45 protein-coding genes and 3 pseudogenes (1 of these 48 running past the window's edge) are annotated in these 57,671 nt (G+C 60.3%); 13 read left to right on the top strand and 35 right to left on the bottom strand.

From position 1 onward, the window contains the following. The first annotated feature begins 14 nt into the window (after positions 1-14). Positions 15-917, top strand: a complete 903-nt coding sequence (locus HNQ83_RS04250; RefSeq protein WP_175387822.1) for a LysR family transcriptional regulator — start codon at positions 15-17, stop codon at positions 915-917. Positions 918-1,370: 453 nt separating this feature from the next. Then, positions 1,371-1,634 (top strand): DUF6124 family protein, encoded by a 264-nt coding sequence (locus tag HNQ83_RS04245; RefSeq protein ID WP_175387821.1) that lies wholly within the window; start codon positions 1,371-1,373, stop codon positions 1,632-1,634. Positions 1,635-1,738: 104 nt separating this feature from the next. Here the strand turns inward: HNQ83_RS04245 and HNQ83_RS04240 are convergent, their stop codons facing one another. From HNQ83_RS04240 to HNQ83_RS04145, 20 genes are all read right to left on the bottom strand, one after another. Beyond that, the gene (locus HNQ83_RS04240; RefSeq protein WP_175387820.1) at positions 1,739-2,965 is read right to left on the bottom strand and encodes a beta-ketoacyl-ACP synthase; all 1,227 of its coding nucleotides are present in this window, start codon (positions 2,963-2,965) and stop codon (positions 1,739-1,741) included. Then, positions 2,965-3,693 carry a 3-oxoacyl-ACP reductase FabG gene (gene fabG / locus HNQ83_RS04235; RefSeq protein ID WP_175387819.1) on the bottom strand — a complete coding sequence of 243 codons (729 nt, stop codon included), beginning with the start codon at positions 3,691-3,693 and terminating at the stop codon, positions 2,965-2,967. The genes HNQ83_RS04240 and fabG overlap by 1 nt, the downstream gene beginning before the upstream one ends. Further along, the gene (locus HNQ83_RS04230; RefSeq protein ID WP_175387818.1) at positions 3,690-4,163 is read right to left on the bottom strand and encodes a hotdog family protein; all 474 of its coding nucleotides are present in this window, start codon (positions 4,161-4,163) and stop codon (positions 3,690-3,692) included. The genes fabG and HNQ83_RS04230 overlap by 4 nt, the downstream gene beginning before the upstream one ends. Continuing rightward, positions 4,160-5,356, bottom strand: coding sequence for a beta-ketoacyl-[acyl-carrier-protein] synthase family protein (locus HNQ83_RS04225; RefSeq protein ID WP_175387817.1), 1,197 nt, complete (start codon positions 5,354-5,356; stop codon positions 4,160-4,162). The genes HNQ83_RS04230 and HNQ83_RS04225 overlap by 4 nt, the downstream gene beginning before the upstream one ends. After that, on the bottom strand, positions 5,353-5,946 hold the full coding sequence (locus tag HNQ83_RS04220) for a hypothetical protein (RefSeq protein ID WP_175387816.1): 594 nt from the start codon (positions 5,944-5,946) through the stop codon (positions 5,353-5,355). The genes HNQ83_RS04225 and HNQ83_RS04220 overlap by 4 nt, the downstream gene beginning before the upstream one ends. Then, positions 5,946-6,668 (bottom strand): class I SAM-dependent methyltransferase, encoded by a 723-nt coding sequence (locus tag HNQ83_RS04215; RefSeq protein ID WP_175387815.1) that lies wholly within the window; start codon positions 6,666-6,668, stop codon positions 5,946-5,948. Before HNQ83_RS04215 ends, HNQ83_RS04220 begins: the two co-directional genes overlap by 1 nt. Continuing rightward, a complete protein-coding gene (locus HNQ83_RS04210; RefSeq protein ID WP_175387814.1) occupies positions 6,665-7,912 on the bottom strand; it encodes an NAD(P)/FAD-dependent oxidoreductase in 1,248 nt (415 codons plus the stop codon). The genes HNQ83_RS04215 and HNQ83_RS04210 overlap by 4 nt, the downstream gene beginning before the upstream one ends. Then, the gene (locus HNQ83_RS04205) at positions 7,899-9,059 is read right to left on the bottom strand and encodes a sodium:proton antiporter (protein ID WP_175387813.1); all 1,161 of its coding nucleotides are present in this window, start codon (positions 9,057-9,059) and stop codon (positions 7,899-7,901) included. The genes HNQ83_RS04210 and HNQ83_RS04205 overlap by 14 nt, the downstream gene beginning before the upstream one ends. Then, positions 9,056-11,395 carry an MMPL family transporter gene (locus tag HNQ83_RS04200; RefSeq protein ID WP_175387812.1) on the bottom strand — a complete coding sequence of 780 codons (2,340 nt, stop codon included), beginning with the start codon at positions 11,393-11,395 and terminating at the stop codon, positions 9,056-9,058. The genes HNQ83_RS04205 and HNQ83_RS04200 overlap by 4 nt, the downstream gene beginning before the upstream one ends. Further along, positions 11,379-12,077, bottom strand: coding sequence for an outer membrane lipoprotein carrier protein LolA (locus HNQ83_RS04195; RefSeq protein ID WP_175387811.1), 699 nt, complete (start codon positions 12,075-12,077; stop codon positions 11,379-11,381). Before HNQ83_RS04195 ends, HNQ83_RS04200 begins: the two co-directional genes overlap by 17 nt. Further along, the gene (locus HNQ83_RS04190; protein WP_175387810.1) at positions 12,074-12,499 is read right to left on the bottom strand and encodes a thioesterase family protein; all 426 of its coding nucleotides are present in this window, start codon (positions 12,497-12,499) and stop codon (positions 12,074-12,076) included. The genes HNQ83_RS04195 and HNQ83_RS04190 overlap by 4 nt, the downstream gene beginning before the upstream one ends. Beyond that, positions 12,492-14,036 carry a histidine ammonia-lyase gene (hutH, locus tag HNQ83_RS04185; RefSeq protein ID WP_175387809.1) on the bottom strand — a complete coding sequence of 515 codons (1,545 nt, stop codon included), beginning with the start codon at positions 14,034-14,036 and terminating at the stop codon, positions 12,492-12,494. Before hutH ends, HNQ83_RS04190 begins: the two co-directional genes overlap by 8 nt. Further along, positions 14,017-14,958, bottom strand: a complete 942-nt coding sequence (locus HNQ83_RS04180) for a glycosyl transferase (protein WP_175387808.1) — start codon at positions 14,956-14,958, stop codon at positions 14,017-14,019. The genes hutH and HNQ83_RS04180 overlap by 20 nt, the downstream gene beginning before the upstream one ends. Then, positions 14,955-15,689, bottom strand: coding sequence for a glycosyltransferase family 2 protein (locus tag HNQ83_RS04175; protein WP_175387807.1), 735 nt, complete (start codon positions 15,687-15,689; stop codon positions 14,955-14,957). The genes HNQ83_RS04180 and HNQ83_RS04175 overlap by 4 nt, the downstream gene beginning before the upstream one ends. Positions 15,690-15,820: 131 nt before the next feature. Next, the gene (locus tag HNQ83_RS04170; RefSeq protein WP_175387806.1) at positions 15,821-17,500 is read right to left on the bottom strand and encodes an acyl-CoA synthetase family protein; all 1,680 of its coding nucleotides are present in this window, start codon (positions 17,498-17,500) and stop codon (positions 15,821-15,823) included. Beyond that, the gene (locus tag HNQ83_RS04165; protein WP_175387805.1) at positions 17,497-18,042 is read right to left on the bottom strand and encodes a hypothetical protein; all 546 of its coding nucleotides are present in this window, start codon (positions 18,040-18,042) and stop codon (positions 17,497-17,499) included. The genes HNQ83_RS04170 and HNQ83_RS04165 overlap by 4 nt, the downstream gene beginning before the upstream one ends. Beyond that, positions 18,039-18,293: an acyl carrier protein gene (locus tag HNQ83_RS04160; protein ID WP_007992314.1), complete on the bottom strand. Its 255-nt coding sequence runs from the start codon at positions 18,291-18,293 to the stop codon at positions 18,039-18,041. The genes HNQ83_RS04165 and HNQ83_RS04160 overlap by 4 nt, the downstream gene beginning before the upstream one ends. 9 nt (positions 18,294-18,302) lie before the next feature. Continuing rightward, positions 18,303-18,578, bottom strand: coding sequence for a phosphopantetheine-binding protein (locus HNQ83_RS04155; protein ID WP_175387804.1), 276 nt, complete (start codon positions 18,576-18,578; stop codon positions 18,303-18,305). Next, positions 18,556-19,368 carry a 1-acyl-sn-glycerol-3-phosphate acyltransferase gene (locus HNQ83_RS04150; protein WP_175387803.1) on the bottom strand — a complete coding sequence of 271 codons (813 nt, stop codon included), beginning with the start codon at positions 19,366-19,368 and terminating at the stop codon, positions 18,556-18,558. The genes HNQ83_RS04155 and HNQ83_RS04150 overlap by 23 nt, the downstream gene beginning before the upstream one ends. Then, on the bottom strand, positions 19,344-20,069 hold the full coding sequence (locus tag HNQ83_RS04145; protein WP_175387802.1) for a beta-ketoacyl synthase chain length factor: 726 nt from the start codon (positions 20,067-20,069) through the stop codon (positions 19,344-19,346). The genes HNQ83_RS04150 and HNQ83_RS04145 overlap by 25 nt, the downstream gene beginning before the upstream one ends. Before the next feature lie 355 nt (positions 20,070-20,424). On the opposite strand from HNQ83_RS04145, the gene HNQ83_RS04140 reads away from it, so the two are divergent. Next, complete coding sequence (locus HNQ83_RS04140; protein WP_175387801.1) at positions 20,425-21,195, top strand: ParA family protein; 771 nt, start codon at positions 20,425-20,427, stop codon at positions 21,193-21,195. Between the two features lie 130 nt (positions 21,196-21,325). On the opposite strand, the gene trxC is transcribed toward HNQ83_RS04140, so the two are convergent. Further along, the gene (trxC, locus tag HNQ83_RS04135; RefSeq protein ID WP_175387800.1) at positions 21,326-21,760 is read right to left on the bottom strand and encodes a thioredoxin TrxC; all 435 of its coding nucleotides are present in this window, start codon (positions 21,758-21,760) and stop codon (positions 21,326-21,328) included. A gap of 261 nt (positions 21,761-22,021) precedes the next feature. Between trxC and HNQ83_RS04130 the strand changes: the two genes are divergently transcribed. Both HNQ83_RS04130 and HNQ83_RS04125 read left to right on the top strand, forming a co-directional pair. Continuing rightward, the gene (locus HNQ83_RS04130) at positions 22,022-22,291 is read left to right on the top strand and encodes a PbsX family transcriptional regulator (protein WP_175387799.1); all 270 of its coding nucleotides are present in this window, start codon (positions 22,022-22,024) and stop codon (positions 22,289-22,291) included. Continuing rightward, positions 22,291-22,653 (top strand): type II toxin-antitoxin system PemK/MazF family toxin, encoded by a 363-nt coding sequence (locus HNQ83_RS04125; protein WP_175387798.1) that lies wholly within the window; start codon positions 22,291-22,293, stop codon positions 22,651-22,653. Before HNQ83_RS04130 ends, HNQ83_RS04125 begins: the two co-directional genes overlap by 1 nt. Positions 22,654-22,659: 6 nt before the next feature. Here the strand turns inward: HNQ83_RS04125 and selO are convergent, their stop codons facing one another. The 5 genes and pseudogenes from selO to HNQ83_RS31540 form a co-directional block, all read right to left on the bottom strand. After that, entirely contained in the window at positions 22,660-24,123 is a 1,464-nt protein-coding gene (selO, locus tag HNQ83_RS04120) for a protein adenylyltransferase SelO (protein ID WP_175387797.1), read from the bottom strand. Positions 24,124-24,171: 48 nt separating this feature from the next. Further along, a complete protein-coding gene (gene mscK, locus HNQ83_RS04115; RefSeq protein WP_175387796.1) occupies positions 24,172-27,525 on the bottom strand; it encodes a mechanosensitive channel MscK in 3,354 nt (1,117 codons plus the stop codon). A gap of 35 nt (positions 27,526-27,560) precedes the next feature. Further along, positions 27,561-29,303: a potassium/proton antiporter gene (locus HNQ83_RS04110; RefSeq protein ID WP_175387795.1), complete on the bottom strand. Its 1,743-nt coding sequence runs from the start codon at positions 29,301-29,303 to the stop codon at positions 27,561-27,563. Positions 29,304-29,548: 245 nt separating this feature from the next. Then, positions 29,549-30,148 (bottom strand): annotated as a pseudogene (locus HNQ83_RS31545) (methyl-accepting chemotaxis protein); the annotation flags it as partial. Positions 30,149-30,451: 303 nt separating this feature from the next. Further along, positions 30,452-31,108: pseudogene (locus tag HNQ83_RS31540) on the bottom strand (MCP four helix bundle domain-containing protein); the annotation flags it as partial. Between the two features lie 440 nt (positions 31,109-31,548). On the opposite strand from HNQ83_RS31540, the gene HNQ83_RS04100 reads away from it, so the two are divergent. Together HNQ83_RS04100 and HNQ83_RS04095 are read left to right on the top strand one after the other, a co-directional pair. Beyond that, a complete protein-coding gene (locus HNQ83_RS04100; protein WP_175387793.1) occupies positions 31,549-31,779 on the top strand; it encodes a hypothetical protein in 231 nt (76 codons plus the stop codon). Then, positions 31,776-32,078 carry a cell division protein ZapA gene (locus HNQ83_RS04095; protein ID WP_175387792.1) on the top strand — a complete coding sequence of 101 codons (303 nt, stop codon included), beginning with the start codon at positions 31,776-31,778 and terminating at the stop codon, positions 32,076-32,078. The genes HNQ83_RS04100 and HNQ83_RS04095 overlap by 4 nt, the downstream gene beginning before the upstream one ends. A 63-nt stretch (positions 32,079-32,141) precedes the next feature. Here the strand turns inward: HNQ83_RS04095 and HNQ83_RS04090 are convergent, their stop codons facing one another. After that, positions 32,142-32,498, bottom strand: a complete 357-nt coding sequence (locus HNQ83_RS04090; protein ID WP_175387791.1) for a hypothetical protein — start codon at positions 32,496-32,498, stop codon at positions 32,142-32,144. Between the two features lie 229 nt (positions 32,499-32,727). Here HNQ83_RS04090 and HNQ83_RS31535 point away from each other — a divergent pair. Both HNQ83_RS31535 and HNQ83_RS31530 read left to right on the top strand, forming a co-directional pair. Then, positions 32,728-33,801 (top strand): annotated as a pseudogene (locus HNQ83_RS31535) (cache domain-containing protein); the annotation flags it as partial. Positions 33,802-33,819: 18 nt separating this feature from the next. Further along, the gene (locus HNQ83_RS31530; RefSeq protein ID WP_372241874.1) at positions 33,820-34,665 is read left to right on the top strand and encodes a methyl-accepting chemotaxis protein; all 846 of its coding nucleotides are present in this window, start codon (positions 33,820-33,822) and stop codon (positions 34,663-34,665) included. Positions 34,666-34,786: 121 nt separating this feature from the next. On the opposite strand, the gene HNQ83_RS04080 is transcribed toward HNQ83_RS31530, so the two are convergent. The 3 genes from HNQ83_RS04080 to putA form a co-directional block, all read right to left on the bottom strand. Then, positions 34,787-35,521: a hypothetical protein gene (locus tag HNQ83_RS04080; protein WP_175387789.1), complete on the bottom strand. Its 735-nt coding sequence runs from the start codon at positions 35,519-35,521 to the stop codon at positions 34,787-34,789. Between the two features lie 738 nt (positions 35,522-36,259). Then, positions 36,260-38,062, bottom strand: coding sequence for an acyl-CoA dehydrogenase (locus HNQ83_RS04075; protein ID WP_175387788.1), 1,803 nt, complete (start codon positions 38,060-38,062; stop codon positions 36,260-36,262). A 245-nt stretch (positions 38,063-38,307) separates the two neighbouring features. Next, positions 38,308-42,261 (bottom strand): trifunctional transcriptional regulator/proline dehydrogenase/L-glutamate gamma-semialdehyde dehydrogenase, encoded by a 3,954-nt coding sequence (putA, locus tag HNQ83_RS04070; RefSeq protein WP_175387787.1) that lies wholly within the window; start codon positions 42,259-42,261, stop codon positions 38,308-38,310. Positions 42,262-42,726: 465 nt separating this feature from the next. Between putA and putP the strand changes: the two genes are divergently transcribed. The 4 genes from putP (at position 42,727) to HNQ83_RS04050 (ending at position 48,124) form a co-directional block, all read left to right on the top strand. Further along, positions 42,727-44,211 carry a sodium/proline symporter PutP gene (putP, locus tag HNQ83_RS04065; protein WP_175387786.1) on the top strand — a complete coding sequence of 495 codons (1,485 nt, stop codon included), beginning with the start codon at positions 42,727-42,729 and terminating at the stop codon, positions 44,209-44,211. Positions 44,212-44,557: 346 nt separating this feature from the next. Then, positions 44,558-46,456, top strand: coding sequence for a type VI secretion system tip protein VgrG (locus HNQ83_RS04060; protein WP_175387785.1), 1,899 nt, complete (start codon positions 44,558-44,560; stop codon positions 46,454-46,456). Next, on the top strand, positions 46,446-47,183 hold the full coding sequence (locus tag HNQ83_RS04055) for a DUF4123 domain-containing protein (protein WP_175387784.1): 738 nt from the start codon (positions 46,446-46,448) through the stop codon (positions 47,181-47,183). Before HNQ83_RS04060 ends, HNQ83_RS04055 begins: the two co-directional genes overlap by 11 nt. 101 nt (positions 47,184-47,284) lie before the next feature. Further along, positions 47,285-48,124, top strand: a complete 840-nt coding sequence (locus HNQ83_RS04050; protein WP_175387783.1) for a 23S rRNA (adenine(2030)-N(6))-methyltransferase RlmJ — start codon at positions 47,285-47,287, stop codon at positions 48,122-48,124. A gap of 140 nt (positions 48,125-48,264) precedes the next feature. Here the strand turns inward: HNQ83_RS04050 and msrA are convergent, their stop codons facing one another. The 5 genes from msrA to aceE all read right to left on the bottom strand — a co-directional run. After that, the gene (msrA, locus tag HNQ83_RS04045) at positions 48,265-48,912 is read right to left on the bottom strand and encodes a peptide-methionine (S)-S-oxide reductase MsrA (protein ID WP_175387782.1); all 648 of its coding nucleotides are present in this window, start codon (positions 48,910-48,912) and stop codon (positions 48,265-48,267) included. 61 nt (positions 48,913-48,973) lie between these two features. Further along, a complete protein-coding gene (locus HNQ83_RS04040; RefSeq protein WP_175387781.1) occupies positions 48,974-51,667 on the bottom strand; it encodes a bifunctional diguanylate cyclase/phosphodiesterase in 2,694 nt (897 codons plus the stop codon). Positions 51,668-51,857: 190 nt separating this feature from the next. After that, positions 51,858-53,258 carry an alkaline phosphatase D family protein gene (locus tag HNQ83_RS04035; protein WP_175387780.1) on the bottom strand — a complete coding sequence of 467 codons (1,401 nt, stop codon included), beginning with the start codon at positions 53,256-53,258 and terminating at the stop codon, positions 51,858-51,860. Between the two features lie 278 nt (positions 53,259-53,536). Beyond that, positions 53,537-55,495 (bottom strand): dihydrolipoyllysine-residue acetyltransferase, encoded by a 1,959-nt coding sequence (gene aceF, locus HNQ83_RS04030; RefSeq protein WP_175387779.1) that lies wholly within the window; start codon positions 55,493-55,495, stop codon positions 53,537-53,539. An 11-nt stretch (positions 55,496-55,506) separates the two neighbouring features. Next, positions 55,507-57,671: the 3' portion of a pyruvate dehydrogenase (acetyl-transferring), homodimeric type gene (gene aceE, locus HNQ83_RS04025; RefSeq protein WP_175387778.1), read on the bottom strand. The gene runs 481 nt beyond the window's last position; 2,165 of the gene's 2,646 nt are visible here — the last part of the coding sequence; the start codon falls outside the window, past its right edge; it ends in the stop codon at positions 55,507-55,509.

Genomic DNA, 57,671 nt, shown 5'->3' with positions numbered 1-57,671 from the left:
CTAATGAGGTTTTCATGGAATTGCGCCATTTGCGCTACTTCATCGCCGTCGCCGAAGAACTCCATTTCGGCCGCGCCGCTCAGGTGCTGGGCATCTCTCAGCCACCGTTGAGTCAGCAGATTCAGGCGCTGGAACAGGAGGTCGGCGCGCGATTGTTCGAGCGTACCAATCGTCGGGTCGAGCTCAGCGAGGCTGGTCGGTTGTTTCTGGAAGAGGCGCGGCTGGTGCTGGCGCAGGTCGACAAAGCGGCGGACGTCGCGCGGCGGGCGCAGTTGGGCGAGTTGGGCGAACTGAAAATCGGCTTCACCTCGTCGGCGCCGTTCAACTCGACCATTCCCCAGGCGATTTTCTCGTTTCGCCAGCGCTTTCCGGCGGTGCATCTGAATTTGCGGGAAATGAGCAGTACGCAAGTGGCCGATGCGCTGGTGGACGAATCGATCGAAGTTGGAATCATGCGGCCGCTGGGGTTGCCCGATTCACTCAGTGTGGTCGAACTGATGCGCGAGCCACTGGTCGCGGTGCTCAGTTCCAAGCATCCGCTGGTGAAGGGCAGTGAAGAGGGCTTGTTCCTGTCAGCCCTGGCCCTCGAACCCTTCGTGTTTTTCCCGCGCAGCTACGGCAGTGGCCTGTACGCACAATTGCTCAGCCTGGCGCGGGACGCTGGCTTCAGCCCGCACTTTGCCCAGGAGGCGGGCGAGGCGATGACTATCATCGGGCTGGTGGCGGCGGGGTTGGGGGTGTCGGTACTGCCGGCGTCCTATCAGCGGATGCGCATCGATGGCGTGGTGTATCGGCCATTGCTCGATCCGGCGGCGGTATCGGCGGTGTGGCTCGTGCAGCGCAAGGATCAGAAGTCGCCGATGGCGCGGGCGTTTGTGGAGTTGTTGACGAGGAAGGTTGAACCGCTGAAAGCGTGACTGCTTCGCAGTCATTCGCGAGCAGGCTCGCTCCCACATTGGAACGCGCTAACTATGGGAGCGAGCCTGCTCGCGAAGACGATCGCAAGAACACCAAAAAACCATCAGCCAGGCACCGGACTACCTATCATTTCAACCTAGGCTGTAGGGCATTTCTGAAATCCCTCCCACAGGCTACATCGCCTTGCGGCGCGGCCTACACCTACTCCAGAATCCGCCGGCTTGTGCGCTTTGAGGGCCATCGCTAACTTGATTCGCGTCACTGATGGTCAGTGATCGGGTTTAGTAGCCCGTTTTCATATCTAGCGCATTGGCGCTCCTGATAGGCAGGTATGTCCATACCTGCCCTTGACGGTAGCTGTGCGCAGGGCGCCTTCGGGCGCGCCGGATTGATGTGGACCGGTCTACTAACCTGCGTACAGCTGCCACCCTTCTTTTTCAGGACGCTGACTCATGACCCATACACCCAATCCACCGGACACCGATCCGGACACGCCACGCCAACCCAGCCCGATCTTCCTCATCGCCCCCGATATCGACAACTACACCCTGCTGGAATACGCCTGCGTATCGCTGGCGTCGGCGAATGTCATGGCGAGTGATTTTGCGAGGGATTTACAAGGGTCGCAGGGCCAAAAATTGTTGGGGATTCAGCAGTCGATCATGCTTGGAGAACTGGCGGTGAATCGGGTGCTGGATAACCTTGATCCCTCGTAATCCCCGACCTTTGTGGGAGCGGGCTTGCCCGCGATGAGGCCGGCACATCCAACATCAATGTCGCCTGACGCACCGCCTTCGCGAGCAAGCCCGCTCCCACAGGGTTACGCCCAGCGCTTGAAGATCAGCGACGTATTCACCCCGCCAAACGCGAAGTTGTTGTTCATCACGAACTGATGGCTCATCTGTCGGAACTCGCCGCGCAGGTAATCGAGCTTGCCGCAGTTGGGGTCGACTTCATCGAGGTTGAGTGTGTGCACGTACAGGTCGCGGTTGAGCATTTCGATGCTGAACCAGGACTCCAGCGCACCGCAGGCGCCGAGGGTGTGGCCGAGGAAGCTTTTCTGCGAGCTGATCGGCATGTGCTCGCCGAACAGGCTGCTGGTGGCTTGGGTTTCGGCGATGTCGCCCTGTTCGGTGGCGGTGCCGTGGCCGTTGACGTAACCAATGTCCGACGGTTTGAGTCCGGCGTCTTCCAGTGCCAGTTCCATGGCCCGGCGCATGGTGACTTGCTCCGGACGGGTGGTGTGCTGGCCGTCGGCGTTGCTACCGAAACCGACGATCTCGGCATGGATGTGCGCGCCCCGTGCCAGGGCGTGCTCCAGTTCTTCGAGCACCAGCATCCCGCCGCCTTCACCGATCACCAGACCGTCACGACCGGTGTCGTAAGGGCGCGGGGACAAGTGCGGGGTGTCATTTTTCAGGCTGGTGGCATAGAGCGCATCGAAGACCATGGCCTCGGTCGGGCAAAGCTCTTCGGCACCACCGGCGAGCATCAGCGGCAGGCGGCCGAACTTGATGGCTTCGTAGGCATAGCCGATGCCCTGGCTGCCACTGGTGCAAGCGCTTGAGGTGGGGATCAGGCGGCCGGTGAGACCGAAGAAAATGCTGATATTGGCCGCCGTGGTGTGCGGCATCATGCGCACGTAGGAGTTGGCGTTCAGGCCTTCGGCCACCGAGTTGAGCAGCATGTTGCCGAACGCCTTGATCTCGTCGGTGCTACCGGTGGAGGAACCGCACGCGACGCCCATGCGTCCGTCCTTGATCGATTCGTCGCCGAGTAACCCGGCGTCGGTCAAGGCCTGTTCCGCCGCCCCAACCGCCAGCCGTGAGACCCTGCCCATGCTGCGCAGTTGTTTGCGGGTCCAGTGGCTCGGCACCTTGAAGTCATCGATAGGCCCGGCCAGGCGGGTGTTGAGTTCGGTGAAACGATCCCACTCGTCCATCCGGCGGATGCCGCTGCGGTTGGCCGCGAAGTTGCCGGCGATGGTGTCCCAGTCGCTGCCCAATGAAGTGATGCCGGCCATGCCGGTGACGACGACGCGCTTCATCAGCACAAGCCTCCGTTGACGGCCAGCACCTGCCGAGTGATGTACGAGGCTTCCGCCGACATCAGGAAATTCACGGCGCTGGCGACCTCTTCAGGGGTGCCCATGCGTTGTGCGGGAATCATTTTCATCAGTTCTTCCACCGGCACGTTTTCGTCGAGCATTGCCGTGTCGATCAGGCCGGGTGCGACACAGTTGACGGTGATTTTGCGCTTGCCCAGTTCGATCGCCAATGCCTTGGCCGCACCGATCAGCCCGGCCTTGGAGGCGCTGTAGTTGACCTGGCCACGGTTGCCGATCAACCCGGACACCGAGGTGATGCAGACAATTCGCCCGGCCGCGCGACGACGGATCATCGGCATCATCACCGGGTGCAGCACGTTGTAGAAGCCGTCGAGGTTGGTGCGCATCACCACATCCCAATCATCCTCGCTCAGCGCCGGAAAAGCACCGTCACGGGTCAGTCCGGCGTTGAGCACCACGCCGTAGTAGGCGCCGTGGGTTTCCACGTCGGCTTCCAGAATGGCTTTGCAGGCGGCGCGGTCGGACACGTCGAATTGCAGGATGCGCGCCTTGCGCCCCAAGGCCTCGATGTCGCCCTGTACCGCCTGGGCGTCCGCCAGGCCGCTGCGGCAATGCAGCACGATGTCATGCCCGGCCTTGGCCAGGCGCAGGGCGATGGCGCGGCCGATGCCACGGCTGGAACCGGTGACGAGTACGGATTCAGTCATGGCTGCGTTCCTTGTGAAGAGCCTTGGGGCTCATGGAGATATTGAGTGGCCTGCGGCGGGCGGTACACGTTCAGACGGGCGGTGGCATGAATGCCCGGCGCGTTGATATGGCATTCGAACACGCCCATGCCGTTGTCGTCCTCCAGCGAGCGAAGGCCATGGATGGTCAGTTCGGTGCCGGCCGGAAAACGGTCGACGTTGCATTCGAACTTGCGACTGCCCAGCAGGAAGCCCAGCTCGACCGCATCACCGCGCTGGCGCGCATGGCAACCGGCGAAGGCGGCGACGCTCTGGGCCATCAGTTCAATGCCGACCCACGCCGGCAAGCTGCCATCGGGGTGATTGAACAGGCCGTCGGGTTTAACCGTGAGGCAGGTGTGAATCTGCTCCGCATCGAACGCCAGGATCCGGTCGATGAGGATCATGTCGCCAGCGTGGGGCAGCAGTTCGGCGAGCGGCCAGTCAATCATGGGGCGTCTCCGATAATCAGGCTGACGTTATTGCCACCGAAGGCGAAGGAATTGCTCATCAGGTAGCGGGGACCAGTGGACGTCAGGTGATCGGCCGGGGTCACCCAATCAAGAGCAGGCAAACCAGGGTCCGGTTGACCGTCCCAGAGATGGGGCGGCAATGCCTGTTTGCGGTTATCCGCACTCAGGCTCAACCAGCAGAACGCGGCTTCCAGCGCACCGGCTGCGCCGAGGGTATGGCCGGTCATGGGCTTGGTCGAAGAGCAGGGCACCCCAGTCGGGAACAGCGTGGCGACCGCCTGGCTTTCCATGGCGTCGTTGTGTTGGGTGGCGGTGCCGTGCAGGTTCAGATAACTGATCTGTTGCGGTTGCAGGTGAGCCCGACCCAAGGCCTTGCGCATGGCCTGCAAAGCGCCACGACCCGAGGGCTCCGGCGCAGAAATATGGTGCGCATCGGAGCTCGCGCCGCTGCCGAGCAGGGCAATCGGCGGGTTGCCGCCCGCCTGCTTGCTCATCAGGAACAGCACGGCCGCTTCGCCAATGTTGATGCCGTTGCGATTCACCGAGAACGGGTTGCAACGTTGATCCGAAACCGCTTCCAGTGCCGTAAACCCGTTGAGGGTCAGTTTGCACAAACTGTCGACGCCGCCGCACAGCACCACGTCGCAGACCCCCAGATCCAGCAGGCGCTGGGCGCTCATCAGCGCCCTTGCGCTGGAGGTGCAAGCGGTGGAAATCACATAGGCCGGGCCGCTCAGTTTCAGCCAGTCGGCGAGAAAGTTCGCCGGGGCGCCGAGTTCCTGTTGCTGGTAGTCGTATTCCGGCGGGAACTGATGTTCGCGGATGTAACGGGCCAGGCCCCGGCTGGCTTCGTCGATGCCGGAGGTGCTGGTGCCCAGCACGACACCGATACGATCGCGACCGTAAGTCTGGATGGCCTGATCGATGTCCTGGCGAATTTGCAGGGCGGCTTCCATCAGCAGCTGATTGTTGCGGGTGTCTTGCCGGGACAATTCGGCGGGAACCGCCGCCAGCTCGCCACACACCGCGCCTACGGGCAATGACCGCTCTGGCACCCAGCCCTTTTCACTGCGCATGCCGGAGCAATCGCCGGCAAACAGATTGCGTGCGACTTCGTGCTTGTCATGGCCCAGGGAGCAGATAACCCCAAGGGCGTTCAGGTAGGCGGTCATGGTGCCTCCCCGCTCAGCGGTGTGACTTGGTATTTCGGGCCTTTGGGCAGGTTCAATTCAAAGCTCATCGGTTGTGAATATCGGACGTTCCAGCGCTCCGGCAAGGCGCGTTGTGCGCCATGTTGCCAGGCCGCCGGATAGTTGCCGTGCAACTCGTCCTGCGGTGTCAGCGCAAACAGCAGCGCCGCGAACAGTTCCCGGGCTTCCGGGTTGGGCGGCAGCAGTCCGTCAGCGCGCCATTCACCGTCCACCAGTTTCTGGCGTGCCTGGGGAATGCCCAGCAGGTCCATCATCGACCAGCGAATGGCCGGGCCTTCACGCTGGATCACCAGCACCCAGTCCTGACGCTGTTCGGCTTGCAGTCGCTGGATGTGCAATTGCAGTGGCAACGTCAGGTTCGGGGTCTGCTCGGGCAGCGGCGCCTTGCTGGCGCAGGCGCTCAGCAACAGGGCTACGCAAAGCAGGAGAACACCGACTACCCCTGTGGGAGCGAGCCTGCTCGCGAAGAGGGCGTCACATCCAACCTGTTTGTTGACGGATGTACCGCATTCGCGAGCAGGCTCGCTCCCACAGGGATTGACTGTGAACATTAGACAGCACCTTCCAGCGGTTTGCGCGCCACCACATTGACCAGGGTTTCTTCCCGCTGGCCAAAGGGTTTCGGCCGACGGCCCAGGCGCTCCAGCAAGCCGAAATCCTTGGCCCGACTCCACCACAAGTAGGGGTAAGACACATTCTGCGGCCCGAATTCAAAGCCCTGACGGCGAATCATCTCCAGGTACTGCGCCGCGCTCTTCTGCACCTGCATCGGATGCCGGAACAGCCAGCGAATGACCCAGGTATCAATGTAAGCCTCGGTGGACTCGGCGAACAGCAGGTAGCCGCCAGGCTTGAGCACGCGGTAGAACTCGGCCAATGCCCGTTCCTGCTCCACCAGATGATGGAAGGTCTGGTGACAGAACAACAGGTCGACGCTGGCGTCGGGAACCTGAAGGCTCGCGCAATCGCTGCCGATCAACTCCACCTTCATACCGTGATTGACCGCTTCTTCGCCGCTGCGGTTCAGGCTGTACGGGTCGGCATCAACGCCGATCAGACGCCCGGGCACAAAGGTCTGGTGCAAGTACCGGAACGATTTGCCCTGGCCGCAACCGACATCCAGCAGCACTGGCTGGCTCGGCGGGGCTTCGCTGAACAGGCTGCGCAAATCGTTGATCGCCACGCGCAGCACATAGTGCTGCCAGGTGCGGCTGCGCAGGAACCAAAGGCCGAAACGGGTTTCTTCGACGTAGTTGTCGCTCAAATAGCTCATGACGCAGTCCTTGCACAGAGTTCTGAAATCACCTTCAACCGACGTCTGGCTTCGCTGACGAACGGGTTGCGTTCGTCCCAGGCGTAGCCGGCGAGAATCGAACTGATCATGCGGCGGATGTCCGGTGAGCTGGCCTCGTGGAAAATCACGTCCTGAAAGGTGCCGGCGTACCAGCCTTCGACGTAGCAGCGGAAGGTGTCGACGCCACGCTTGAGCGGTTCGGCGAACTCGCGTTGCCAGTCGACCGCTTCGCCTTGCAATTGGCGGTGCAAGAGGGCCGCCGCCATGCTCGCCGAACGCATGGCGATGGTGACGCCGGAGGAGAACACCGGGTCGAGGAATTCCGCCGCGTTGCCCAGCAGCGCAAAACCCGGCCCATGCAAGGTTTTGACGTTAGCCGAGTATCCGCCAATGGTTCGCGCGGGCGTATCCCACACGGCATTGTTCAGTACGCCGGCCAGGCTGGGCGTCTCGGCGATGAAGCCGCGCAGGCACTCGTCCAGATTATCGGTGCGGCCCTCGAAGTGTTCTGCCGCCGCCACCACGCCCACCGAGCATCGCCCGTTGCTGAACGGGATGGTCCAGAACCAGACATCGCGCTTCGTTGGGTGGGTCGTGACGAGGATCTTGGTACGGTCGAAACCGGGGTTGTCGATGTTGTCCTCAACGTGGGTGAACACGGCTTGGCGTATAGGGAAGTTCGACGGTGCCTCGAGGTCGAGCAGGCGTGGCAGGACGCGCCCGTATCCGCTGGCGTCGAGCATGAAATCAGCCTCGACGCGGTACTCGCTGCCGTCCTCGCGACGCACATCCAGCCACGGCTTTTCCTGTTCGATATCGACGCTGACGATGGCTTCGCCATAGCGAACCTCGACGCCTTGCAGCGCCGCTTGATTGGCCAGCAGCTTGTCGAAATCGGCGCGTTGCACCTGGAAGGTCGTCGGCTTGCCGTGGGTGAAGGTTTCACTGAAATCGAAGGTGCTGTACTGCTCGCCCCAGGCGAATGCGGCACCGGTTTTAAGCTGGAAACCGGCGGCGTTGACGGCGTCGAGCATGCCCGCTTCTTCGACGAAATCCAGGCAGTGGCACAACAGGCTTTCGCCGATGGAAAACCGTGGGAAGTGCTGGCGCTCGATCACCAGCACATCGTGTCCCTTGCGCTTGAGCAGCGCGGCGGCGATGGCACCCGAAGGGCCTGCGCCGATGATCACGATCTGGCGATGTTCCGTTTCAACGGTTGGCATGGGGGCTCCTTGCCGGGGCGGCAGCGTTCAGGGGAATCCGGTGCATGCCGGCCAGTGCCGGCAGCAATGTCGCGATCAGGCCCATCAGCATCAGCGCAAAGTACAGCGCCGGGCTGATGAGCTGTTGTTGCAGCAACAGGTTGAGAAACACGATTTCACTCAAGCCGCGAATGTTCAGCAGCACGCTTTCCCGCCAGCGGCTGGCGCCCTGGAACGAGGCACCGGCCCAGCCGAGGCCAAGCCAGTTGCCCAGCAGTTTGCTGGCGATTGGCATCAGCAGCAGCGCCGCCAATTGCACCCAGCCGAGGCTGTCCATGGCGCTGTGCACGTTGATCTGCACGATGCCGAAGGTGAGGATCAGTGGAATGGCAACGTAGGTCTGCAGGCGGCTCATCCAGATCGCCGGCAGCGGCAGCACCAGCGGCGCCTTCAGCGCGGCCATGATCAACACGTAACCGATGCCGAAGATTAGCGCATTAAGCTTGTAGTGCTCCGCCACCACCAGCAGGGCGAAAAAGCCCAGGCTGTACAGCCACAGCTGGCGCAGGCCCAGCAGCCTCAACAGGATGGGCAGGCAGGCGCCGGCCAACGGCAGCAGCAGGCTGCTCAAGTGCAGGGTGCCCTGTGCGATGGCAAACAGCGTCCAGCAGGTGAGGTCGATGAGGATCGCGGTCTGCACCAGTCGCCGGGTCGCGGCAGTTGGGTAATCGATATGCCGCAGGTACAGGTACAACACAGGAATCGCGGTAATGGCGAACAACAGGCCGACCGCGAGGGAGCTGAGCCAGGGTTGCGGTGGCAGCAGCCAGATCGCCGTGGCGAGGCCGCAGGCAAACGGAATGCAGAAGCTCGGCAGGGCGATTTTCAGGCTCTGGCGGTCCAGTTGCAGGTCGATCACGTCACTGAGGATATAGCCGAGCAACAGCGCGAAACTCAGGCTGTAGAGGTTTTTCAGCCAGATGGGCGACACCAGCGCCGCGCCGCTCAATTGCCAGTGCGGTTCGATCCAGAAATACATCAGCAGCGGCAAACCGACGGTCGCCAACAGCAGCTGGCTGACGATCGGGATCAGGCCGAAGTAGCGGCCAACCCGGGTTGCCACGGCGAACAGCGTCAGGGCCATCGCCCAGAACAGAGCAATCATCATGCTGTCGGCTCCGCGACCGTGGCCACATGCACCTGTCGACCGGCCCAGGGGGCGAGCATGAAGCTGAACACCAAGCCCAGGCTGACCGACAGGCCGAAATTACTTACCGCCGGCGTACTCGACACCGCCAGCAGGCCGAACGACAGCCAAGTGGTCAACGCCGCCAGCAAGGTGCCCAGCAGGCTCACGGCGGCACCGCCGACTTGCTCGCGCATGAGGATCGCGTAGTCGACGCTGATCGCCGTCACCAGCAACAGGCCGAACAGGCTGAACAGGGTCAACGGTTGCCCCAGCCAGCCGAGGCTGGCCAGGCTGCACAGTGCCGCCAGCAGCGGCAGGGACACGATGCGCAATGCGCCACCGAAGCCGAACGGCAGGATCAGCACCAGCACGATCAGCACGCAGGAGGCGAGTTTCAGTTCGGCGGCGCTGATCTGCGTCGCGGCGAACACACGGTTCAACTCCCCCAGCCGATCCACCAGTTTCACGCCCGGCAAGTCCGCGGCCTGGACCCGCAACAGAGACGGATTGTTCAGGCCTTGCAGGCTGACCATCGCCGCCACGCCGTCATCGGTCGGCCCCAGCCACAACAGGCGATAAGGCTCGCCCAAGGGCCCTGCCAGCGCCGCGTCGATGTCTTCGACGGGCAGCGCCTGCAATGCCTTCAATTCGGCTTGCAGTGCTTCCACGGGCACGCCGACATCGATCAATGGCTGCCAGCGTTGTGGCAGCTTGCTCAACGCTTCGCGCGCCTTGCGCTGTTCGTTCGGCGGGCTGACCAACTGATTGAGTGACAGGTAGCCCTGCAGTTTTTCCAGGTTGACCAGTTGATCCAGGCGCTCATTGAGGGCGGTCTGGCGTTCGAGCAATTGCTGTTGATCAGCGGCCTGTATCAGGAAGAACTGGCTGGTGGGTTGATAACCGGTAATTCGTGCAATGGTCTGCGCTTCATCGGTCAGTTGCTGTGGTGCGCCGACCCATTGGCGGATGTCATTTTTCGTTTCGAGTTGCAAAAGACCGCCGGCGCAGAAGGCAATCAACAGCGCCAGCAAGACCGGTGTACTCAGGCGTTTGAGCAGCGCCTCGCGAAGACCCAGCAAAAATACGGAAACCTGTAGCGGCCACTGCGCCGGACGCAGTTCGACATTTCTGAGCAATGCCGGCAGCAGGCACACGGCAGACAAGTAGGCACCGAGCAGACCGGCGGCGGAGAACACCGCGATCTGGGTCAGTGCCGGGAACGGAGTCCAGGCCAGCGCCAGGTATCCGATGGCGCTGGTGATCAGGCTCAAGGTCAGGCCCGGCAAGGTCAGGCGCAGGGCTGGCCAGCTGTGCCAGGGCTTCAGGCTCCAGCTCTTGGACAGGTAATGCAGCGGGTAATCGACGGCGACGCCGATCAGGCTCGAACCCAACACCAGGGTCATCACATGCATATGGCCGAACAGCGCCACGCAGGCCACCGCACCGAACAACATGCCGACCAGTACCGGGACGAAGGCCAGCAACACCCGCCAACGGCGGAAGGCCAGCAACAGCAACAACAAAATGCCGACCGTGGCCCCGCCACCGACCCAGGTCATCTCACGGGAGGCTTGTTTCTGTCCGTTGGCGGCATACAGCAGGCCGCTGGCCGCCAGCAGTTGCACGCCTGATTCGGCCGCTTCTTCACGGCTGTGTTGCAGCAGATCCGCCACTTGCAGCGGCAGGTTCATGTCAAAGGCGTTGCCGGTGGTCCGCGCCCGGAGCAATACCCAACTCTTGCCATCGGCATCGGCAATCAAGGCGCCACTGCCGATGTCCAGTTGCACCGCGCCGTGTTGCGGCTGGCTGTTCTGGATGCGTCCGGTCAAGCCCAGCCAGTCGTCTTGGCTGGGCACCAGGCTGAAACCGGTGAAGGGATCGAACAGCGCTTGCACCCGCTGCTGAATGAAGGCGTCGGGATGTTCGATCAGTTGTTGGCGATCTTCCGTCGAGAGCATCGCCAGGCGACCTTGCAACAGTTGCGCGCGCAACGCCGGCAAGTCGGCTTGCAGGTTCCATTGGACCTTTTCGAACAGGCCGCGGGCTTGCCATTGATCGCCCAGTTTCCGCGCCATGGCGATGGCTTGTTCGCGATTTTCATGGCCCACCAGCACCAGCATTTCGCGGTTCAGCGGCTCTTGCATGCGTTGTTCGGCGCGCAACTCCAGGGCGTCCGGCGCGGTGCCGGGCACCAGTTCCATCAGGTTGGCCGACAAGGGGGCGCCGTCGCGCCATTGCCAACCGGCGAGCGCCAGCACAGCCAGCAGCAGGATCAGGAACAGTCGCGGCAGCATCCGCTCACTCGGCAAAGTCATGTTGCTCCGCGTCGCTCAAGGGTTGGGCGCTCGTGCTGTCCTGCATGCGCAACAGGGTGCTGTCGCCCTGGGTTTCCAGCAATTCGATGCTGTGCACCAGTTCGCCACCGGTGATGTTGATCTGGTTGAACACCTGCTTGAGCAGCATCGAGCGTGGCACCAGCGTCAGTTTCCAGTTTTGCGCGTCGCCGCTCAGCGACAGTTCGAAATCCCGTTGCAGCCCGCTGCTGTCACCTTGCAACACGGCGAGGAACAAGCGGTTCTGCTCGGCGCCGGCGCTCTTGCCCGGCAGCATCTGCCAACCGCTGGCGTCACGTCGGGCGATGCCCTTGGCGGTGATGCGGTAATCCTGCTGCAAGGGCGTTTTCAGCAGCCACAGCAGGCCGTGGTTTTTCGCCAGGACGAAGGTGCCCTTGCTGGTCAGCGGCTGGGGCAGGGCGCGCAGGTGTTTTTCCTGGATGAAATTGCCGTGGATCACATCTGGCTTGGCCAGTTGATCGCTGAGCTGTTGCAGATCGAAAGCATGAGCCAGCCCCGGAATACCCAGCAATACGCAGAAAACTGCAGGCGCGAGCCTGCTCGCGAAAAACCTGAGAACGGCGCGGGGTGTCAGGTGCCCAGCGTCATCGTTAACGACCATCGCGAGCAGGCTCGCTCCCACAGGGAAGTGGCGGACATTCATGCGAGCACTCTCTCGACGGCGTCGGTAAAGACCTTCGGCGAAGCCAGCAGCATCTCGCGATTGCTCATGTCGACGGCGACCTGCACGGAGACGGCGCGGGTCAATCGCTCACCAGTGTCCAGATCGCTGATCAGGTAATTGATCTTCAGACGGTTCTCCCACTCCACCAGATTGGCGCGCACATTCAGCCTCTGACCGAACACTGCGCCGCGCACATAGCGCAGTTGCAGGTCGATCACCGGCCAAGCGTAGCCCGACTCGGACATGGCGCTGTAGTTGTGGCCGATCTTGTCCAGCAACGCGCAGCGGGCGACTTCCAGGTATTTGACGTAATGGCCGTGCCAGACCACGTTCATGCTGTCGACGTCAAAGAACGGCACGAGGATTTCCGTATCGGTGTGGAGCACTCCCTTGCTACGCATGCAGCCTCCAGTGTTGTTCGGCGATTCGTTGCAGGCACAGGCGCAGTTCGCCTTCCAGCGCGCGGTCTTCGATGACCGGCGGGAAGTCCTTGGCCAGTTCCTCGTGCATGGCGGCCAGGGCCGGCGGCAACGGGCGTGCGTCTGCGGACTGTTCGCGCAGCCAGACGCCCTGATTGGCGGCCAGCAGCGTGGCGGCGGCGACCTGTTCGGTCAGCTCCAGCACGCGAATCGCATCCCGGGCGGCGATGGTGCCCATGCTCACCTTGTCCTGGTTATGGCACTCGGTGGAGCGCGAGAACACGCTGGCCGGCATGGTGTTTTTCAGCGCTTCGGCAGTCCAGGCGCTGGCGCCGATCTGCACGGCCTTGAAGCCGTGGTTGAGCATCGCCCGCTCGGCGCTGGCGCCCGACAAATTGCTCGGCAGGCCATGGTTGTAGCGTTCGTCCACGAGCAGTGCGAGCTGGCGATCCAGCAGGTCGGCAACGTTGGCCACCAGGTTTTTCAGGCTGTCCATGGCGAAGGCGATGTGGCCGCCATAGAAGTGCCCGCCGTGCAGCACGCGTTCGGCCTCGGCGTCGATGATCGGGTTGTCGTTGGCGCTGTTGAGCTCGATTTCGATGAATGAGCGCAGCCAGTTCAGGCTGTCGGCCAGCACGCCGAGGACATGGGGCGCGCAACGCAGGGAGTAACGGTCCTGCAAGCGATGCAAGGGCGCGGTCGGTGCGTCGATTGCCAGGTCCTTGCGCAACCAGCCGGCGACTTGCATCTGCCCCGGATGCGGTTTGGCGGCGAACAGGCGCTCGTCGAAGTGCTCCGGATTGCCTTGCAGGGCGACCACGTTCAGCGCGGTGATACGGGTCGCCAGTTGCAGCAGGTAGTCGGCGCGGGCGTAGGCCAGGCAGGCGAGGCCAGTCATCACGGCCGTGCCGTTCATCAACGCCAGGGCTTCTTTCGGGCGCAGCACCAGCGGCGCCCAGCCGAGTTCGCGATGCACGTCGGCAGCCTGACGGCGTTCGCCACGGAACATCACCTCGCGTTCGCAGGACAGCGTCGCGGCGACGTAGGACAGTGGCGTCAGATCGCCGCTGGCGCCGACCGAGCCTTCTTCCGGGATCAGCGGCAGGATGTCGTGTTCAAGGAAGGCTTGCAGGCGCTCCAGCAGCTCCACACGCACCCCGGAGACGCCGTGGCACAGCGACTGCAAACGTGCCGCCAGCACCGCGCGGGTGGCTTGGGCGTCGAGCAGTTTGCCCAGGCCGCAGCCGTGGAACGTGTACAGATGACGGGGCAGCGCCTCGACGTGATGCAGCGGTACCGCCACCACGCAGGAGTCCCCGTAGCCGGTGGTCACGCCATAGATCACGCCTTCCTTGTCCAGCAGGGAATCGAGGAAGCGCGCGCCCTTGGCGATGCGCTCGCGGTACGCGGGATCGCTCTGCAGCTGCGTCGGCGCCTGGCGGTTGGCCAGGGCCAACACGTCTTCAATGCGCAAAGGGCGTTCGCCGAAGGTTACCGGCTCAAGCGTTGGCGTCGTCATCGGTCTTCCAGAAAGGGTAAAAGTTGAACCATTGTTGAGGGGCTTCGAGGCAATAGTGACCCAGGCGCTCGGCATAGCGGGAAGCCCACTGATGAATGACCTGCTCGCGGTCGCTGCGTTTCCAGGTGATCGCCTCGGCGAACGGTTCCAGGGGCAGTCGATAATCGCCATCGGGTTTCTTCAGGCACAGCAGCAGGTTGACCGGGCATTTCAGCAGGCCGGCCAGCAGCCATGGTCCTTGCGGGAACCTGGCCGGGTGACCGAGGAAGTCCACAGTCACGCTGCGTCCGCCATGCAGCGGCACGCGATCGCCGGCAATCGCCAGCCATTCGCCGCGCTCCAGGCGTTCGTGCAGTTGCAGCATGATCACCGGGTCCAGTTCGCTGACCTGAATCAGGCGCAGATTGGTCGCGCCGGCTTCGCCCAGCAAACGGTTGAACTGCTCGGCGTGCTTGGTGTGCACCAGCACGTTCATCGTCACCTTCTCGCCAATCTCCGCCAGTGCGCGGCAGACTTCCAGATTGCCCAGGTGCGCGCCCACCAGCATCTGCCCGCGGGTGCCGCGCAACTGGTTGCGCAGCAGTGCCGGGTCGATTATTTCGATCTGCTCGATGCTCAGCTTGCCGTTCCATACATCGAGCTTGTCGAGCATGGAGTCGGCGAAGGCCATGAACTGGCCGAACACGCGCCAATGGGTCGGGCGCAGCTCGTGGCGACCACTCCAGTCGGCGAGTCGTCGCTGGTACTGCCAGGCGCTATGGCGGGCGCTACGACCAAACAGGAAAAAGTACAACACGATGCCGTACAGCAATGGGCTCAACAGCCGGCGCCCAAGGACTTTGGCGGCGAACGCCGTGAATTTCATCAGCCAGAAACTGCCGCGCTCCTCACGGTCGGCCCAGTGTTGCTTGTCGGCATTCATGTTCGCCACCGCCGCCAGAGAATCAGGGGGGAGCGCAGCAACATGCCGAAGAACAACCGGGTGTGCATGCTCGAAATCAAAACGTTGTCGTGGAACATCCGGAAATGCGAAACACCGTCCAAGGGGTAATGGACCCGGGTTTGCAGCCATCGCATCGGCTGGTTGCGCCAGGCCAGGCGCACCAGAATGTCCGAGTCGAAATCCATGCGTTTGCCGATCTTCGCAGTGTCGATCAGCGCCAGCACCGGTGGCAGCGGATAGACGCGGAAACCGCACATGGAGTCGCGAATCTGCAGCGACAGGGTGTTGATCCAGACCATGACGTGCGTCAGGTAGCGAGCGTACAAGCGACCTTTCGGCACGCTGGCGTCGTATTGCGGATAGCCGCAGACCACAGCCTCGGGATGGCTGCGTGAGTGTTCGATGAAGCGTTCAACGTCTTGCAGGTCGTGCTGGCCGTCGGCGTCCACCTGCAAGGCATGACTGAAGCCCAGGCGCGACGCTTCGCGCAGACCGGTCATCACGGCGCCGCCCTTGCCTTGGTTAGCGGCGAGGCGAATCAGGTGAACGTTGTCGCGGCGGGCCAGTTGATCCAGGACCTCGGCGCAGGGTTTATCGCTGGCGTCGTCCACCAGAATGCAGGGCAGTGCGCTGGCGAGCAGCGCGTCGACCACGGTGGTGATCGCGGTTTCGTGGTTGTAGACCGGGATGACGGCGCAGGGGTTATGCATGTCGGGGCACACCTGAAGGACCGAGGTGTCTGCTTCGCGAGCAGGCTCGCTCCCACAGGGGATTTGTGTCAGGTGAAAATCCAATGTGGGAGCGGGCTTGCTCGCGAATGAGTGCGCAGCACTCGCCAAACCTATGCATCCGCCGCCTCCAGCAAAATCCGCCCACTGGAGCAGGTGGCGGTTTCATTGCGATAGGCGAAATACAGTTTTCCGCGGGCCGGGTCGAAGCGCAGGTGTAACTGAATTTCATCTCCCGGACGCACCAGTTGCTGGAATTTCAGGACTTCCATGCCGGCGAATTTTTCCGGCAGATTCATCAATTGTTGGCCCAGGCTCATCGCCCACTCCACTTGCACTACACCCGGCAGCACAGGAGCCTTGGGGAAGTGGCCGCTGAAATAGGCCAGGTCCGGTGGCACCGCCAGTTGCAGGCTCCATTCGCCCTCGGTTTCGAGCTGTTCCAGCACCTCCGGCCCCTTGGGGCGCGGCGCCAGCAACAGGGCTTCGACGTCGGCCTGGGGCAATTTGCCTTGGGCGTTCAGTGGCAGTTGTCGCAGCAAGCGCCAGCGCCGTGGCAGTGCGATGGCCTCGCAATGCTGGCTCAGGTGTTGGCGCAAGTGTTCCGTGAGTGCGCGTCGACCCAGATTGCGCAGGGCGTGCAACCCCGCGTCGGTCAGGACCAGCAGCGCTCCCAGCGAGGCACGGTTTTCCTGAACGACACCCAGCCGTGCTTCAGCGACCCAGTCATGGGCCGTCAGCGCCTGCTCCAGCATGGGCAGCGAGATGCGTTTTTCTTCCAGTTTGACGATCCGATCCAGCCGCCCAAGCAGTTCAAAACGGCCATCGGCCGCGATTCGCGCTGCATCGGCGGTGTGTTCGACATGGCCGGCGGGCAGGTAGGGCGAGGTGATGAGCAGCGCGCCGTCATTGTCCTGACTCAGCACGACATCGACGAAGGGTTGCCAAGGATTTTGTCCCTGGCGCCAGGCAATGCCACCGGTTTCCGAGCTGCCGAAGATTTCGGTCGGCCATTGATGCAGGCGCTCGTGCAGGCTCTGTGCCGCCTCGGCCGGCAATGCGCCACCGGAAGAAAACACCCGACGCACCGCGCTCAAGGCTGGCCAGTCGAGGTTGTCGCCCATGCGCTTGAGCAGCGCCGGGCTGGCGACCCAGGCGAATGCGCTGTGCTCGCGGCTGGCGCGTTGCAGGTCTTCCGGAAAGGCCAGTTGCTTGCGCACGAACGGGCGGCCGGCGCACAGCGGCCACAGCACCCGAAACAGCAGGCCATAAATGTGTTGCGTGGCAACGCTGCCAATGATGCAGGCCGATCCCAGGTCAGCGCCCCACAGCCGTTCCAGGGCTTCGACTTCGTTGGCCAGTTGGCGCAGGTTCTTTTCGATGCGCTTGGGGTCGCCGCTGGAGCCGGAGGTGCACAGGCTCAGGGAGCAGCGATCCAGATCCAGCGCTTCTGCGGCCAATGGCGGATGCCGGAAGTCGCCCAGATGGGCGTCACCCGGTTGATCGGTCAGCCACAGGTCGACTTCGCTCGACCAGCGCTGGCGAGTATGAGCCTGCAGGTCGGACGGTAACAAAACGGCCACCCCGGCACGCCAGGCCCCGAGCAGGGCAATCGCCAGGTCGGCGGCGTCTTCGAGGTGCACGGTCATGCGCCGCACGCCCCGGGCTTGCAGGCCAGCCGCCAGGCGCAGAGCCTGTTCGCACAGTTGCGCGTGATCCAGGGCCGGTGCGGCCGTTACGGCGCGCTCCGGCTGAGCCTTGAGCAACAGGTGCTCAAGTTTTATCCAATTCATGGGTGGCCTCGTACCCGTTGTCGTATGAGCCATTCAATGGCAAACATCAGGCCTATCAATCCGTAGGAAATCAGACCGGTGTACAACATCCACCAGCTCAGCGGCGCCCAAAGCGTCAGGGCGGCGGCGCACAAACCGTTGCAGAGAAAAAACACACTCCAGGCGATGGTGACCTGGCGGGTATAGCGAATGCCCTCGGCCGGCAGGTGCGGTTCGCGCAGGCGCGCCAGGCGTTCGACGATCGGCGGGCCGTAAATCAGGCTCACGCCAAACAGCACCAGCATGAAACCGCTGATCAGGACCGGGTACCAGCGCAGCAGTAGCGGGCTGTCGAACAGCGCCAGCAACAGGCAGAACACGATGGCTACCATGGCCATCCATCGGCTGCCCGGTCGCCGCCGTCCGGTCAGCGCTCGCGCCAGCCACAGGCTGCCCAGCAGCAGACCGAACTGCCACGGTGCAAAATGCTCCATACCGAAATACACCGCGAAGGGGTACAGCAGGCCTGCCAGCAGCAGGCCGAGGCCGATCAGTCGGCTCATGCGGCCGGTTGAACCAGGCGGTAGACCGCTTCGACCACGTCACTGACGGTGCGCACCGATTTGAATTCCTCGGCGGCGATTTTCTTGCCGGTCTGACGTTTGATGTGATCGATCAGGTCGACGGCGTCAATGCTGTCGATTTCCAGGTCCTGATACAGGTTGGATTCGAGGCTCACCCGCTCGGGGTCCAGTTCGAACAGCTCGACCAAGGCATCGCGCAGTGTATTGAAAATGTCGTCACGAGTTTGCATGGTCCGGTCTCAAGCTGCCTGTTTTGCGGTGACGAACGCTGCAAGGCTCGCCACGTTGCTGAAATGATTACGAGTGTCCTTGGCGTCGGCGTCGATCTTGATGCCGTACTTTTTCTGGATGGCCAGGCCCAGTTCCAGGGCGTCCACCGAGTCCAGGCCCAGGCCTTCGCCGAACAGCGTCTGGTCGTCGCCGATATCCTGGGCGCTGATGTCTTCGAGGCCCAGGGCTTCGATGATTAGATCTTTGATTTCCAGCACCAGGTTATGAGTGTTCAGATCGCTCATCTTCGGCGAGCTCCTTAATAAAGTAAGAATGCAAATAGTCGTTGAGCTTGCGCGAGGCCTGAGGAGCAGGGCCCAGCGCGGCGAAGGCCTGTGGGTCTATATCGGCGCCGACACGGAAACTGAAGTGCACGCGGCGTTTTGGGATCCGATACCAGGGCTCGGCCTTGGTCAATGTGGTCGGATTGACCTTGATGACGACCGGGGTGAGGATTTTCGCACCCCGCACGGCAATTGCCGCTCCCCCCCGATGAAAGGCCGGCGCCTGGCCTGGCTGGGTGCGGGTGCCTTCGGGAAAGATGATCAGGGTCTGGCCGCTTTTAAGCGCGTCAGCGGCTGCATCGAGCATGTCCATGCTGCCGTCGTTGCTGATGTATTCGGTCCGGCGCAGCGGGCTGCGGGTAAAAGGGTTCTCCCACAGGCTTTGCTTGACCACGCAATTGGCATGGCGCACCAGGCCGATCAGAAACACCACATCGATCAGCGATGGGTGATTGGCGATGATCATCTGCCCGGGCCGACCCAGTTTTTCCGCGCCCTGGATGTCGTAGGTCAGCACGCCGGCGCGGGCCATGAACCGTACAAACAACCAGAAGCAGCGACTGACGGTTTGCCGCGCGCGCTGCCGATGGGTCTGGGCATCGCCCGGCAGGCAGCTCAGCAACGGGAAAACCACCAGGCGCAGGCACAGCCCGCCCAGCCCGAACAGGGCAAAGCTCACGGCGGTGGCCAGCAGGCGCCAGTAATAGGCGTCGCGATTTTTTTCGGTCACGGGTTGCGTTGCCAGGTCCATACACGATTTTTCCAGGCATGTTGGCAGGTGGTTTGCTGGCCGAGCAACGTACGCAACAGATTCAGCGCATGGGGCCAGCGGGATTTGGACAACGCATCCGTTGGGCTGTTCAGGGTCAACTGCCAGTCGGTGCCAGGCGTGATCAGCAGGCCCACGGCATAAGGGAACGGCACATCGTCGATCCAGGTCGAGTAAGCCTCAGGCGGTTGTTCTTCGGTCACCACCAGCAATACCGCGGGCGCGCCTTCATTGAGCAGGGCCGCCGCCTCCAGCATCCCGTGTTCAAGACCATCTCCGGCAGCGGCGAGGGCTGTCATTTCGCTGGTTTCGCCACGCATGATCGACCAAAGGCCGATGATCGCGTTATGGACCGACAGGCTGAACTGGGTCGGTGACAGCGGCTGATCGGCGGCCAGGTCGCTGAGAATGTCGAAGGTGCGCGGCGTTTCGCCGTGGCGGGAAATGAAGACCAGCGGCAGATCCTGGTGGCCTTCGGCCAATGGCCAGCCGACACTGAAGGCCATCCGCGCCAGACGGCTGAGGCGTCGACGTTGCATGGCGGGCAGAAACGACACGTCGGGCGCCGCATCGCTGACCGGCAACGCGACCGGTTGTCGGCTCCAGGCCTGCCAATCGTCCACGCTTTCGAGCCCTGGGGCCCATGCGCGCCACTGGGCGATGTTGAAATTGATCACAGACATTCATCCCGCCCCTGCGGGCTTGCTTGACGCGGTGAGTGGCAGAAAACCACGACTCACTCTACGTGGCGCCTGGCGCCGAGTGGTGCGCATTATCCCGGTGCCGGGAACCTGTAGCAAATGCTGGTTACATTTTGCACAGTGAGATGTACCGGTTAGTGCACAAAAACTGAACGTTTGACAATTATTCACAATGCGTTCGGCCCGTCTGTCGGCTTTAGCGGAGGTCCATGGGCGAGATTGCCGTGTTTTCAGCCGGAGATCGCCGATGACCCTGTCGTCCCGGTGTCGGCATGCTAGCTAAGCCATGCCGTGGACCACTACACTCGGTCATTCTTTGATACACGGAGGTTTTGACATGCGGCGCGTGGTGTTCAATCAGAAAGGTGGCGTGGGCAAATCCAGCATTGCCTGCAATCTGGCGGCGGTCAGCGCCAGCGAGGGTTATCGGACCCTGTTGGTGGATCTCGATGCCCAGGCCAACTCCACTCAGTACCTGACGGGACTCACCGGCAATGATATTCCGATGGGTATTGCCGATTTCTTCAAGCAAACCCTGTCATCCGGACCTTTCTCCAAGAAAAACCAGGTCGATATCTACGAAACCCCGTTCGACAATCTCCATGTCATCACCGCCACGGCCGAATTGGCGGACTTGCAGCCCAAGCTTGAAGCCAAGCACAAGATCAACAAGCTGCGAAAGTTGCTGGAAGAACTGGACGAAGACTACGACCGGATTTACCTCGACACGCCACCAGCATTGAATTTTTATGCGGTTTCGGCGCTGATTGCCGCCGATCGCGTGCTGATTCCTTTTGATTGCGACAGTTTTTCGCGTCAGGCGCTTTATGGTCTGCTCGCGGAAATCGACGAGTTGAAGGATGACCACAACGAAGGTCTGGAAGTCGAAGGCATCGTGGTCAACCAGTTCCAGGCCCGCGCCAGCCTGCCACAACAGATACTTGATGAATTGATCGCCGAAGGCCTGCCGGTGCTCCCGGTGTACCTGGGCAGTTCGGTGCGCATGCGCGAATCCCACCAGGCCAACACACCGTTGATCCACCTCGACCCGCGGCACAAGCTGACACAGCAGTTCGTCGAATTGCACAACCTGCTCGAGAACGCCTGATTATCGTTATCGAAACCGAACATTGTGGGAGCGAGCCTGCTCGCGAAAGCGCCGTGTCAGTCACCATCAGCATCGACTGGCACACCGTCTTCGCGAGCAGGCTCGCTCCCACAGGTCATTTGGTGCGGCCTTAAATCCCCTGACTACGCAACCAGCTCATCAGCTGCGTCAACGGAAAGGCCCCGCTCTGGCGCGCGACTTCCCGGCCGTTCCTGAACAGAATCAGGCTGGGAATCGAACGGATCCCCAGCTGCGCCGACAACTGCTGATTCGCCTCGCTGTCCAGCTTGGCCAATCGACACTTGCCCGCCAGTTGCCCCGCTGCCTGCTCGAATACCGGCGCAAACGACTTGCACGGCCCGCACCAGTCCGCCCACACATCCACCAACAGCGGTAGATCGCCCTTGATCTGACTGGCGTAGTCGCCTTGCTTCAGTTCGAAGGGTTTGTTCAACAGAACCTCGGACTTGCAACGACCGCATTTGGGGTGGTCGTTGAGGCGCTCGGCGGGAATCCGGTTGAGGCCGTTGCAGTGGGGGCAAGGGATGAGGAGTGGGTCGGTCATGGTGAGCTCCTGAGGATTGCGCAAACGATGCTGAAGATTTGGAGTCGAGGCCGTGGTTTATCAAGCCAAAGGGTCGATTGGTAGCTGTAGCAACAGCTCACATTTTTCGACCGTCCAGCATGGGATCCGAAGCTACGCTGCAAGCAACTCAGTCTATTGGGCTCGCCTTGTAAGGAGTTCGCTTTGTCTCTATCTGCGTGCTACTTTTGTTGCACTTATCGAGAATTCGATACCTATCAAATATCGGATCGGAGTTTTCCCATGTCCGTGACTTCCAAAATACGCCGTCAAGGTGGGGCTGCGGTGATTACTCTGCCGCCGACCTTACTGAAGCTTCTGCATCTGGATGTTGGAGCACAGCTTGAACTGAATGTGGTTGATGGTGAGTTGATCGCCCGTCCGGTTGTCGAGCCCGCCCGCAAGCGCTACAGCCTTGCAGAGCTGCTTGAAGGCTCCGAGGAAATGATCGAGCTGAACAAGCAGACGGCGTCGGCGCGTGAAGGTGATGCTGTCGGCCGGGAGCTGGGCTAATGGTGCGTCGGCAAGCCCCGCAACGGGGAGACGTCTATTGGATTGACCCGAACCCTGTTGCAGGTCGGGAAATGATGAACCGGCATCGTTTTGTGGTGATCACGCCAAAGGAGATCAACGCACTTGGCGTGAGCATGACAGTTCCGGTGACCAGCGGCGGGCGCTTCAGTAGAAACGTAGGTCTGGCTGTCACTGTCTCGGGGCACGAAACGAACGGAGTCGCAGTGTGCAATCAAGTACGCAGTTTCGATATCGAGGAGCGTGTTCGTAACGGTTCGGCGAAGTTCATTGAACGGCTTGATGACGTAACGATGGCAGACATCGTTGCTCGTGTTGTCTGCGCGATCGATCCTGTTAATTGAGCCGCCTCACGACGAACAACTGATCTCCAGATGCTTGCCCCACTCGGGCGGCCGTTCCGCGTAGCTTTCCATCCCTGCCTGTTCCTCGAACGGGCTGCTCAATACCGCGTGCAGCCGGCGGACTTCCGAATAATCGCCTTTTTCCGCCGCATCAATGGCGTTTTGCGCCAGGTAGTTGCGCAGGATGTACAACGGGTTGACCGCGTGCATCCGCTGGCGGCGCTGGTCCTGATCCAGGTCGCCTTCCCGGGCAACCCTGGCGACGTAGAGCTCGCCCCAGGCATCGAAGCCCTTGAGATCGACGAAGTCATCGCGCAGACGGCCCACAGCCATTTCTGGTGATTCTTCGCCCAGTCGGCGGAAGAACAGGCTGTAATCGACGCTGCTGTTCTGCATCAGTTGCAGCAGGTGTTCCAGCAGTTTCTGGTCATCGTCCTCAGCGGTTGTGAAGCCCAGGCGACGGCGCATCAGGTCCAGGTAATGGGCCTGGAACAGCGGCAGGTACAAGCCGAGGGTTTCGCGCAGGGCTTCGACGCTGATGAACGGCGTCAGGGCCTGGGCCAGGGCGCTGAGGTTCCATTGACCGATGGGGACCTGGTTGCTGAAGGAGTAGCGGCCCTGATCATCGGAGTGGTTGCAGATGAAGTTCGCGTCGAAGTCGTCGAGGAAGGCGAACGGGCCGAAGTCGAAGGTAATGCCGAGGATCGACATGTTGTCGGTGTTCATCACCCCGTGGCAGAAGCCATAGGCCTGCCATTTGGCGATCAGCTCGGCGTTGCGCTCGACGACCTCGCGGAACATCGCCAGGTACGGTTCCGGTTGCTCCAGGCACTCGGGAAAATGCATGGCCAGGACGTGGTCGCCGAGCGCTTTCTGCTGTTCGGGTCGTTTTGTGTAGTAGAAGTATTCGAAATGCCCGAAGCGCACATGGCTGGGGGACAGGCGCAGGATCATGGCCGCACGTTCCTGTTTCTCGCGCCACACCGGCGTGTCGGAGCCGATCACACACAGTGCCCGGGTGGTCGGGATGTTCAGTGCGTGCAGGGCTTCGGAGGCAAGGAACTCGCGGATCGAGGAGCGAAGCACCGCCCGTCCGTCACCCATGCGCGAAAAGGGCGTTTGTCCAGCACCCTTGAGGTGCAGGTCCCAATGTTCGCCGGCCTCGTTGTACACCTCGCCCAGCAACAGGCCGCGCCCGTCACCCAGCTGCGGGTTGTAGAAGCCGAACTGGTGACCGGAATAGACCATCGCCCTGGGCATCGCGTCGGCCCAGAGCTTGTGGCCACTGAACAGCTCCGCGAACTCCCGGGTTTCAGCCACGGCCGGGTCGAGATCCAGCAATGCCATGGCGGCGGGGCTGGAAACGACCAGGCGCGGATTGTCGATCGGCTCGGGCAGCACATGGGCGGAAAATGCATCGCCCAGGCGGTCGAAGCGATTATCGAAGGTCAGTTCGTCGAGGGCTTTCAAGGACCGGCTCCAGCAGAATGTCCGAGCATTCTGCTGGGGATTGGCCGGTTAGTCGAGTTTGGCGGCGGGCGGTACCAACGGGGGTTGCTTGTCATCGTTGAGTGGCACGATGGTTTTCGCTTCCGGTTCGATTGGCACCATTTTGTATTCCTGACCGTGAAGGTTCTTGAGGTAGACCTCCATCTGCCGGAACGAGATGTTGATGTGCTGCTTCTTGAACTCGCGGTTGATGAAGCGGTTGACCTCGTCGAGCACCGGGTTGCGGTCGCCGAGGTCGCGCACATGCATGCGCAACTCGTGGTCGAGGGTGCTTTCGCCGAAGTTCAGGAAGTACACGTGCGGCTCGGGTTCCTTGAGTACCCGTGGGTTCTCCCGTGCGGCTTTCAACAGCAGTTCCTTGACCAGGTCCAGGTCGGAGCCGTAATCGACCCCGAGCTTGAGTGTCACCCGGGTGATGGTGTCGGTCAGGGACCAGTTGATCAGTTGCCCGGTAATGAACGTCTTGTTCGGGACGATGATGTCCTTGCGGTCGAAGTCGGTGATGGTCGTGGCGCGGATGCGGATCTTGCTCACCGTACCCGACAGGTTGCCGATGGTGATGGTGTCGCCAATCCGCACCGGGCGTTCGAACAGGATCATGATGCCGGAGATGAAGTTGGCGAAGATCTCCTGCATGCCGAAGCCCAGGCCCACCGATAGCGCCGCCACCAGCCACTGCAACTTGTCCCAGCTCACGCCGAGTGTCGACAGCGTCGAGACGAAACCGACACCTGCAATCACGTAGGACAGCAGCGTGGTCGTGGCGTAGGCGCTGCCCTGGGCCAGGTTCAGCTTCGACAGCACGAACACTTCCAGCAAACCCGGCAGGTTGCGCGCCAGGGCGAAGGTGATGCCGATGATGATCAACGCGCCGAGCATGTCGCCGATGCTGATTGGCACCATGCTCATGTTGGCACCGGTGCCGCTGGTGTATTCGTACAGGGTGACGTTGTCCAGGTACGAGAACACCGTGATCAGATCGGCCCAGGCCCAGTACAGCAACGCCATGAAACCGCCGAGCAGTGCCAGGCGAATCAGGCGCAGGGACTGTTCGTTGACCTTCTCGATGTCCAGGGTCGGTTCTTCGATCACCGCTTCGCCGTCGCTGGCCTCTTTCGCGGCCTGGCGTTTGGTCAGGGCGCGCTGGTAGGCCAGGCGGCGTGCCGCGACGCTGAGGCCGCGTACGAAGGTGGCTTCGATCACCAGCCAGAACATCAGCAGGTACAGGGTGTTGATCAACCGGTCACTGAGTTTCAGCGCGGTGTAGTAGTAGCCGAAGCATACGGCCACGAACAAGGCGATCGGCAGGGCGGTGAACATGATGGCCACGGCCTTGCGGAACAGCGATGCGTTCTCGTGGGCCGGGCTGCTCCATAGCAGGCGGCTGAGCAGCCAGGTCATCAGGGCGTAGCAGATGAGCACCACCGGCATGCCCAGCACGTCATCGGCCAGGGCCGCCGGTTGCAGTTCGGCAACCGCCACCACGGCGACCAGTGCCATGACCACCATGCCGAGCCGACGGACCCAGCCGCGCAGGAATTCGACCTGAGGCTTTTCCCAGCGGAAATGCAGCTCGGCCACGCCGCCCGGCGCCAGGATTCGATAAGCGGTGTAGAACACCAGCCAGGCCTGGGCCATTTGCAGCAGGGCCGAGCCCATGTTGGCGTTCTGCCCGCGGGCGTCGATTTGCAGGGCCAGGCCGCATAAGGCCAGGCCCAGCGACACCGGCATCGCCAGCAAAATGTTGATCAGGATCGCCTGCGGCGTGTGCCACTGGCTGTCGCGCTTGAAGTGGCCGATGTCCTGGTGAACCTTGTTCAGGCGCGCATACAGTTGTTTGCGGCGCCACAGCAGCGCACCGATCAGCATTGCCAGTGGCAGGAACAGCAAGGGGCGTTGGGTCAGGCCGTCGGTTAGTTCACTCAGGCTGGAAGCCAGGGGAAGCGTATCGATCTGACGTTTCAGGCGATCCGGCACGCCGCGTATCCATTCCACATCCAGTGGCTTGTTGCTGGGGATCCAGAACATCTGTTCATCGAGCGTTGCCCGCAGGCTTTGTGCGGTACTGAGCAGTTGCTTCTGGTTCAGTTGCAGGGTGATGGATTCGTTGAGCACGGCGCTCAGCTCGCGATTCAACCGCTCCAACAGATCCGCACGGGTGGTGGCCAGTTCCAGCAGGCTTTTTCGCAACTGCGGGGTGACTTGTTCGGGCGGTTGGGTCGAAAGCAGGTTGTCGACGTAGGTAATCGGGTTGCTGAGCAACTCCCGTTGCTGGCTGACTTCGAACTGATACAGGCGAATGTCGGCGATCTGGTCGGCCAGGTCGCGGTCGACTTTGAGGCGCGGCAAGGCCTGCTTCTGTTTGTAGAGAATCTTCGAGAGCAGCAGGCTGCCCTTGAGCACGTTGATCTGTTCGTCCAGGGCTGAATCGCTCTGGGTCACGCTGTCCAGCTGCTGCTTGGTCTGCAGGTTCTGTTGGGTGACCTCGTTGAGGCGGTCAGTGCTTTTGAGCAGGTAGTCCGAGAGTTTCAGGTTGGCCGCGCTTTCGGTGGCCAACAGGCTGCTGCCGCCGGCCTTTTGCGCTTCGATGGACTGCTGCGTCACCGTCTCCTGGGATTGAGCCAGGCGCTTCTGGTTGATCAGGTTTTGCAGCTCCTGGATTTCCCGATCCAACCGGTCGGAGCGCTCCGACAACAAGTCATGCTGACTGTTGCCCAGGTCTTGCAGCTGGGTATTGCCGGCCAGTTCCTGGCGACGCAACGGGATCAGCGCGTTGAGGGCGGCCAGTTCGGCGTTGAGCTGGTCGCGCTGCTCGGCGCTCAAGGTCTTGCCCGCGTCTTTGCCGGCCTTGAGGATGTTATTGATCTGCTGGATGCGCGTCTGGCTGCTGGAGATTTCCGCCTGGGCGCGCTCGGGGCGGGTCTGGGCGGTGATGACCAGGCTATTGGCATCGGCGAGCGCTTTTTGCAGATCGCTTTGTTGGGTCGAGCGCTCGGTGAGCATTTGCTCCAGCTGTGGAATCGACTCCTTGGTGAAGCGTTGCGCAACCGGCACCACGTTGCTGGCTTTGAGACGCATCAGCTCACGCTGGTTCTCGACAGTCTGCTTGGGGGCGGAGGCCAATTGCTGCTTGAGGTCATTGAGCTTCTGCTCGTAATCACGCCGATTATTGAGCTGTGTCAGCGTACCTTGCAGGACAGCCTGCAAGGCTTTTTGATCCGCCTCCGGCAATTTGCGGTCGGCGATCTTGTCCAGGCTGGCCTGCACGGATTCGCGAGTGGGTGGTTCGGCGGCTTGCAGCGTGCCGGCGGAGAGGCTCAGGCCCAAGAGGACCATGACGAAAAAAGTGCGCAGACTTGACATAAAGACCGATCAAAGTACGAGGCGAAGAATGGAGTTTAGAGGAAGAGTCCCGGGCCGGGGCGACTTCCTTCGGGGAATCTGACGCCCACTTTGCCGATCTTGTTCCCGTCCATGACCGCGACGGTCCAGATGGTGTTGTTCCATTCCACCTGGTCGCCGACCACGGGGGCGCCCCCCACTTTCTGGGCAATGAAGCGGCCCAGGGACATGTCCGGATCGATGCCTTCGACCTTCAAGCCGTACAGGGCAGCAACCGCGGCCAGCTGGGCGTCTCCTTCGAGTACGAAGTCGCCGAAAAAGCGCAAATCGAGGCCGCGTTGCGGTGCCTGGCTGAACAGTTTTCCAAGGGCGGGAAGGTTGTGTTCGTGGCCGATTACGCAGAGCAAATCGTCGACTTCCAGCACCGTACTACCCGACGGATGGAGCAGTTGCTCGCCACGAAACAAGGCTGCGATCCGGGTGCCTTCGGGCATTTTCAGCTCGCGAAGGTGTGAACCGATGCACCATTTTTCAGCGCCGAGGCGATAAACGAACAACTCCCATTCACTGGTGACGTGAACTTCCAGGGCGGAACGGGAGATCGGCGCAGGCTCCGGTGGCACCGTCACCTTCAACAGTTTGGCGATCCACGGCAGGCTCGTGCCTTGCACCAGCAGCGACACCAGCACAATAAAGAACGCGAGGTTGAAATAGAGCTGGGCGTTAGGCAGGCCAGCCATCAGCGGGAACACCGCCAGAATGATCGGCACCGCGCCGCGCAAGCCGACCCAGGAAATGAACGCTTTTTCGCGGCCATGGAAGGCCTTGAACGGCAGCAGCCCGACCAGCACCGACAGGGGGCGCGCAAAGAGAATCATCCAAAGTGCCAAGCCCAGTGCCGGCAAGGCAATCGGTAGCAGGTCGTGGGGCGTGACCAGCAGCCCCAGTACCAGGAACATCCCGATCTGCGCCAGCCAGGCCATGCCGTCGAGCATGTGCAGGATGCCGTGGCGGCTGCGCACCGGGCGGTTACCGATGACCAGGCCGCACAAGTACACCGCCAGGAAGCCGCTGCCGTGCAGGGCGTTGGTCAGGGCGAATACCACCAGGCCGCCAGCGATGACCAGGATCGGATACAGGCCGGTGGCCAGATTAATGCGGTTAACCAGTTGCAGCATCAGCCAGCCACCGCCCAGGCCGATGACGGAGCCGATGCCGAACTCGCGCAGCAAGTGGGTCAGCAGGCTCCAGTGCAGGCCAGTCTGGCCGCTGGCGAGCATGTCGATCAGGGTCACGGTGAGGAACACTGCCATCGGGTCGTTGCTGCCGGACTCGATCTCAAGGCTCGCGGTCACCCGTTCGTTCAGGCCTTTGCCACCCAATAATGAGAACACCGCCGCGGCGTCGGTGGAGCCGACAATGGCGCCGATCAGCAAGCCTTGAATCAGATTCAGGTCGAACAGCCAGGCGGCGGCCATGCCGGTCAGCCCGGTGGTAATCAATACGCCGATGGTCGCCAGCGACAGCGCCGGCCATAGCGCCACGCGGAAACTCGACACCCGGGTGCGCAAACCGCCGTCCAGCAAAATCACCGCCAGAGCGAGGTTGCCGACCAGGTAAGCCGTGGGGTAGTTATCGAAGATGATGCCGCCGCCATCGACACCGGCGGCCATACCCACGGCCAGGATGATGACCAGAATCGGAATGCCGAGGCGTGAAGAAAGTGAGCTCACCAGAATGCTCGCACCTACCAGCAACGCGCCGATCAAGAACAGGCTGTTGATGGTCGTCGCATTCAAAGGCAGTACTCCGGAAAGCTGAAAGACGGGCACAAACTGACCATGCAGTCTGCGTGCCAGCGATTCTAACCTGTTGAAATGTGATGCTGTCAAAAAGCTTTTGCAGATTAGAAAAACACAACTTACCGATCCACCCGATCCCCTGTGGGAGCTGGCTTGCCAGCGATGAGGCCCTCAATATCTACGGTGGTCTTGAGGTCGCCATCGCTGGCAAGCCAGCTCCCACAGGGGGCGGTGTTGGCGGATTACAGGCTAAACCGCCCAACCATCGTGTTCAGGTCCACCGCCAATCGCGACAGCTCGCTACTGGCCGCACTGGTCTGGTTGGCGCCGGTGGACGACTGCACCGACAGATCACGAATGTTCACCAGATTGCGATCCACTTCGCGGGCCACTTGTGCCTGCTCCTCGGCGGCGCTGGCGATCACCAGGTTGCGTTCGTTGATTTCGACGATGGCGCTGTTGATGGTGTCCAGCGACATCCCGGCGCCACGGGCGATGTTCAAGGTCGACTCTGCGCGCTCGGTGCTGTTGCGCATCGAGTCCACCGCATGCTCGGTACCGCTCTGGATACTGCCGATCATGCGTTCGATTTCACTGGTCGACTGCTGGGTGCGGTGCGCCAGGGCTCGCACTTCGTCGGCCACCACCGCGAAGCCGCGACCGGCTTCACCGGCACGGGCGGCTTCGATGGCGGCGTTCAGCGCCAGCAGGTTGGTTTGGTCGGCCAGGCCGCGAATCACATCCAGCACCTTGCCAATGTCACGGGATTCATTGGCCAGATCGCTGATCAAGGTCGCAGTGCTTTGCACATCGGCACTCATGCGCTCGATGGCGCTCACGGTTTCCTGCACCAGGTCGCGACCGTCACCAGCAGAGGTGGTGGCGTTTTTCGATGCTTCGGACGTGCTGACCGCATTGCGTGCGACTTCTTCCACGGCGCTGGTCATTTCGTTGACCGCGGTGGCCGCCTGTTCAATCTCGTTGTTCTGCTGGGTCAGGCCTCGGGCGCTTTCATCGGTGACACTGTTGAGTTCTTCAGCGGCAGACGCCAGTTGAGTGGCGGAGCCGGAAATACGCTGCAGGGTGTCGCGTAGTTTGTCCTGCATCTTCGACATCGCCAGCAGCAAGCGGCCGGCTTCGTCCTCGCCGTCGACCGTGATCGGGCGCGTCAGGTTGCCTTCGGCGATGTGCTCGGCGGCCGTCAAGGCAGCGGCAATCGGTTTGGTGATGCTGATGGTTAGCAACCAGGCGAACAGCACGGTCAGGCCGGTGGTAATCACCAGCAGGGTGATGACCAGATTGAACGCCGAATCGTACTGATCGGCGGCTTGCTGGTTGGTGTCGAGGGTCTGCCGAGTATTGATCTCCAGCAGTTTGCTCAACACGGCGTTGATCGCTTCGGAGTTGCTCAGCAGATCAGCGTTGAGCAGGCTGCGCAACTCGTCGACCTGATTGTTGCGTGACAGGGTCTTCATCCGCTCTTCAATCTGGCGGTATTGCCCGAGCAGTTGCACGTATTGATCGTAGGCTGCACGTTCCTGCGGGCTGGTGATCAGCTTTTCGTAGGTGGCCTGGGCGCTGCGAATCTGTTGGTTGCGAAGCTCAAGCAACTCCACGGTTTTTTGCTGCACGTCGGGCTCGCGGTTCACCAGCAAACGGTAGGACAGCACGCGCAGGCGCAAGGTCAGTTGGGTGAATTCGTCGAGGCTCTTGATGCTCGGCACGCTGCTGACGGTGATGTTCTCGGCGGCACCGCGGATCTTGCTCATCTGGTTCAGGGCAAACACCCCCAGCACCATCATCAGGCCGCCAATCAGGGCAAAACCGAGGAACGCTCGCGGCGCGATATTCATATTACGAAGGGACATGGTGGTTACCGAAAAAGGGCGCATACGTGCGGGGTTGAGGCTGCTGTATGGATGACTTATCGGTCATGCGACTCAAGTCTTGAGCCTGCGGGGTGCGTTTAACTGTAGGCGCGAGCTTGCTCGCGAAGCAATCAAGAACGACGCGTTGATTCAGGCTGCACGCGTTATCGTTGAAGTCCATCGCGAGCGAGCTCGCTCCTACAGGATGAGGCGGGCGACGAAGTGCAGGAACCAGATCGGTCAATCACAGTCTTTAAAGTTCGCGAGAAAGGTCACTCGTCAGGAAAATCAAGGCCTTGCGCCCGTTTAACCCTGGCATCCACAGTGACTTTTCTTTATCGTACGCGCCCTTTGAAAATGCCTGGAAAATCAAAATGTTGGAAGCATCCCTAAGCCAATTGGAACAGCTGGTCAGCGACCTGGTACAACAGAACCAGACCCTGCTCGGCACCAACCAAGCCCTGAGCGCCGAACTGGCCCAGGTCAAGGACGAAAACGAAAGCCTGCAACTGAGCCTGATGGAACAGGAAGAAAAGCACGGCGCCACCGCGGCACGCATTCAGGCCCTGGTTGAGCGCGTCAGCGCTGGCCCCGTCAGCGCATGAGTTACGGCGCAGGGGTAAAAGTCGTCTCGATCCTGGGGGAGGACTACTCGATCAAGGCACCGGCCGGGGAAGAGCAAACCCTGCTGGACGCTGCGTTGATGCTGAAGGCTGCCCTGGCCGAGACCAAAAAGAAGTACCCGACCCTGATCGGTGACCGACTGCTGGTGCTGGCCGCGATGAACCTGTGTTCCAAGCAGATCGAAATGCAGAAGCAGCACAAGCTCGAACTCGACCGTTACCAAGAGCAAGTCAACGCCACGGTTGAAGTGATTTCCAAGACGATCGGCCAACAAGGCTGATACTGCACATCAAGGCGCCTTGATCATTCGGGGCGCTACAACTGAAAAACATGTATCGGTTTTTCATTCTTCCGGGTGCCAGTTCACTCTCCTTATCTGCGCGCCATTGTCGTCTTTAACGAACTCTGTATTTTCGACGACGTAGTTTGCCGGGCCGATCCTGACAAGATTGCCAGGCGTCAGTAACGCGAGGTATTCGTTGGCACTGATCGACTGCGACGTCTTGTAATTGAGTCCGGGATTCAGGTCGATTTCAACAAAGTACCGAGTGATTGTGTCATTGGATTCGGTAAATCGCTTTTTGATGACTGTATGGGTGGTGCTGCCTACTAAAACCGTATCGCCGACGCTGGCAGCTTTAATAAAAGCATCATTGTCGAGCATCGCTGTGGATGCTGAATGGCCATTTCTATTTGTCATGTTGCACCTCCTGGGTGTTCCTGGCAGTCAATCCTGCGGAGTTGGAACGGTAAGCCTGGAGTGGGTGTTCTGTGACCTGTCAGAATTGACAGTTCCACGTCGAAGCTGACAGGCGGTTTGCGTTGGTAGGGCAGTGTTATTTCGTCTATGCACACGATTTTGTCGTGATGTGTATACAATCGGCACGCCTGTTGCAGTGTTTCAGCCTCTTATTCTTTGGGGGTGCTCCATGCAGTTCTGGCGACGCAGTATTCAATGGCAGTTGATCTTGAGCATGGGCACCGCCCTGCTGGTCAGCGTGCTGATCGTGGTTGGCATTTATACCCTGGTAGTCAACCGCCTCGCCCAGAGCTATCTGGTCGAGCAAGCGCTGCCGTCGAGTATCGAAGCGATGCGCAACGACATCGAGCGCATCCTCGTCCAGCCTCTCACCGCCGCCAGGGATATCGCCAACAACAGCATGGTGCGCGACTGGCTTGCCAGCGGCGAAGACAGCAGCAAAACCCCTGCGTTCGTGCAGTATCTGGAAGGTATCCGCGGCGAACACAAGGCGTTTACCGCGCTGATTATCGGCACCGCGTCGAACCACTACTACACGGAAAAGGGCCTGGATCGCACCCTGAGCCGTTCCAATCCCAAGGACGCCTGGTTCTACTCGTTCCTCGACAGCAACCAGCCACGCACCCTCAATATCGACAACGACACGGCCACCGGAGAATTGGCGCTGTTCATCGACCTCAAGGTCGAGCAGGCCGGCAAAGTCGTGGGCGTGGCGGGGCTTGGCCTGAGCATGAAAGAGCTGTCGGAGCTGATCCACAACTTCAACTTCGGTGAGCGCGGCAAGGTCTATCTCGTACGTTCCGACGGTTTGATCCAGGTGCATCCGGAGGCGCAATTCAGCGGCAAACGCAGCCTGAGCGAACAGATTGGCGCCTCGGCGGCCCAAGCGGTCATGGGTCAAAAAATTGCCGCCAGCAGCAGCTTTGCGCGCGATGGCGAGGATTATCTGGCGTTGAGCCTGCCGCTGCGGGATCTCGGCTGGACGCTGGTGGCCGAAGTGCCACAGTCGCAGATCTACGCCGAAGCGCGACGCGCGATGTGGATGAGCAGCGGCATCGGTCTGGCGGTGGCGCTGGTGTGTCTGTTGCTGGTGGTGTTGCTGGCCCGTGGGCTGGTGCGACCGATTCGTCAGGTAACAGCAGCGCTGGTAGCCATCGGTAGCGGTGGTGGAGATTTGACCCAGCGGCTGGATTCCAGCCGCGCCGATGAACTGGGCGATCTGGCGCGAGGCTTCAACCGCTTCCTCGACAGTCAGCGCGACATGATCGGCGAAGTGTTGACTACCAGCGAACGCTTGCGCACGGCGGTCGGGCAGGTGGCGCGGGTGGTGGATAACACCGCCGAGCGTTCCGGGCGTCAGCAGGAAATGACTGACATGGTCGCCACCGCTGTCCACGAAATGGGCCTGACGGTGCAAGAAATTGCGCAAAACGCCGGTAATGCGGCAGTGGCTTCGCAAAATGCCCGGGATGAAGCCATGCAGGCGCGTGAAGTGGTGGGCGGCTCGATCCGGCATATCGAAAGCATGTCTGATGAAATCGGTGTCGCCGCCAGTGCCGTGAGTGAGCTGGCCGATCAGGTCGCTTCCATCGATCAGGTACTGGCGGTGATTCGCGGGATTTCCGAACAGACCAACCTGTTGGCGCTGAACGCGGCTATCGAAGCGGCCCGGGCCGGGGATATGGGGCGTGGGTTTGCCGTGGTTGCCGATGAAGTGCGCACGTTGGCGCGGCGCACGCAGACGTCCACCGATGAAATCCAGCAGATGATCGGCAGCCTCAAGCAAGGCGCGGAGAACGCGGTTTCATCGATGCACAGCGGGCAGGCAGCCACCGGGACCGGTGTCGAATCGAGCCAGCGCACCGGGGCGTCGTTGACCGCGATTACCGGGCAGGTCGAGCGCATCAGCGATATGAATCATCAGGTGGCGACGGCGACGGAAGAGCAGTCGGCGGTGACCGAGGAGATCAACCGCAACGTTCAAGGGATTTCCGATCTGGCGCGGGCGACGGCGGGGGAGGTCAGGGCTTGTCGTGAGGATTGCCAGACGTTGCAGCGATTGGCGGATGATTTGGCGCGGCAGATGGGTGGGTTCAGATTGCAATAGGGGACGAGCTCACTGAGTTTTCAATTCAGGCGTCGATTCTCATACGGTAATTTCTAATTGTTTTTGAAAAAGGAAACATGATTAACGCAAAGTGCGTTAATCATGTTTTTTGTGATTGAGTCTAACCGGTAATTAAGGAAATGTATGTGTAGTCTGGGTTTGATCTGACTGCGTCGCATAATTTACAAACAATGACGAGTGTTTGATTACCAGTAATGATTTTGTCACGATGTGTTGCCGTCAGAAATAATTGATTGAAATCGAAAATGCGACTTGAGCTGTATTTTATTCCGTTGGCTTCGATTGATACTTGATATTGATTAGTGCCTACTTCTTTAAAGGTTTTGTTGCTCATGGTTGATTGCGTGCCTGCGATAATGTCGCCGGCTCTCGCAGCGTGGACAAAAGTTTCGTCATCGATAGTATCCCTCCGTAATTCTGTTGCGTTATTATTTGAGTCCTTTACTATTAATGCACACTGCCAGCTATTGCCGCTTTTATGGAATTCTTTTCTCAGAAGTGAATACCTATTACCGTTAGTAGCGATGACTTCATTCCTGGCCAGGCTGATAAGCATTTCATTGATGGGCAGGTTCAAGTTGGCTGTTTCTGATTCCGTTTTTTCTGGATGGTCTATTTGCTCTTTTGAATTGCCGGGAATTATCCAGGTTACAAGTTGGATATTGGTAACGGTATTTCCGCTCAAAGTGTAGGTTTTACCTGTAACCATCCAGCGCCCTGGATGCTCCCATGTTTTCCTCCATTCGGTAGCCAGTACATCTCTTTCCACGGTAGACGCCAGCATGCCGTGAGTAGTCGATACCAGCGATGCGTTTTCAGGATATTGTTTGTTCATGTTCGATCTTCCTGATTTTTTTGATCAAGTTTATATTTTCGTCTGCTTGGTATCTGCAAACTAGGTCAAAACCTATATCGGGAATATTGGGTGGGCAACTGTCACATGTGACAGTTGACAAGATGCGCTATGAGGTTTTCGTTAGTTTGCGATTTGGATGGCGCACTATACTGGCGAAACCTTGATCTAATGTTTTTTTTGCTTGATCAGGGGATGTCTGGTCATTTAGGTTTGATGAGTGGTGTATCGGTAGGTGCATAAATCTAATTAATACAGGCGCTTGCTGTTGAGTAGATATATTAGTGAAGCGTTCGTCAGACGGGGTTGGAGGAGTTGATGTTGCTTGATCAGAGGTAATTGCATAACTCGCAAGTTGAGTCAGAAGCAAATTGCCTTTAGTAGGTAAAATTTATTGGGCGTTTGATGCCAATAAAAAAATATGACGGAAGGGAGTCGTCTATCTAAATGTTTTATAATATTTAGCTATTATAAGTCTTGTTATCAAAAGCTGATTTTTATGTTCGGGAAATAAGTTCTGGCCTCAAGAAACGTACGTTTGTTGATACCTTTGAGCAGTCGGCCGAACATCTGGCGCGGCAGATGGATGGGTTCAAGCTGAGCTGAAGTGTTGTCAGTGATGGCCTCTTCGCGAGCAGGCTCGCTCCCACAGTTGGAATGCATTCCCTTGTGGGAGCGAGCCTGCTCGCGATCGGATTCAGCTACGCCACAAATGCAGGATCAGAACCACTCATCCTGCATGTTCAAACACACATCATCCCTGGTCTCAAGAATCGCCAGCTCATGGTGGCAACCCGGAATTTCCCAGGTCAGGAAATACCGCGCCGCCTGTAATTTGCCCTTATAGAAGCCCGCATCCGCCGCATTCCCTTTGGCCAACCCTTCCTCGGCACGAATCGCCTGTTCCAGCCAGCGCCAGCCAATCACCGTGTGGCCGAAGACTTTCAGGTACAGCGCCGAATTCGCTAGGCTGCTGTTGACCTTGCCCTGCGCCAGGTCGGTCAGCAGGCCAATGGTCACGGTTTGCAGGCGTGCCACCAGTTTTTCCAGTGGCTCACGCAGTGCGTTCAGCGATTCATGGGCCTGGGCGCGCTCGGCGGTGTCGGCAATCAGGCGGATCAGTTGCTTGAGCCCGGCGCCGCCGTTCTGCGCCAGTTTGCGCCCCAGCAGGTCCAGCGACTGAATGCCGTGGGTGCCTTCGTGGATCGGATTCAGGCGGTTGTCGCGGTAGTACTGCTCCACCGGGTATTCGCGGGTGTAGCCATGGCCGCCGAGGATCTGGATCGCCAGTTCGTTGGCCTTCAGGCAGAACTCCGATGGCCAGGATTTGACGATCGGCGTCAGTAGATCCAGCAGTTCGTGGGCCTGCTTGCGTTCGGCTTCGGTGCCGAGGGTGGTGGTGTCGTCGAACAGTCGCGCGGCATACAGCCCCAGGTCGAATGAGCCTTCGACGTACGCTTTCTGGGTCAGCAGCATGCGTTTGACGTCGGCGTGCTGAATGATTGCGACCGGTGCGGTGTTCGGATCCTTGCTGTCCGGCACACGACCCTGCGGACGTTCGCGGGCGTACTCCAGCGAATACAGATAGCCCGCGTAACCCAGCATCACCGCGCCCATGCCGACGCCGATCCGCGCTTCGTTCATCATCTGGAACATGTAGCTCAAGCCGTGGTGCGGCTTGCCCACCAGATAACCGACACATTCGCCGTTATCGCCGAAATTCAGTGCAGTTGAAGTGGTGCCGCGCCAGCCCATCTTGTGGAACAGTCCGGCCAGCAGCACATCGTTGCGCTTGCCCAGGCTGCCGTCATCGTTGACCAGGAACTTGGGCACGATAAACAGTGAAATGCCCTTCACCCCAGCGGGTGCGTCCGGCAACTTGGCCAACACCATGTGCACGATGTTTTCCGACAGCGGGTGGTCGCCGCCGGAAATGAAGATCTTGTTGCCCTTCAGGCGATAGGTGCCGTCGGATGCCGGTTCGGCGCGGGTACGGATATCCGATAGTGACGACCCTGCATGGGGTTCGGTCAGGGCCATGGTGCCGAAGAAGCGCCCGTCGATCATCGGTTGCAGGAAGCAGCGTTTTTGCTCCTCGGTGCCGAAGCTTTCGATCAGGTTCGCTGCACCCATGGTCAGGAACGGGTATGAGGTCGACGCGGCGTTGGCCGATTGAAAGTGGGCGAAGCAGGCTTGCGACAGCAGTGTCGGAAGTTGCATGCCACCGGCGTCGAAACTGCGTGCGGCATTGAGGAAACCGGCTTCAAGGAAGGCGTCTACCGCCGGTTTCACTTCCGGAATCAGAATCGCCTGACCGTCCTCATAGCGCGGTTCGTTCTCGTCACCCTTGCGGTTGTGCGGGGCAAAGAACTTCTCGGCGATGTTGCGGGCGGTGCCGAGGGCGGCATCGAAGGTTTCGCGGTTGTGTTCGGCAAAACGCTCACGCTGGGTCAGGCCCTCGGCATCGAGGACTTCATACAGCTCGAAAGCCAGATTGCGGGAACTGAGCAACGTCTCGGACATGGCGGCCTACCTTTTATTGGAATGGACCGAGTCTAGGCGGGGGAATAAAGGCTGAACAGGATGATTGATGAGGGTGATGGTGGGGTGCGTCTAGCGCTAATCAAATGTGGGGGCGAGCCTGCTCGCGAAGAGGCCGGTACATCCAACATTAATGGTGAATGACACACCGCTTTCGCGAGCAGGCTCGCTCCCACAGGGGGACTGCAAACCGGGCAGCCATTGCGGTTGCCCGGTCTTATTGCGGTTTAGCCGATCGTCATCAGGCTGGCGTTACCGCCCGCCGCAGCGGTGTTGACGCTCAACGCACGTTCGATCACCAGGCGCTCCAACGCAATGTTGGACTCACCCTGCGACAGACCCTGCACGCCCACGATGGCACCAGCACGCTTGGCCACCTGCTGGCAGACCGCACGCAACTGATCGGAATGGCCATGATGCAGAACCGCATCAAACACTACTTCGTCCTTGTTCCAGTCGGACACCAGCTTGATGCGTGCCTGAATGTCCTTCGGCAGGCGTGCGAACAAGGCTTTGCTCTGTTCGGTTTCCGGCCATACCGCCGAACCGCCGACGGCCAGGACCGCTGCCAGTTGGGTCAGCAGGTCGCCTTCGACTTCCGCCAGGCACAGCACGTGTTCACGCGGCAGGATCGCATAGCTGTTGCGCTCGCCGGTCGGGCCGGCCAGGACGCGGGTGATACCGCTTTGCGATTGCGCGGCGAACTGCACGCACAGGGCGCCCAGGTCGGCGAACTTGTTGCTGTCGGCCCAGGTTTTCAGGGCGGTCAGCGGCTTGCTCATGGCGTCGCGCAGACGCACATCCGGCGCCACGGCAGCATCGCCACGAGCGAAGGATTGTTCGATGGCATCGGTAGGACGGGTCGACAACAGGCGGTACAGGTACAGCGGACCACCTGCCTTCGGACCGGTACCCGACAGGCCTTCTCCGCCGAACGGCTGCACACCGACCACGGCACCGACGATGTTGCGGTTGACGTAGACGTTACCGGCGTTGACGGTGTCGATGACCTTGGCGATGGTCTCGTCGATGCGAGTGTGCACGCCCAGGGTCAGGCCGTAACCGGAAGCGTTGATCTGGCCGATCAGTTGATCGATGTCCTTGCGCTTGTAGCGAACCACGTGCAGCACCGGGCCGAAGATCTCCCGTTGCAGTTCGTCGAAGCTCTCCAGTTCGATCAGGGTCGGCATCACGAAGGTACCGCGTTTGACTTCCTCGGCGTCGGCGATGGCCACCTGGTACACGCTGCGACCTTTGTCGCGCATGGCCTGGATGTGTTTCTCGATACCGGCCTTGGCTTCAGCGTCGATCACCGGGCCGATGTCCACGGACAGGCGCTCAGGATTACCGAGACGGCTTTCAGCCATCGCGCCTTTGAGCATTTCGATGACGCGGTCGGCAGAATCTTCCTGCAGGCACAGTACGCGCAGTGCCGAGCAACGTTGACCGGCGCTGTCGAAGGCCGACGATACGACGTCGATGACCACTTGTTCGGTCAGCGCCGACGAGTCGACGATCATCGCGTTCTGGCCACCGGTTTCGGCGATCAGCGGAATCGGGCGGCCCTGGCTATCCAGGCGGCCGGCGATGTTGCGTTGCAGCAGGCGAGCGACTTCGGTGGAACCGGTGAACATCACGCCTTTGACGCGATCGTCGCCGACCAGCCCGGCACCGACGGTTTCGCCACGGCCCGGCAGCAGTTGCAGCACGCCTTCCGGAATCCCGGCTTCGAGCAGCAGGCGCACGGCCTGGGCAGCGACCAGCGGCGTCTGTTCAGCAGGCTTGGCCAGCACCGGGTTACCGGCGGCCAGTGCGGCAGCGACTTGACCACTGAAGATCGCCAGCGGGAAGTTCCACGGGCTGATGCACACCACCGGACCCAGTGGGCGATGGGCGTCGTTGGTGAAATCGTTGCGCGCCTGCACTGCGTAATAACGCAGGAAGTCCACGGCTTCGCGCACTTCGGCGATGGCGTTGGCGAAGGTCTTGCCGGCTTCGCGAGCCAACAGGCCCATCAGTGGCTGGATCTCGCCTTCCATCAGGTCGGCGGCACGCTCCAGGATCGCGGCGCGCTCGGCCGGCGGGGTGGCCTGCCAGATCGGTGCGGCGTTCAGGGCGCATTGAATGGCGTTGTCGACGTCTTCGACGGTGGCTTCCTGCACGTGGCCGACCACGTCACGCAGATCGGACGGGTTCAGGACCGGTGCCGGCGCTTCGCTGCTGGAGGCGCAACCGAGCATCGGTGCGGCTTTCCAGTGGTTGTGAGCGGTGGCCAGCAGGGCACAGGACAGCGACGCCAGACGATGTTCGTTGGCCATGTCGATGCCGCTGGAGTTGGCGCGCTCGGAACCGTACAGATCACGCGGCAGCGGAATGCGTGGGTGCGGCAGGCCGAAGCCGCCTTCCAGCGTGGCCATCTGTTCGATGCTGGCCACTGGATCGGCCACCAGTTCCTGGATCGAGATCGACTGGTCGGCAATGCGGTTGACGAACGAAGTGTTCGCGCCGTTTTCCAGCAGTCGACGTACCAGGTACGCCAGCAGGGTTTCGTGGGTGCCGACCGGCGCGTACACACGGCACGGACGGTTCAGCTTGCCTTCGGATACTTTGCCTACAACTTGTTCGTACAGCGGTTCACCCATGCCGTGCAGGCACTGGAACTCGTACTGGCCCGGGTAATAGTTCTGACCGGCAATGTGGTAAATGGCCGACAGGGTGTGGGCGTTGTGCGTGGCGAACTGCGGGTAGATGACTTCCGGCACCGACAGCAGTTTGCGGGCACAGGCGATGTAGGAAACGTCGGTGTACACCTTGCGGGTGTAGACCGGATAGCCTTCCAGGCCTTCGACCTGGGCGCGCTTGATTTCGCTGTCCCAGTACGCGCCTTTCACCAGACGGATCATCAGGCGGTGACGGCTGCGGCGAGCCAGATCGATCACATAGTCGATCACATAAGGGCAACGCTTCTGATAAGCCTGGATCACGAAACCGATACCGTTCCAGCCGGTCAGTTGCGGCTCGAAGCACAGGCGCTCCAGCAGATCCAGCGACAGTTCGAGGCGATCGGCTTCTTCGGCATCGATGTTCAGGCCGATGTCGTATTGCTTGGCCAGCAAGGTCAGCGACAGCAGGCGTGGGTACAGCTCGTCCATCACGCGCTCGTATTGGGCGCGGCTGTAACGCGGGTGCAAGGCGGACAGCTTGATCGAAATGCCCGGGCCTTCATAAATCCCACGGCCGTGGGAGGCTTTGCCGATCGAGTGGATGGCTTGTTCGTACGAGGCCAGGTACTTCTGCGCGTCGTGTTCGGTCAGCGCGGCTTCACCGAGCATGTCGTAGGAGTAACGGAAGCCCTTGGCTTCGAACTTGCTGGCGTTGGCCAGGGCTTCGGCGATGGTTTCACCGGTGACGAACTGCTCGCCCATCAGGCGCATGGCCATGTCGACGCCCTTGCGGATCATCGGTTCGCCGCTCTTGCCGATGATGCGGCTCAGGGACGAGGTCAGGCCGGCTTCGTTGTGGGTGGACACCAGCTTGCCGGTCAGCAGTAGGCCCCAGGTGGCGGCGTTGACGAACAGCGAAGGGCTGTTGCCCAGGTGCGGCTGCCAGTTGCCGGTGCTGATCTTGTCGCGGATCAGCGCGTCACGGGTGCCTTTGTCCGGGATGCGCAGCAGCGCTTCGGCCAGGCACATCAGCGCCACGCCTTCCTGGGACGACAGGGAAAATTCCTGCAGCAGGCCCTGAACGATGCCGGCACGACCACCGGCGCTCTTCTGATTGCGCAGTTTTTCGGCAATCGAGGCGGCGAGTTTGTTGGTGGCTTCAGCCATTGGAGCCGGCAGGCGCGCCTGTTCGATCAGCATCGGTACCACTTCAGGTTCCGGGCGACGGTAAGCGGCGGTAATCGAGGCGCGCAGCACCGATTGCGGCAGGATGCTTTCGGCGAATTCGAGGAAGCATTGATGGGCGTGATCGACATGGACTTCGCCCGCGTCGTCTGCGTCTTTGCTGGTCAAACCGTTCAGCTCGGTCAGGGTTGCACCACCCTCGAGTTTTTCCAGGTAATTGAAAATTGCCTGCTTGATCAGCCAGTGCGGCGTGCGATCGATCGAGGTCGCGGCAGCCTTCAGGCGTTCGCGGGTAGGGTCGTCAAGTTTGACGCCAAGGGTGGTGGTAGCCATGTCTTTTTTGTCCTCATGTTTGCCACGACTGCGTGGCATCAGCTGGCGGCAAGATTAGCTGTGCTCCGGGAGAGGTGCAACCGGGTGCAACCCTTTTTTTGTCGGAATAAAAGGCGGCTCGTCAGGAATTGAATTCTGGTACGCGCGTGCCGCTCCTGCTTGGTGCTTTTGCTTCTAGAAAAGCGGCTGGACTGTGCAAAAAGGGAGCAAAAAAGCATTTGGGTATCGGTAAATGACGTAGGTGCAACTAATTCTCAAGAAATGGGTTGCACCTTATTTGCTTTGTTGCATAGCATTCGCGCCCCAAGGTGCAACCTGTCGAAAAGACAGGTGTGCCGGCTGATGGCTTTCCTGGGGAAACATCAGTCATAAATGCGCGGGATCCCGAATCGTCTGTCAAACGTCATCGTTTGCGAGCGGTTCACCAGCCGCCGCTACATAAAAACAAAGCCAGGGCGTCACTTAATGAGCGTAACGAATCCAACCCTGATCACGTTCGTGATCTACATCGCTGCAATGGTGCTGATCGGCTTCATGGCCTATCGCTCCACCAACAACCTTTCCGACTACATTCTGGGCGGTCGCAGCCTGGGCAGCGTCGTCACCGCGCTGTCCGCCGGTGCTTCCGACATGAGCGGCTGGTTGTTGATGGGTCTGCCGGGCGCCATCTACATGTCCGGTCTTTCCGAAAGCTGGATCGCCATCGGCCTGATCGTGGGCGCTTACCTGAACTGGCTGTTCGTCGCCGGCCGCCTGCGCGTGCAGACCGAGCACAACGGCGATGCCCTGACGCTGCCGGACTACTTTTCCAGCCGTTTCGAAGACAAGAGCGGCCTGCTGCGGATCATCTCCGCAGTCGTGATCCTGGTGTTCTTCACTATCTACTGCGCCTCCGGCATCGTGGCCGGTGCCCGTCTGTTCGAAAGCACCTTCGGCATGTCCTACGAGACAGCGCTGTGGGCCGGTGCTGCTGCGACGATTGCCTACACCTTCGTCGGCGGTTTCCTGGCGGTGAGCTGGACTGACACCGTGCAGGCCACCTTGATGATTTTCGCCCTGATCCTCACGCCGATCATCGTGATGCTGGCCACTGGCGGCGTCGATACCGCGTTCCTGGCCATCGAAGCGCAGGATCCGGCCAACTTCGACATGCTGAAAAACACCACCTTCATCGGCATCATTTCGCTGATGGGCTGGGGTCTGGGCTACTTCGGTCAACCGCACATCCTGGCGCGCTTCATGGCGGCGGATTCGGTGAAATCGATCGCCAATGCCCGTCGCATCTCCATGACCTGGATGATCCTGTGCCTGGGCGGCACCGTCGCCGTCGGTTTCTTCGGCATTGCCTACTTCTCGGCCAACCCGGCCGTGGCCATGCCGGTGAGCGAGAACCACGAGCGCGTGTTCATCGAACTGGCGAAAATCCTGTTCAACCCATGGGTTGCCGGTGTACTGCTGTCGGCCATTCTGGCTGCCGTCATGAGCACCCTGAGCTGCCAGTTGCTGGTGTGCTCGAGCGCCCTGACCGAAGACTTCTACAAAACCTTCCTGCGTAAGTCGGCTTCCCAGCTGGAGCTGGTCTGGGTCGGCCGCGCCATGGTGCTGCTGGTTGCCCTGATCGCCATCGCGATGGCAGCCAACCCGGAAAACCGTGTGCTGGGCCTGGTCAGCTACGCCTGGGCCGGTTTCGGTGCCGCATTCGGCCCTGTCGTGCTGATCTCGGTGATCTGGAAAGACATGACCCGCAACGGCGCACTGGCCGGTATCCTGGTCGGCGCGATCACCGTGATTGTCTGGAAACACTTCGAGCTGCTGGGCTTGTACGAAATCATCCCTGGTTTCATCTTCGCCAGCCTGGCGATCTACATCGTCAGCAAGATGGGCGCACCGACCGCCGGCATGCTTCAGCGTTTCGCTGCCGCCGAGCGTGATTTCCGCCTGAACAAGTGATGGGTTGAGCGCATGCTCTGAACCCGTGCTTGAACGAAACGGCCCGCTTCCTTTGGAGGCGGGCCGTTTTTTTGTATGTCTGTTGGGTCCCCTCTGTGGGAGCGAGCCTGCTCGCGAAGATGGCGGCATGTTCAGCGTCGATGTGACAGCCAAATCGTCTTCGCGAGCAGGCTCGCTCCCACAGGGGGGTGTTGTGTTTTTTGCAGTATTGTCTGTAGCCGAAAGAACCGTTTTTTGAAGGTCAAAGCTTCAAGTGGAGTAAGGCATTTCTGTTTTTCCTGCCCTTCGATGATCCCGCTGGTCACTCATGCAGAATCGCCCGCTTTCTTTCTGCAGAGACACATCGATGTTCACTTCTGCTAATCAACCACGCTTCACATTGACCATTGACGGCGTCCAGAGTGAATTCAGGGTGCTTGAGTTCACAGGCAAGGAAGCCATCAGCCAGCCGTACTGTTTTGATCTGGAACTGGTCAGCGAGCGACCGGACATCGAGCTGGAAAGTGTGCTGCATCGTCAGGCGTTTCTGAGTTTTGATACCCAAGGCTGTGGGGTTCATGGTCAGATTTTTCGCATTGGCCAAGGCGATTCAGGCCAGCGCTTGACGCAATACCAGATGAGTCTTGTGCCTCGCCTGATGTACCTGGGTCAGCGCATCAACCAGCGAATCTTCCAGCACAAGAATGTGCCAAAGATCATCACGCACATCCTCAAGGACCACGGCATCCTCGGCGACGCCTTCAAGTTTCATCTCGGCGGTGATTACCCCGAGCGCGAATACTGCGTGCAATACGCGGAAAGCGACTTGGCGTTTATCCAGCGACTGTGTGCCGAGGTCGGCATTCATTTTCACTTCCAGCACAGCGCCGACGGGCACCTGTTGGTGTTTGGTGATGACCAGACGGTGTTCCCGCGCCTGCCCGAGTCCACCCAGTATTTGCCGGGCAATGGCATGGCTGTACAGGCACCGGTCGTTAATCAATTCAACGTGCGTCTGGAAACTCGCCCCACCGCCGTGGTGCGCCGCGATTACGATTTCCATAAGCCTCGCCTGGACCTGCAGGTGCGACGTGATAGCCAGCAGCTGCCGGTGCTGGAGGATTATGCCTTTCCGGGGCGGTTCAATGATCGCAAGGTCGGTGGTCAACTGGCTGCACGAGCGCTGGAGCGTCATCGTGCAGATTACCGCCAGGCACAAGGCAGCAGTGATCAACCCGCGCTGATCAGCGGGCATTTTCTGCGGCTCGAAGAGCATCCGCGAAAGGCTTGGAACGATCTGTGGCTGCTCACCGAAGTCGATCATCAGGGTCGACAGCCGCAAGTGCTGGAGGAGTTGGCGGACAGTGACAATACGAATGATTTCCAGGGCTATCGCAATACGTTTCTGGCAACGCCGTGGGATGTATTTTTTCGCCCGCCGTTGATCGAGAAACCCCGTGTCGCCGGCTATCAATCGGCGGTGGTGACCGGTCCTGAAAACAGTGAAATCCATTGCGACCAGTTCGGACGGGTCAACGTCCGGCTGATGTGGGATCGCGAGGGGAAGTTGGATGAGCACTCCAGTTGCTGGCTGCGGGTGGCCAGCGCCTGGGCCCACGATGGGTATGGCAGTGTGCTGACGCCGCGAGTGGGAATGGAAGTGCTGGTGGGTTTCGTTGATGGTGATGCCGACAAACCCCTAGTGATGGGATGTGTGCCCAATGGTGCGAATTCGGTGGCGCTGAATTTACCTGCCGATAAGACCAGCAGTGTCTTGCGCACTCAAAGCAGTCCGGCTGATCCTGATGGCGCTCGAGGCTACAACGAGTTGCGGATCGAGGATCGTCGGGGCGCTGAGCAGATCTACCTTCGGGCCCAGCGAGACTGGACTCAATCGGTGATGAACGACATGTACGTGAAGGTCGATCGAAACGACTATGTTCACGTCGTAGGTGATAGGGATATCCGCGCAAGCAACCAGACCGTCAACACAAGCGGGCAGTTTCGCGTCAATGCCGGTAACCAGGTTGTCATCGACGGGGGCGCCCACGCGACGATCCAGGCGGGCGGACACTGGATCAATATTGGCCCGGAAGGGATTTTCAGCAGTGTACCCATCGGGGTCGGCGGAGCGTTGATCCCGGCCATTGGCGCATCGAGCGCGCCTGTGCAAGGCGTGGCACTGAGCAGCGCGCAGATGTTCAACCTGAAAAGGGCTGCGCCGTTTTGCCAAATATGTTGCAAGGACGGTGTCTGTGCAGCCTGATTCCTTATCCCCTCACGCCTGGCTGGAGCAAAAACCGTTGCAACCGTCGGAACAACTGTTCGCGGTCTTCAGTAACGCCAGTGCCGCGGAACCGCTCAAAATCTGGCAGCGTACGTCCCCCGCAAAAATGCCGGGCTCTATCTGGGCTGAGACCGCCTATGCCGAATGGGAAGCGGTGATGCCCTTTGTCGGAATCGTCGCGGTGAACAGTGAGTTTCTGAACTGGGTAGCGACTACGGCGTCTCGTGACTGGGGCTGGTTGGCGGTTTCCTCGGCCAGTCAGGAGGTGTTGGTCGAACACCTGCGCAGCCTTACGCAAGTTTTGCTGCCCAATGGCAGTGCGGCGTTTTTCCGTTTCTGGGATGGCCGGTATGTGCTGCCGATGCTCCAGTGTGCCGAGGTTGAGGAGGCACAACTGCTGCCGGTGATCGGGCGGTGTTTGATCAATGGTCAGGCTGTCGAGATCGGTGGGCGCGAGCAGAGCACCAAGAAGGTTTTTCCGTGGTGGGAGGTGCCGGAATCCCTGTTGCAGCAGCTGGGTGATGAGGATGCCTCCACGCGGATCAGCAATTTGTTGCAGTGGTTGAGTGAAGAGCAGCCGGGCGTTTTCGAGGCGTTTTCGGAGCCTGTATTGCGCAGCAAGGTCGCGAGTTTTCTCACAGAGCCTGATTTGCCGTCCGTGCCGAAAGATGAGTTGTTGGCCTACTTGATGGAGGAAATGTACTAAATCCTGTGGCGGTGCGTTTAAGCGTGTAAGGCCGCTCAGCCGCGACCGCCTGACTTGCAGGCCGGTAAAAGGTAAACTTCCCGGCCTTCGCAGGAGCAACCATGAATTATCGTCACGCCTTCCATGCCGGCAATCACGCCGATGTGTTCAAACACCTGACCTTGACCCGCCTCATCGCCCTGATGTCGCGCAAGGAGCAGCCGTTTGCCTATCTCGATACGCACGCCGGCATTGGCCTGTATGACCTTCAGGGCGATCAGGCCAACCGTACCGGTGAGTACCTGGAAGGCATTGCACGTTTGTGGGATCAGCCGGATCTGCCGATCCTGACCGCTGATTACATGCAAGTGCTGCACGAGATGAACCCGGATGGCCAGTTGCGCTATTACCCCGGTTCGCCGGAATTGGCGCGACGCCTGACCCGCCCGCAGGACCGCGTGTTGCTCAACGAGAAGCACCCGGAAGATGGCGTGCTGCTCAAGGACAACATGGCGGGTGACCGTCGGGTGAAAGTTCACTTGGGCGAAGGCTGGCATGTGTCGCGGGCCTTGTTGCCGGTGCCGGAGAAGCGTGCGGTGATGTTGATTGACCCGCCGTTCGAAAAACTCGACGAGATGCAGCGCTGCGCGGCGTCGTTGAAAGAGGCGATTGGCCGGATGCGTCAAACCGTGGCGGCGATCTGGTACCCGGTGAAAGATCAGCGTGCATTGCGCCGCTTCTATCAGGACCTGGCCGGCACCGGTGCGCCGAAGTTGTTGCGCGTCGAATTGCTGGTACATCCATTGGACACGCCCAACAGCCTGAACGGTTCCGGTCTGGCGATTGCCAATCCGCCGTGGGGGCTGGAGGAAGAATTGCGTGAGTTGCTGCCGTGGCTGTCCGAGAAGCTTGGGCAGACCCAGGGTGGGTGGAAGATGGATTGGTTGATTGCCGAGAGTTGATCTGTTGCATGGTGGCGTCTGATCGGACGCCATCGCGGGCAAGCCCGCTCCCACAGGGTTTTATGTCGATCACTGCATTGTGGTCAGGCACTTGACTTGTGGGAGCGGGCTTGCCCGCGAAGCTTTTCAGGACCTGAAAATCAGATCGGGCAAGTCACGCCAGTGCCGCCAATCCCGCAGTAGCCTTCCGGGTTTTTGGCCAGATACTGCTGGTGATAAGCCTCGGCATAGTAGAAGGTCGGGGCTTCGTCGATATCGGTGGTGATGATGCCCTGGCCAGCCTTGGTCAGTTCGGCCTGGAACACCTGTGCGCTTTTCTTCGCCGCTTCCAGCTGGGCCGGGTTGGTGGCGTAGATCACCGAACGGTACTGGGTGCCGATATCATTGCCCTGGCGCATGCCCTGAGTCGGGTTGTGCAGTTCCCAGAACATCTTCAGCAGCTCTTCGTAACTGACTTTTTCCGGTTCGTAGACAACCAGCACCACTTCGCTGTGGCCGGTCAGGCCCGAGCAGACTTCTTCATACGTCGGGTTCGGCGTGTAACCGCCGGCGTAACCGACGGACGTGCTGAACACGCCTTCGCGCTGCCAGAAGCGACGTTCCGCGCCCCAGAAGCAGCCCAGGCCAAAAATGGCGAATTCCACATTGCCCGGGAATGGGCCCAGCAGCGGATTGCCGTTGACGAAGTGTTCATCCGGCACCTTGATCGGGGTTTCGCGACCAGGCAGAGCTTGTTCTTTGGTAGGGAGCACGTTTTTGTTCACCAGAATTTCCGAGCGCAGAACCATTATCAGTCCTCAGTCAGGGTAAATAGTCAGAGATGCAGTTTGCCCGAGTGTCGGGCCGCTGTCAGGCGCCAGGGCCGCGCGGGTAGCGTTTGAGCTTTTCGATCAGCTCGGCGCCCGGGATCGGCTGGTCGAACAGGTAGCCCTGACCAACGTCGCAACGGTGGCGACGCAGGAAAGATAACTGCGCGGCCGTTTCGATGCCCTCAGCCACGACCTTGAGTTTCAGGTTGTGGGCCATGGCGATCACTGCGGAGGTGATTTCCATGTCGTCCTGGTTATCCGGGATTTCGTGGATGAAGCTTCGATCGATCTTAATGATGTCGATGGGGAATTTTTTCAAGTAACTGAGCGACGAGTAACCGGTGCCGAAATCGTCCATGGCCAGGGTCAGGCCCAGGCGCTTGAGCTGGTCGAGTTGCAGGTGGGTGTCTTCGGTGGCTTCGAGCAGCAGGCCTTCGGTCAGCTCAAGTTCGAGCAGGTTCGCCGGCAGCGCTTCTTCCTTGAGGATGGTGGCGATGGACGCCACCAAATCCGGATCGGAAAACTGTTTGGGCGACAGGTTGATCGCTACCTGAAGATTGCCCAGCCCGGCTGCCGTCAGTTCTTTGCTCTTGCGGCAGGCCTGGCGGGCGATCCATTTGCCAATCGGAATGATCAGGCCGGTTTCTTCCGCGACGCTGATGAACTGGTCCGGCCGGATCATGCCTTTTTCCGGGTGGTCCCACCGCAGCAAGGCTTCCATGCCCAACAGGCGACCGCTGCGCAGGCAGAGCTTGGGTTGATAGAACACGTCCAGCTCGTTCTGGGTCAGGGCGCGGCGCAGGTTGTTTTCGACGAACAGTTTGTAACTGGCCTCGGCGTTCAGTGCTTCGGTGAACACCTGCACCTGATGTTTGCCGTTGGCCTTGGCCTTGTGCAGTGCCAGCCCGGCGTTGCGCATCAGGGTTTGCGGGTCGCGCCCGTGCAGTGGGGCGCAAGCCAGGCCCACGGAGCCGGTCACACTGATCAGCTGGTTGTCGACGAACATGGGCTTGTCGAGGGTCGCCAGCAGTTGGTTGGCGACCTGTTGGCCGGTGTGGAGGTCGGTATTGTCCAGCAGCACGGCAAATTCGTTACTGGCGAACCTCGCCAGGCTGCCGCTCGGGCTCAGGCTGTTGCGCAAGCGCCGGGCCAGGCTGATCAGCAGCTTGTCGCCGGTCTGATGACCGAGGCTGTCATTGATGCGCTTGAAGTTGTCGATGTCCACCAGCAACAGGCTGATCGGGGTATCGCTGTCTCGGGCGAAGCGTTCATCGAGGTTGCGGATGAATGCCGGACGGTTGCCGAGGTTGGTCAGGTTATCGGTATAGGCCAGGCGCTCGATGCGTTGCTGGGCGAGTTTGGTTTGGGTGATGTCTTCGTAAATGCCGATGTAATGGGTCAGTTCGCGGTTGTCGCCATAGACCTTGGAGATCGACAACTGGCCCCAGTAGGGTTCCAGGTTTTTGCGACGGCTCTTGAATTCACCCTGCCAGCTGTTGCTTTTGGCCAGTGCCGATGTCGCATCGAATAGCAGTTCGCTGAGGTTCTCCAGCGCCGGCAGTTCGGCCAGTCGCTGGCCATGGACTTCTTCGGTGCTGTACTGCGTGATGGCGGTGAAGCTCGGGTTGACGTACTCCACCACGCCGTCGCAATTGACCAGCAGGAAGGCGTTGGCGCTTTGCTCGACCGCGCGCTGGAACAGGTGCAGGGCGCTGGTGGCGGTGCGTCGGTTATGGTTGCTGATGACTTGGGCAAACTGGTCCGCCAGCTCACCGGCGAAGGCAATTTCATCCGACTGCCAGGCGCGGGTCGCGCCGGTTTGCTCAAGGCACAGCACGCCAACCACCTGGCCATCGACGCGGATGCTGGCGTCGAGCATTGCGTTGACATCACGCGGGCGCAGGCTTTCGGCCATTTCGCGGGTGCGAGGGTCGCGCATGGCGTTGTGGGCATCGATGGCGCGCCCAGTGTGCAGCGCGTCGAGGTAGTCGGGAAAACCGCTGGCGTCGATCGGCTGCGGCAACAGGTATTCCTGGTTGGCGCGGTGGAAAGCCGAAATCGGCATCAGCATCGAACCCTCGAGGTGCCACAGGCTGGCGCAGTCGATTTCGTAAATTTCGCAGGCACTGCGTGTGATCAGTTCGGCGGCTTCTTGCAGGGAATTGTTGCTGCTGTAGCGCTGGCGGGTCAGCAACAGGATCAGATCCTGCTGGGCACGCACCCGTTCCAGATGCTGCAATTGTTCCTGTTGCGCGCGCTGGTTGAGTTCCAGGGCGATTTGCAGGCGCGAGTTCTGGGTTTCCAGATCCAGCGCGGGCAACAAGGGGTCGTCTTCGAACAGGCCGTCGATGACCAGCAGGTAACCGCGCAACAGGTGTCGATTGTGCTGTTTGTAGCCTTCACCCAGTTCCAGCAGGTTCAGCGAGCCTGCGGCGGTGTGCAAGGTGTAGCGGATCAGGTAATGCGAGCCTTCGCTCAGTTGATGCTGGATCGCGTCATGCAGCTGATAACGCGCTTCCGGCTCCATCAGGCTGGCGTAGGGCGAGCCGACCAGAGCGCACAGCTCCACGGCCGGCAAGCCGAATTGTCGTTCGCAATTGGGATCGAGAAACAGCAGCGCCCAGCTTGGTTCATTCAGCCGTTCGAAACGCAGCATGCCGAGCCGCGAGGGCACAGGCAACTGCGTCACTACCTCGGCCACCATACGGCTGGCGGCATCGGGTTGGCTCTTCATAGGGAGGGAAACTCGCTTCGTATTTGCTGAACGCGCCGGGCTCTCGCCCTCTTTACTGTTGCCTGCGGCAAGGTTGCATCATTGCGACACCGACTGACAAGAGACATGAAGGCCAAGTGCTATAAGAATATGTCGGCAGGCGTGAAGATTTCTCCAGTTAAAAGCAAAAAGTCATTCTATTTGCTGATTTTCACCTCGGATTCAATTCAATCCGTGTTGATTGCAACAGATGCCCCTCCCGATCGTGATAGCGCACTTGAATCTGTTCCGCATCGACAATCAAGTGGGCGAAGTTGTCCTGGCTGATGACCTTGTTGGCGAGTTCATGTCGGTAATCACCGGCAGCCGTGCGAATCAGCGGTTGATCAAGAATGAAGGTGGAGTCTTTGGCGTAGGGCAGCAGTTTGCTGTTACACAGGGGGGACGAGACGATGGTGTGCACCTCGAAGTCCGGGTCCGCGCTGTGGGTCAGGCGGCTGGTCAGTGAGCCGTGGACGTCGCCGCAAATGAACACCACGTTCCTGATCCCGTGATGACGAATCGTCTCGAGTAATCGTAATCGTTGCTCGGGAAAGGCTTGCCAGGCGTCATTGGTGTTGCGTTTTCGATCGGGGTAGAACATGACGCTGGTGACCACGAATTTGACGCGGGCCGAACTGTGGATCAGCCAGTCGCACAGAGCTTGCTCCTGTTCCCTGTCAAGGATGCGTCGATCATCGGCCGCGAGTTGGCGCCGGGTGCGACTGTCGGTGACAAACCATTCGATATCGCCGTTGGTAAACTGATACCAATACCTTTTTAACGGGCAACTGAGCTGCCCGTCATCATTTAACTGATGAGCCGGGCTGTGACTGGCTTGATATAACTCATAGGCGGCGATGGCGTTTTTGTATAAAACCTCATCGCCTCTGACTTTATTGGCTGGCCAGTTATCTTCGATTTCATGATCGTCGAGGATCATGTAAGTCGGTGTGCCGGACATTAACTTCGTAATGTGCGGCTGAGAAAAGGCGACACGGTATTTGGCAAGTATTTCGTGGTATTCGCGATCCGGCGCAATGAAGTTCAAATCATCGATATAGACTTGGTCGCCTGTCATCAACAGGGCGCTGATGGGCGGTGAGCCATGCTTTGCCAGGTTTGAGATGGATGCGAAGATCCGATCGCCCAGATGCGGTGCCCATGGCACGCCGGCCGTCATGCTCAAATAGCGACAGGATCCGACGACATAGGCCCGCGGCGTTGTGACCTGGTTCGATTGCGTGCGAAAGCGATAGACGTCCCGAGGCCATTGCAATGGCAGTTCCCGCACGGTCTCCACGGTGTGCACCGGGCTCATCGGGCTGAACCAGCCAGCCTGATATTCGTATTCGGTATCCTCAACGAGATCATGGAGGACAATAACGTCGGACATGTCGCGCACGTCTGACAGTTGTTTGAAGGTGCCTTTATTCCAGTGTTCGTCACCGAATCGTCGATAACGAATGCCGGCAAATGCCAAAGCGTTTTTTTGCCATTCTCCACGTATGAAAATGCGAGTTCGATTAGTTGTAGTGTGGCCAATAATCGGCCCGACAGTTGGCTTGAACATATTCGAGTCCATTCGTTATTTAGTTGAATCAAGATGACGGCGTTGTTGATTGTTTTGCGCCGTCATGAATCAAGGCTAGTTATTGAACTCGAAAAAATATTGAGCCGAAATGGACTGGAGTTGTGGGCGACATCAGCCACAAATGTAGGAAGACTTCTATTGCTTAAAAACTTCAGGCAAAAAAAAGCCCCGCCAAACTGGCGGGGTTGAGGTACGAGCGTGGCGCTCGGAAAACATGAAACGCGACCGGCCCTCCGATGAAGGAGGGCCAGCCGGGGTTACAGCAGGATGGTGCGGATGTCCGCCAGCAGATCGCTCAGACGCTTGGTGAAGCGTGCAGCAGCGGCGCCGTTGATCACACGGTGATCGTAGGACAGCGACAGTGGCAGCATCAGTTTCGGCTGGAAGGCTTTGCCGTCCCAGACTGGCTGGATGGTGGCCTTGGAAACACCAAGGATCGCCACTTCCGGCGCGTTGACGATCGGCGTGAAGCCGGTGCCGCCAATGTGGCCGAGGCTGGAAATGGTGAAGCAGGCGCCTTGCATCTCGTCCGACGAGAGCTTCTTGGTCCGGGCTTTTTCAGCCAGGGAAGCGGCCTCGGCGGCCAGTTGCAGCAGGCTCTTCTGGTCGACGTTCTTGATGACCGGTACCAGCAGGCCATCCGGGGTGTCGACGGCGAAGCCGATGTTCACGTATTTCTTGCGGATGATCGCCTTGCCGCTTGGTGCCAGCGAACTGTTGAAGTCCGGCAGTTCCTTGAGCAGGTGCGCGCAGGACTTGAGCAGCAGCGGCAGGATGGTCAGCTTGACGCCGGCCTTCTCTGCAACGGCTTTCTGGGCGTTGCGGAACGCTTCCAGCTCGGTGATATCCGCCGAGTCGAATTGCGTCACGTGCGGCACGTTCAGCCAGCTGCGGTGCAGGTTGGCGGCGCCGACCTGCATCAGGCGGGTCATCGGCACTTCTTCGATTTCACCGAAGCGGCTGAAGTCCACGACCGGAATCGGCGGGATGCCCGCGCCACCGGTTGCGCCGGCAGCAGCGGCCGGTGCTTCCTTGACCTTCTGCATCATGGCCTTGACGTAAACCTGCACGTCTTCCTTCAGGATGCGACCGTGCGGACCGCTGGCGCCAACAGCGCTCAGCTCGACGCCGAACTCACGGGCCAGTTGGCGCACGGCAGGACCTGCGTGGACCTTGGCGCCAGGCTTGGCCGTTGCGGCAGCAGGAGCAGCAGCCGGAGCCGGTGCAGCAGCGGCCGGTGCGGCGGCTGGAGCTGGAGCGCTCGGGGCCACAGCGGCAGGTGCCGGGGCAGCGGCCGGAGCAGCGCCTTTGACTTTCAGCTTCAGGATCAGGTCGCCAGTACCGACTTCGTCGTCCAGCTTGACGGAAACGCTTTCCACCACGCCAGCGGCTGGCGATGGGATTTCCATGCTCGCCTTGTCGGATTCCAGGGTGATCAGCGACTGGTCGGCTTCAACGCTGTCGCCAGCCTTGACCAGCACTTCGATGATCTTGGCCTTGCCCGCCGAACCGATGTCCGGAACGTGGATGTCCTGAACGCTGTCGGCTACCGGAGCAGCCGGGGCCGCAGCGGCTGGCGCCGGAGCAGCGGCGGCAGGTGCGGCAGCCTGAGCTGGCGCGGCCGCAGCCGGTGCAGCAGCACCCGCCACTTCCAGATCCAGGATCAGGTCGCCAGTGCCGACTTCGTCGTTGAGCTTGACGCTGATGGCCTTGACCACGCCAGCGGCAGGCGAAGGGATTTCCATGCTCGCCTTGTCGGATTCCAGGGTGATCAGCGACTGATCAGCCTCGACGGTGTCGCCGACCTTGACCTGGATCTCGATGATCTGGGCCTTGCCCGACGAACCGATATCCGGCACGTGCACTTGCTGAACCGAAGCGGCAGCCGGCGCAGCAGCAGGAGCAGCCGGTGCTGGAGCAGCGGCCGGTTTTTCTTCGGCTTTGGCAGCGGGCGCGGCAGCCGCCGGTGCCGCAGCAGCGGCACCTTCGACTTCCAGCTCAAGCAGTTCGTCGCCTTCTTTCAGGCGGTCGCCCAGCTTCACTTTCAGGCTCTTGATGATACCGGCCTTCGGCGCAGGCACTTCCATGCTCGCCTTGTCCGATTCCAGTGTCAGGATGCTCTGATCGGCTTCGATACGGTCGCCGACCTTCACAAACAGTTCAATTACTTCACCTTCACCGCTGCCGATGTCAGGTACGCGAATGAGTTCGCTCACAGAATCTCTCCTCAGCAGTCCAGTGGGTTGCGTTTTTCCGGGTCGATCCCGAACTTGGCGATGGCTTCAGACACCACCTTGGGTTCGATATCGCCACGGTCAGCCAATGCTTCCAGGGCTGCCAACACCACGAAATGACGGTCGACTTCGAAGAAATGACGCAGTTTCTTGCGGCTGTCGCTACGGCCGAAACCGTCGGTGCCCAGGACTTTGAATTCCTTGGACGGTACCCACTGACGGATCTGCTCGGCGAACAGTTTCATGTAGTCGGTAGAGGCAATGACCGGACCCTTGCGGCCGTTCAGGCACTCTTCAACATAGCTCAGCTTAGGCTTCTGGCCCGGGTGCAGACGGTTGGTGCGCTCAACGGCCAGGCCGTCGCGACGCAGTTCGTTGAAGCTGGTAACGCTCCACACGTCGGCGCCAACGTTGAACTGTTCACGCAGGATCTTCGCCGCTTCACGGACTTCACGCAGGATGGTGCCGGAGCCCATCAGCTGAACGTGGTGCGCCGCTTCGCGGGTGTCTTCCTCGAGCAGGTACATGCCTTTCTTGATGCCTTCTTCGGCACCGGCCGGCATGGCTGGCTGCTGGTACGACTCGTTCATCACGGTGATGTAGTAGAAGACGTCCTGTTGCTCTTCGGTCATCTTCTTCATGCCGTCCTGAATGATCACCGCCAGCTCGTAGCCGTAGGTTGGATCATAGGTGCGGCAGTTCGGGATGGTGGCAGCCAGCAGGTGGCTGTGACCGTCTTCGTGTTGCAGGCCTTCACCGTTGAGGGTGGTACGGCCGGCGGTACCGCCGATCAGGAAGCCACGGGTACGGCTGTCGCCAGCGGCCCAGGCCAGGTCGCCGATGCGCTGGAAGCCGAACATCGAGTAGAAGATGTAGAACGGCAGCATTGGCTGGTTGTGGCTGGAGTACGAAGTACCGGCCGCAATGAAGGAGCTCATGGCGCCCGCTTCGTTGATGCCTTCTTCGAGGATCTGGCCCTTCTTGTCTTCCTTGTAGAACATCACCTGGTCTTTATCGACTGGCTCGTAGAGCTGGCCGACGGACGAGTAGATGCCCAACTGACGGAACATGCCTTCCATACCGAAGGTACGGGCTTCGTCCGGGATGATCGGAACGATGCGCGGGCCGATTTCCTTGTCCTTGACCAGTTGCGCGAGGATTCGCACGAAAGCCATGGTGGTGGAAATTTCACGGTCGCCGGTGCCGTCGAGGATAGCCTTGAGGGTATCGAGTGGCGGCGTCGGGATGTTGAAGCTCTGCGCGCGGCGCTGTGGCACGAAACCACCCAGTGCTGCGCGACGCTCGCTCAGGTAGCGGGCTTCGGCGCTGTTCGGCTCCGGCTTGAAGAACGGCAGGTTTTCCAGCTCTTCGTCCTTGACCGGGATGTCGAAGCGGTCGCGGAACAACTTCAGGCTGTCGACGTCGACTTTCTTGGTGTTGTGCGCGGTGTTTTTCGCTTCGCCGGCACCGGTGCCATAACCCTTGATGGTCTTGGCCAGGATGACAGTCGGTTGTTCTTTGTGGTTGACCGCTTCGTGGTACGCCGCGTAGACCTTGTACGGGTCGTGGCCGCCACGGTTGAGTTTCCAGATCTCGTCGTCGGACAGGTCTGCAACCATCGCCTTGAGTTCTGGCGTGTTGAAGAAGTGCTCACGTACAAACGCGCCGTCTTTGGCTTTGTAGTTCTGGTACTCGCCGTCGATGACTTCGTCCATGCGGCGTTGCAGGATGCCGTCGACGTCCTTGGCCAGCAGTGGGTCCCAGAAACGGCCCCAGATGACTTTGGTCACGTTCCACTGAGCACCGCGGAACACGCCTTCGAGTTCCTGGATGATCTTGCCGTTGCCGCGAACCGGGCCGTCGAGGCGCTGCAGGTTGCAGTTGATGACGAAGATCAGGTTGTCGAGTTTCTCGCGGCCAGCCAGCGAGATCGCGCCCAGGGATTCCGGCTCGTCGCACTCGCCGTCGCCCAGGAAGCACCAGACTTTCTGTTTGCCAGGCTGAATGAAACCGCGGGCTTCCAGGTACTTCATGAAGCGCGCCTGGTAGATCGCCTGGATCGGGCCCAGACCCATGGATACGGTCGGGAACTGCCAGAAGTCAGGCATCAGCCAAGGGTGCGGATAGGACGACAGGCCCGTTCCGTCGACTTCCTGGC

Origin of the sequence: Pseudomonas sp. C2B4 (assembly GCF_013359695.1) — a bacterium.
Taxonomy (GTDB): domain Bacteria; phylum Pseudomonadota; class Gammaproteobacteria; order Pseudomonadales; family Pseudomonadaceae; genus Aquipseudomonas.
This window is presented reverse-complemented; position numbering and strand designations above follow the sequence as displayed.

Excerpts from the sequence above, each read along its gene's own strand:
- HNQ83_RS04250 (WP_175387822.1), top strand. The coding sequence starts at position 15 with ATGGAATTGCGCCATTTGCGCTACTTCATCGCCGTCGCCGAAGAACTC.
- HNQ83_RS04245 (WP_175387821.1), top strand. The coding sequence starts at position 1,371 with ATGACCCATACACCCAATCCACCGGACACCGATCCGGACACGCCACGC.
- HNQ83_RS04240 (WP_175387820.1), bottom strand. The coding sequence starts at position 2,965 with ATGAAGCGCGTCGTCGTCACCGGCATGGCCGGCATCACTTCATTGGGC.
- fabG (WP_175387819.1), bottom strand. The coding sequence starts at position 3,693 with ATGACTGAATCCGTACTCGTCACCGGTTCCAGCCGTGGCATCGGCCGC.
- HNQ83_RS04230 (WP_175387818.1), bottom strand. The coding sequence starts at position 4,163 with ATGATTGACTGGCCGCTCGCCGAACTGCTGCCCCACGCTGGCGACATG.
- HNQ83_RS04225 (WP_175387817.1), bottom strand. The coding sequence starts at position 5,356 with ATGACCGCCTACCTGAACGCCCTTGGGGTTATCTGCTCCCTGGGCCAT.
- HNQ83_RS04220 (WP_175387816.1), bottom strand. The coding sequence starts at position 5,946 with ATGTTCACAGTCAATCCCTGTGGGAGCGAGCCTGCTCGCGAATGCGGT.
- HNQ83_RS04215 (WP_175387815.1), bottom strand. The coding sequence starts at position 6,668 with ATGAGCTATTTGAGCGACAACTACGTCGAAGAAACCCGTTTCGGCCTT.
- HNQ83_RS04210 (WP_175387814.1), bottom strand. The coding sequence starts at position 7,912 with ATGCCAACCGTTGAAACGGAACATCGCCAGATCGTGATCATCGGCGCA.
- HNQ83_RS04205 (WP_175387813.1), bottom strand. The coding sequence starts at position 9,059 with ATGATGATTGCTCTGTTCTGGGCGATGGCCCTGACGCTGTTCGCCGTG.
- HNQ83_RS04200 (WP_175387812.1), bottom strand. The coding sequence starts at position 11,395 with ATGACTTTGCCGAGTGAGCGGATGCTGCCGCGACTGTTCCTGATCCTG.
- HNQ83_RS04195 (WP_175387811.1), bottom strand. The coding sequence starts at position 12,077 with ATGAATGTCCGCCACTTCCCTGTGGGAGCGAGCCTGCTCGCGATGGTC.
- HNQ83_RS04190 (WP_175387810.1), bottom strand. The coding sequence starts at position 12,499 with ATGCGTAGCAAGGGAGTGCTCCACACCGATACGGAAATCCTCGTGCCG.
- hutH (WP_175387809.1), bottom strand. The coding sequence starts at position 14,036 with ATGACGACGCCAACGCTTGAGCCGGTAACCTTCGGCGAACGCCCTTTG.
- HNQ83_RS04180 (WP_175387808.1), bottom strand. The coding sequence starts at position 14,958 with ATGAATGCCGACAAGCAACACTGGGCCGACCGTGAGGAGCGCGGCAGT.
- HNQ83_RS04175 (WP_175387807.1), bottom strand. The coding sequence starts at position 15,689 with ATGCATAACCCCTGCGCCGTCATCCCGGTCTACAACCACGAAACCGCG.
- HNQ83_RS04170 (WP_175387806.1), bottom strand. The coding sequence starts at position 17,500 with ATGAATTGGATAAAACTTGAGCACCTGTTGCTCAAGGCTCAGCCGGAG.
- HNQ83_RS04165 (WP_175387805.1), bottom strand. The coding sequence starts at position 18,042 with ATGAGCCGACTGATCGGCCTCGGCCTGCTGCTGGCAGGCCTGCTGTAC.
- HNQ83_RS04160 (WP_007992314.1), bottom strand. The coding sequence starts at position 18,293 with ATGCAAACTCGTGACGACATTTTCAATACACTGCGCGATGCCTTGGTC.
- HNQ83_RS04155 (WP_175387804.1), bottom strand. The coding sequence starts at position 18,578 with ATGAGCGATCTGAACACTCATAACCTGGTGCTGGAAATCAAAGATCTA.
- HNQ83_RS04150 (WP_175387803.1), bottom strand. The coding sequence starts at position 19,368 with ATGGACCTGGCAACGCAACCCGTGACCGAAAAAAATCGCGACGCCTAT.
- HNQ83_RS04145 (WP_175387802.1), bottom strand. The coding sequence starts at position 20,069 with ATGTCTGTGATCAATTTCAACATCGCCCAGTGGCGCGCATGGGCCCCA.
- HNQ83_RS04140 (WP_175387801.1), top strand. The coding sequence starts at position 20,425 with ATGCGGCGCGTGGTGTTCAATCAGAAAGGTGGCGTGGGCAAATCCAGC.
- trxC (WP_175387800.1), bottom strand. The coding sequence starts at position 21,760 with ATGACCGACCCACTCCTCATCCCTTGCCCCCACTGCAACGGCCTCAAC.
- HNQ83_RS04130 (WP_175387799.1), top strand. The coding sequence starts at position 22,022 with ATGTCCGTGACTTCCAAAATACGCCGTCAAGGTGGGGCTGCGGTGATT.
- HNQ83_RS04125 (WP_175387798.1), top strand. The coding sequence starts at position 22,291 with ATGGTGCGTCGGCAAGCCCCGCAACGGGGAGACGTCTATTGGATTGAC.
- mscK (WP_175387796.1), bottom strand. The coding sequence starts at position 27,525 with ATGTCAAGTCTGCGCACTTTTTTCGTCATGGTCCTCTTGGGCCTGAGC.
- HNQ83_RS04100 (WP_175387793.1), top strand. The coding sequence starts at position 31,549 with ATGTTGGAAGCATCCCTAAGCCAATTGGAACAGCTGGTCAGCGACCTG.
- HNQ83_RS04095 (WP_175387792.1), top strand. The coding sequence starts at position 31,776 with ATGAGTTACGGCGCAGGGGTAAAAGTCGTCTCGATCCTGGGGGAGGAC.
- HNQ83_RS04090 (WP_175387791.1), bottom strand. The coding sequence starts at position 32,498 with ATGACAAATAGAAATGGCCATTCAGCATCCACAGCGATGCTCGACAAT.
- HNQ83_RS31530 (WP_372241874.1), top strand. The coding sequence starts at position 33,820 with ATGATCGGCGAAGTGTTGACTACCAGCGAACGCTTGCGCACGGCGGTC.
- HNQ83_RS04080 (WP_175387789.1), bottom strand. The coding sequence starts at position 35,521 with ATGAACAAACAATATCCTGAAAACGCATCGCTGGTATCGACTACTCAC.
- HNQ83_RS04075 (WP_175387788.1), bottom strand. The coding sequence starts at position 38,062 with ATGTCCGAGACGTTGCTCAGTTCCCGCAATCTGGCTTTCGAGCTGTAT.
- putA (WP_175387787.1), bottom strand. The coding sequence starts at position 42,261 with ATGGCTACCACCACCCTTGGCGTCAAACTTGACGACCCTACCCGCGAA.
- putP (WP_175387786.1), top strand. The coding sequence starts at position 42,727 with ATGAGCGTAACGAATCCAACCCTGATCACGTTCGTGATCTACATCGCT.
- HNQ83_RS04060 (WP_175387785.1), top strand. The coding sequence starts at position 44,558 with ATGTTCACTTCTGCTAATCAACCACGCTTCACATTGACCATTGACGGC.
- HNQ83_RS04050 (WP_175387783.1), top strand. The coding sequence starts at position 47,285 with ATGAATTATCGTCACGCCTTCCATGCCGGCAATCACGCCGATGTGTTC.
- msrA (WP_175387782.1), bottom strand. The coding sequence starts at position 48,912 with ATGGTTCTGCGCTCGGAAATTCTGGTGAACAAAAACGTGCTCCCTACC.
- HNQ83_RS04040 (WP_175387781.1), bottom strand. The coding sequence starts at position 51,667 with ATGAAGAGCCAACCCGATGCCGCCAGCCGTATGGTGGCCGAGGTAGTG.
- HNQ83_RS04035 (WP_175387780.1), bottom strand. The coding sequence starts at position 53,258 with ATGTTCAAGCCAACTGTCGGGCCGATTATTGGCCACACTACAACTAAT.